At 70.1% G+C, this 54,722-nt stretch carries 61 protein-coding genes and 1 pseudogene (1 of these 62 running past the window's edge); 36 read left to right on the top strand and 26 right to left on the bottom strand.

Translation table 11 applies throughout. The annotated features are described in order from the left end of the window. The 4 genes from DFR69_RS31800 to DFR69_RS31785 form a co-directional block, all read left to right on the top strand. A protein-coding gene (locus DFR69_RS31800; protein WP_110041446.1) for an FHA domain-containing protein crosses the window boundary here: on the top strand, positions 1–340 show its 3' portion. The gene continues 275 nt to the left of window position 1, outside the view; the window shows 340 of its 615 coding nt (coding positions 276–615); its start codon lies off the left edge, out of view; the stop codon is at positions 338–340. Between the two features lie 117 nt (positions 341–457). After that, entirely contained in the window at positions 458–1,060 is a 603-nt protein-coding gene (locus tag DFR69_RS31795) for an anthrone oxygenase family protein (RefSeq protein ID WP_110041386.1), read from the top strand. 80 nt (positions 1,061–1,140) lie between these two features. Further along, positions 1,141–2,082 carry an esterase/lipase family protein gene (locus DFR69_RS31790; RefSeq protein WP_110041385.1) on the top strand — a complete coding sequence of 314 codons (942 nt, stop codon included), beginning with the start codon at positions 1,141–1,143 and terminating at the stop codon, positions 2,080–2,082. 250 nt (positions 2,083–2,332) lie between these two features. Beyond that, positions 2,333–4,900, top strand: coding sequence for an ATP-dependent Clp protease ATP-binding subunit (locus DFR69_RS31785; RefSeq protein ID WP_110041445.1), 2,568 nt, complete (start codon positions 2,333–2,335; stop codon positions 4,898–4,900). Positions 4,901–4,954: 54 nt separating this feature from the next. Here DFR69_RS31785 and DFR69_RS31780 read toward each other — a convergent pair whose 3' ends face one another. After that, positions 4,955–5,749: an LLM class flavin-dependent oxidoreductase gene (locus tag DFR69_RS31780; protein ID WP_110041384.1), complete on the bottom strand. Its 795-nt coding sequence runs from the start codon at positions 5,747–5,749 to the stop codon at positions 4,955–4,957. 8 nt (positions 5,750–5,757) lie between these two features. Then, positions 5,758–5,910 (bottom strand): SHOCT domain-containing protein, encoded by a 153-nt coding sequence (locus DFR69_RS34710; RefSeq protein WP_167456480.1) that lies wholly within the window; start codon positions 5,908–5,910, stop codon positions 5,758–5,760. 214 nt (positions 5,911–6,124) lie between these two features. Between DFR69_RS34710 and DFR69_RS35445 the strand changes: the two genes are divergently transcribed. After that, positions 6,125–6,451, top strand: coding sequence for a hypothetical protein (locus DFR69_RS35445; RefSeq protein ID WP_244198561.1), 327 nt, complete (start codon positions 6,125–6,127; stop codon positions 6,449–6,451). 39 nt (positions 6,452–6,490) lie between these two features. After that, complete coding sequence (locus DFR69_RS35440) at positions 6,491–6,970, top strand: helix-turn-helix domain-containing protein (RefSeq protein ID WP_244198568.1); 480 nt, start codon at positions 6,491–6,493, stop codon at positions 6,968–6,970. Here DFR69_RS35440 and DFR69_RS31770 read toward each other — a convergent pair. From DFR69_RS31770 to DFR69_RS31760, 3 genes are all read right to left on the bottom strand, one after another. After that, the gene (locus DFR69_RS31770) at positions 6,950–8,140 is read right to left on the bottom strand and encodes an MFS transporter (protein ID WP_110041383.1); all 1,191 of its coding nucleotides are present in this window, start codon (positions 8,138–8,140) and stop codon (positions 6,950–6,952) included. The genes DFR69_RS35440 and DFR69_RS31770 overlap by 21 nt on opposite strands. Positions 8,141–8,216: 76 nt before the next feature. Continuing rightward, on the bottom strand, positions 8,217–8,681 hold the full coding sequence (locus tag DFR69_RS31765) for a YfbM family protein (RefSeq protein ID WP_110041382.1): 465 nt from the start codon (positions 8,679–8,681) through the stop codon (positions 8,217–8,219). A 26-nt stretch (positions 8,682–8,707) separates the two neighbouring features. After that, a complete protein-coding gene (locus DFR69_RS31760) occupies positions 8,708–9,166 on the bottom strand; it encodes a DUF1877 family protein (RefSeq protein ID WP_110041381.1) in 459 nt (152 codons plus the stop codon). Between the two features lie 124 nt (positions 9,167–9,290). On the opposite strand from DFR69_RS31760, the gene DFR69_RS31755 reads away from it, so the two are divergent. Continuing rightward, a complete protein-coding gene (locus DFR69_RS31755; protein WP_208644080.1) occupies positions 9,291–9,935 on the top strand; it encodes a vWA domain-containing protein in 645 nt (214 codons plus the stop codon). 27 nt (positions 9,936–9,962) lie between these two features. On the opposite strand, the gene DFR69_RS31750 is transcribed toward DFR69_RS31755, so the two are convergent. Then, positions 9,963–10,643, bottom strand: a complete 681-nt coding sequence (locus DFR69_RS31750; RefSeq protein ID WP_110041380.1) for a response regulator — start codon at positions 10,641–10,643, stop codon at positions 9,963–9,965. Further along, positions 10,640–11,944: a sensor histidine kinase gene (locus DFR69_RS31745; protein WP_244198560.1), complete on the bottom strand. Its 1,305-nt coding sequence runs from the start codon at positions 11,942–11,944 to the stop codon at positions 10,640–10,642. The genes DFR69_RS31750 and DFR69_RS31745 overlap by 4 nt, the downstream gene beginning before the upstream one ends. A gap of 281 nt (positions 11,945–12,225) precedes the next feature. Here DFR69_RS31745 and DFR69_RS31740 point away from each other — a divergent pair, with 281 nt between their 5' ends. Beyond that, entirely contained in the window at positions 12,226–13,125 is a 900-nt protein-coding gene (locus tag DFR69_RS31740; protein ID WP_110041378.1) for an ABC transporter ATP-binding protein, read from the top strand. After that, positions 13,122–13,982 (top strand): ABC transporter permease subunit, encoded by an 861-nt coding sequence (locus tag DFR69_RS31735; RefSeq protein ID WP_110041377.1) that lies wholly within the window; start codon positions 13,122–13,124, stop codon positions 13,980–13,982. Before DFR69_RS31740 ends, DFR69_RS31735 begins: the two co-directional genes overlap by 4 nt. 3 nt (positions 13,983–13,985) lie before the next feature. Here DFR69_RS31735 and DFR69_RS31730 read toward each other — a convergent pair whose 3' ends face one another. Continuing rightward, complete coding sequence (locus tag DFR69_RS31730; protein WP_110041376.1) at positions 13,986–14,468, bottom strand: DUF4240 domain-containing protein; 483 nt, start codon at positions 14,466–14,468, stop codon at positions 13,986–13,988. A gap of 31 nt (positions 14,469–14,499) precedes the next feature. After that, on the bottom strand, positions 14,500–15,099 hold the full coding sequence (locus DFR69_RS31725; RefSeq protein ID WP_110041375.1) for a TetR/AcrR family transcriptional regulator: 600 nt from the start codon (positions 15,097–15,099) through the stop codon (positions 14,500–14,502). Positions 15,100–15,207: 108 nt separating this feature from the next. Here DFR69_RS31725 and DFR69_RS31720 point away from each other — a divergent pair, with 108 nt between their 5' ends. The 4 genes from DFR69_RS31720 to DFR69_RS31705 all read left to right on the top strand — a co-directional run bounded on the left by DFR69_RS31720 (position 15,208) and on the right by DFR69_RS31705 (position 17,181). Further along, entirely contained in the window at positions 15,208–15,861 is a 654-nt protein-coding gene (locus DFR69_RS31720; RefSeq protein ID WP_110041374.1) for an FMN-dependent NADH-azoreductase, read from the top strand. Beyond that, on the top strand, positions 15,858–16,178 hold the full coding sequence (locus DFR69_RS31715) for a DMT family transporter (RefSeq protein WP_110041373.1): 321 nt from the start codon (positions 15,858–15,860) through the stop codon (positions 16,176–16,178). Before DFR69_RS31720 ends, DFR69_RS31715 begins: the two co-directional genes overlap by 4 nt. 124 nt (positions 16,179–16,302) lie before the next feature. After that, positions 16,303–16,683, top strand: coding sequence for an SRPBCC family protein (locus DFR69_RS31710; protein ID WP_110041372.1), 381 nt, complete (start codon positions 16,303–16,305; stop codon positions 16,681–16,683). 60 nt (positions 16,684–16,743) lie between these two features. After that, on the top strand, positions 16,744–17,181 hold the full coding sequence (locus tag DFR69_RS31705; RefSeq protein ID WP_110041371.1) for an OsmC family peroxiredoxin: 438 nt from the start codon (positions 16,744–16,746) through the stop codon (positions 17,179–17,181). Positions 17,182–17,229: 48 nt separating this feature from the next. Here DFR69_RS31705 and DFR69_RS31700 read toward each other — a convergent pair whose 3' ends face one another. The 4 genes from DFR69_RS31700 to DFR69_RS31685 form a co-directional block, all read right to left on the bottom strand. Then, the gene (locus DFR69_RS31700) at positions 17,230–17,700 is read right to left on the bottom strand and encodes a hypothetical protein (RefSeq protein WP_110041370.1); all 471 of its coding nucleotides are present in this window, start codon (positions 17,698–17,700) and stop codon (positions 17,230–17,232) included. 36 nt (positions 17,701–17,736) lie between these two features. Then, complete coding sequence (locus DFR69_RS31695; protein ID WP_110041369.1) at positions 17,737–18,519, bottom strand: CbtA family protein; 783 nt, start codon at positions 18,517–18,519, stop codon at positions 17,737–17,739. Next, a complete protein-coding gene (locus tag DFR69_RS31690) occupies positions 18,510–18,710 on the bottom strand; it encodes a CbtB domain-containing protein (protein ID WP_067977397.1) in 201 nt (66 codons plus the stop codon). The genes DFR69_RS31695 and DFR69_RS31690 overlap by 10 nt, the downstream gene beginning before the upstream one ends. A gap of 195 nt (positions 18,711–18,905) precedes the next feature. Beyond that, complete coding sequence (locus tag DFR69_RS31685) at positions 18,906–19,229, bottom strand: antibiotic biosynthesis monooxygenase family protein (RefSeq protein WP_110041368.1); 324 nt, start codon at positions 19,227–19,229, stop codon at positions 18,906–18,908. A 71-nt stretch (positions 19,230–19,300) separates the two neighbouring features. On the opposite strand from DFR69_RS31685, the gene DFR69_RS31680 reads away from it, so the two are divergent. Then, positions 19,301–20,044 carry an alpha/beta fold hydrolase gene (locus DFR69_RS31680; RefSeq protein WP_110041367.1) on the top strand — a complete coding sequence of 248 codons (744 nt, stop codon included), beginning with the start codon at positions 19,301–19,303 and terminating at the stop codon, positions 20,042–20,044. 39 nt (positions 20,045–20,083) lie between these two features. Here DFR69_RS31680 and DFR69_RS31675 read toward each other — a convergent pair whose 3' ends face one another. After that, on the bottom strand, positions 20,084–20,962 hold the full coding sequence (locus DFR69_RS31675) for an HhH-GPD family protein (RefSeq protein ID WP_110041366.1): 879 nt from the start codon (positions 20,960–20,962) through the stop codon (positions 20,084–20,086). Positions 20,963–21,052: 90 nt separating this feature from the next. Here DFR69_RS31675 and DFR69_RS31670 point away from each other — a divergent pair, with 90 nt between their 5' ends. Continuing rightward, the gene (locus DFR69_RS31670) at positions 21,053–21,676 is read left to right on the top strand and encodes a carbonic anhydrase (protein WP_110041365.1); all 624 of its coding nucleotides are present in this window, start codon (positions 21,053–21,055) and stop codon (positions 21,674–21,676) included. 59 nt (positions 21,677–21,735) lie between these two features. Continuing rightward, the gene (locus DFR69_RS31665) at positions 21,736–22,413 is read left to right on the top strand and encodes a hypothetical protein (RefSeq protein WP_110041364.1); all 678 of its coding nucleotides are present in this window, start codon (positions 21,736–21,738) and stop codon (positions 22,411–22,413) included. Between the two features lie 166 nt (positions 22,414–22,579). Here DFR69_RS31665 and radA read toward each other — a convergent pair whose 3' ends face one another. Then, positions 22,580–23,980: a DNA repair protein RadA gene (gene radA, locus DFR69_RS31660; RefSeq protein WP_110041363.1), complete on the bottom strand. Its 1,401-nt coding sequence runs from the start codon at positions 23,978–23,980 to the stop codon at positions 22,580–22,582. A 79-nt stretch (positions 23,981–24,059) separates the two neighbouring features. Beyond that, positions 24,060–24,731 carry a copper chaperone PCu(A)C domain-containing protein gene (locus tag DFR69_RS31655; protein WP_244198559.1) on the bottom strand — a complete coding sequence of 224 codons (672 nt, stop codon included), beginning with the start codon at positions 24,729–24,731 and terminating at the stop codon, positions 24,060–24,062. A 372-nt stretch (positions 24,732–25,103) separates the two neighbouring features. Here DFR69_RS31655 and carD point away from each other — a divergent pair, with 372 nt between their 5' ends. The 6 genes from carD to DFR69_RS31625 all read left to right on the top strand — a co-directional run bounded on the left by carD (position 25,104) and on the right by DFR69_RS31625 (position 29,632). Continuing rightward, a complete protein-coding gene (carD, locus tag DFR69_RS31650; RefSeq protein WP_019044685.1) occupies positions 25,104–25,592 on the top strand; it encodes an RNA polymerase-binding transcription factor CarD in 489 nt (162 codons plus the stop codon). Position 25,593: 1 nt separating this feature from the next. Beyond that, positions 25,594–26,316, top strand: coding sequence for a 2-C-methyl-D-erythritol 4-phosphate cytidylyltransferase (gene ispD, locus DFR69_RS31645; protein ID WP_110041361.1), 723 nt, complete (start codon positions 25,594–25,596; stop codon positions 26,314–26,316). Beyond that, positions 26,313–26,786 carry a 2-C-methyl-D-erythritol 2,4-cyclodiphosphate synthase gene (gene ispF / locus DFR69_RS31640; protein WP_110041360.1) on the top strand — a complete coding sequence of 158 codons (474 nt, stop codon included), beginning with the start codon at positions 26,313–26,315 and terminating at the stop codon, positions 26,784–26,786. The genes ispD and ispF overlap by 4 nt, the downstream gene beginning before the upstream one ends. A gap of 126 nt (positions 26,787–26,912) precedes the next feature. Continuing rightward, the gene (gene cysS / locus DFR69_RS31635; protein ID WP_110041359.1) at positions 26,913–28,316 is read left to right on the top strand and encodes a cysteine--tRNA ligase; all 1,404 of its coding nucleotides are present in this window, start codon (positions 26,913–26,915) and stop codon (positions 28,314–28,316) included. Beyond that, positions 28,316–29,302, top strand: a complete 987-nt coding sequence (gene rlmB, locus DFR69_RS31630) for a 23S rRNA (guanosine(2251)-2'-O)-methyltransferase RlmB (RefSeq protein ID WP_110041358.1) — start codon at positions 28,316–28,318, stop codon at positions 29,300–29,302. The genes cysS and rlmB overlap by 1 nt, the downstream gene beginning before the upstream one ends. Before the next feature lie 51 nt (positions 29,303–29,353). Continuing rightward, positions 29,354–29,632, top strand: a complete 279-nt coding sequence (locus DFR69_RS31625) for a DUF4190 domain-containing protein (protein WP_110041357.1) — start codon at positions 29,354–29,356, stop codon at positions 29,630–29,632. A 4-nt stretch (positions 29,633–29,636) separates the two neighbouring features. Here DFR69_RS31625 and DFR69_RS31620 read toward each other — a convergent pair whose 3' ends face one another. The 7 genes from DFR69_RS31620 to kstR all read right to left on the bottom strand — a co-directional run bounded on the left by DFR69_RS31620 (position 29,637) and on the right by kstR (position 37,830). Then, on the bottom strand, positions 29,637–30,443 hold the full coding sequence (locus DFR69_RS31620; protein ID WP_110041356.1) for an enoyl-CoA hydratase/isomerase family protein: 807 nt from the start codon (positions 30,441–30,443) through the stop codon (positions 29,637–29,639). A 40-nt stretch (positions 30,444–30,483) separates the two neighbouring features. Continuing rightward, positions 30,484–31,656, bottom strand: coding sequence for an acyl-CoA dehydrogenase family protein (locus DFR69_RS31615; RefSeq protein WP_110041355.1), 1,173 nt, complete (start codon positions 31,654–31,656; stop codon positions 30,484–30,486). Between the two features lie 65 nt (positions 31,657–31,721). Continuing rightward, a complete protein-coding gene (locus tag DFR69_RS31610) occupies positions 31,722–32,588 on the bottom strand; it encodes a metal ABC transporter permease (RefSeq protein ID WP_110041354.1) in 867 nt (288 codons plus the stop codon). Next, positions 32,588–33,370 (bottom strand): metal ABC transporter ATP-binding protein, encoded by a 783-nt coding sequence (locus tag DFR69_RS31605; RefSeq protein ID WP_373867040.1) that lies wholly within the window; start codon positions 33,368–33,370, stop codon positions 32,588–32,590. Before DFR69_RS31605 ends, DFR69_RS31610 begins: the two co-directional genes overlap by 1 nt. 72 nt (positions 33,371–33,442) lie before the next feature. Further along, positions 33,443–34,306 (bottom strand): metal ABC transporter solute-binding protein, Zn/Mn family, encoded by an 864-nt coding sequence (locus DFR69_RS31600; RefSeq protein WP_110041352.1) that lies wholly within the window; start codon positions 34,304–34,306, stop codon positions 33,443–33,445. Positions 34,307–34,459: 153 nt separating this feature from the next. Then, a complete protein-coding gene (gene otsB, locus DFR69_RS31595; RefSeq protein WP_110041351.1) occupies positions 34,460–37,030 on the bottom strand; it encodes a trehalose-phosphatase in 2,571 nt (856 codons plus the stop codon). Positions 37,031–37,215: 185 nt separating this feature from the next. Continuing rightward, entirely contained in the window at positions 37,216–37,830 is a 615-nt protein-coding gene (gene kstR / locus DFR69_RS31590) for a cholesterol catabolism transcriptional regulator KstR (protein WP_019044699.1), read from the bottom strand. Positions 37,831–37,954: 124 nt separating this feature from the next. On the opposite strand from kstR, the gene DFR69_RS31585 reads away from it, so the two are divergent. Genes DFR69_RS31585 through DFR69_RS31555 form a run of 7 tightly spaced genes read left to right on the top strand, consistent with a single transcriptional unit; the run spans position 37,955 to position 45,387 of the window. Beyond that, complete coding sequence (locus DFR69_RS31585; protein ID WP_110041350.1) at positions 37,955–40,078, top strand: acyl-CoA dehydrogenase family protein; 2,124 nt, start codon at positions 37,955–37,957, stop codon at positions 40,076–40,078. A gap of 4 nt (positions 40,079–40,082) precedes the next feature. Continuing rightward, on the top strand, positions 40,083–41,162 hold the full coding sequence (locus DFR69_RS31580) for an acyl-CoA dehydrogenase family protein (protein WP_186817379.1): 1,080 nt from the start codon (positions 40,083–40,085) through the stop codon (positions 41,160–41,162). Continuing rightward, positions 41,147–42,310 carry an acyl-CoA dehydrogenase family protein gene (locus DFR69_RS31575; RefSeq protein ID WP_110041348.1) on the top strand — a complete coding sequence of 388 codons (1,164 nt, stop codon included), beginning with the start codon at positions 41,147–41,149 and terminating at the stop codon, positions 42,308–42,310. The genes DFR69_RS31580 and DFR69_RS31575 overlap by 16 nt, the downstream gene beginning before the upstream one ends. Then, positions 42,307–43,281, top strand: coding sequence for a bifunctional MaoC family dehydratase N-terminal/OB-fold nucleic acid binding domain-containing protein (locus DFR69_RS31570; protein ID WP_146229476.1), 975 nt, complete (start codon positions 42,307–42,309; stop codon positions 43,279–43,281). The genes DFR69_RS31575 and DFR69_RS31570 overlap by 4 nt, the downstream gene beginning before the upstream one ends. 58 nt (positions 43,282–43,339) lie before the next feature. Continuing rightward, positions 43,340–43,762 (top strand): MaoC family dehydratase, encoded by a 423-nt coding sequence (locus tag DFR69_RS31565; protein WP_110041347.1) that lies wholly within the window; start codon positions 43,340–43,342, stop codon positions 43,760–43,762. Continuing rightward, positions 43,759–44,925 carry a lipid-transfer protein gene (locus DFR69_RS31560; RefSeq protein ID WP_110041346.1) on the top strand — a complete coding sequence of 389 codons (1,167 nt, stop codon included), beginning with the start codon at positions 43,759–43,761 and terminating at the stop codon, positions 44,923–44,925. Before DFR69_RS31565 ends, DFR69_RS31560 begins: the two co-directional genes overlap by 4 nt. Before the next feature lie 21 nt (positions 44,926–44,946). Then, complete coding sequence (locus DFR69_RS31555) at positions 44,947–45,387, top strand: NUDIX domain-containing protein (protein ID WP_110041345.1); 441 nt, start codon at positions 44,947–44,949, stop codon at positions 45,385–45,387. A gap of 15 nt (positions 45,388–45,402) precedes the next feature. Here DFR69_RS31555 and DFR69_RS31550 read toward each other — a convergent pair whose 3' ends face one another. Beyond that, entirely contained in the window at positions 45,403–46,077 is a 675-nt protein-coding gene (locus DFR69_RS31550; RefSeq protein WP_110041344.1) for a TetR/AcrR family transcriptional regulator, read from the bottom strand. 65 nt (positions 46,078–46,142) lie between these two features. Here DFR69_RS31550 and zapE point away from each other — a divergent pair, with 65 nt between their 5' ends. The 6 genes from zapE to DFR69_RS31520 all read left to right on the top strand — a co-directional run bounded on the left by zapE (position 46,143) and on the right by DFR69_RS31520 (position 51,430). Continuing rightward, entirely contained in the window at positions 46,143–47,099 is a 957-nt protein-coding gene (zapE, locus tag DFR69_RS31545) for a cell division protein ZapE (RefSeq protein WP_110041343.1), read from the top strand. A 130-nt stretch (positions 47,100–47,229) separates the two neighbouring features. Next, complete coding sequence (locus DFR69_RS31540; protein ID WP_244198556.1) at positions 47,230–48,168, top strand: DUF4129 domain-containing protein; 939 nt, start codon at positions 47,230–47,232, stop codon at positions 48,166–48,168. Positions 48,169–48,238: 70 nt separating this feature from the next. Further along, positions 48,239–48,733 (top strand): hypothetical protein, encoded by a 495-nt coding sequence (locus DFR69_RS31535; protein WP_244198555.1) that lies wholly within the window; start codon positions 48,239–48,241, stop codon positions 48,731–48,733. Between the two features lie 17 nt (positions 48,734–48,750). Continuing rightward, positions 48,751–49,713, top strand: a complete 963-nt coding sequence (locus DFR69_RS31530) for an AAA family ATPase (RefSeq protein WP_110041341.1) — start codon at positions 48,751–48,753, stop codon at positions 49,711–49,713. Further along, positions 49,710–50,984, top strand: a complete 1,275-nt coding sequence (locus tag DFR69_RS31525; protein ID WP_110041340.1) for a DUF58 domain-containing protein — start codon at positions 49,710–49,712, stop codon at positions 50,982–50,984. The genes DFR69_RS31530 and DFR69_RS31525 overlap by 4 nt, the downstream gene beginning before the upstream one ends. After that, positions 50,981–51,430, top strand: coding sequence for a hypothetical protein (locus DFR69_RS31520; protein WP_110041339.1), 450 nt, complete (start codon positions 50,981–50,983; stop codon positions 51,428–51,430). Before DFR69_RS31525 ends, DFR69_RS31520 begins: the two co-directional genes overlap by 4 nt. 108 nt (positions 51,431–51,538) lie before the next feature. On the opposite strand, the gene DFR69_RS31515 is transcribed toward DFR69_RS31520, so the two are convergent. Both DFR69_RS31515 and kstD read right to left on the bottom strand, forming a co-directional pair. Continuing rightward, complete coding sequence (locus tag DFR69_RS31515) at positions 51,539–52,399, bottom strand: MaoC/PaaZ C-terminal domain-containing protein (protein ID WP_110041441.1); 861 nt, start codon at positions 52,397–52,399, stop codon at positions 51,539–51,541. 63 nt (positions 52,400–52,462) lie between these two features. Continuing rightward, complete coding sequence (kstD, locus tag DFR69_RS31510) at positions 52,463–54,154, bottom strand: 3-oxosteroid 1-dehydrogenase (RefSeq protein WP_110041338.1); 1,692 nt, start codon at positions 54,152–54,154, stop codon at positions 52,463–52,465. Between the two features lie 308 nt (positions 54,155–54,462). On the opposite strand from kstD, the pseudogene DFR69_RS31505 reads away from it, so the two are divergent. Further along, positions 54,463–54,722, top strand: a pseudogene (locus tag DFR69_RS31505) (2-keto-4-pentenoate hydratase); the annotation flags it as partial.

The following is a 54,722-nucleotide window of genomic DNA, read 5'->3' as shown; positions in this document are numbered from 1 at the left end:
CGGCACCACGCTCGTGCACTTCTTCGATTTCGGCGGCGTCGTCGACGACGCGACGCACACCTCCTCCGGCTCGATACCCACGATGCGTTCGCTCACCGATACCCAGCGCGCGGTGCTGATCGCGCTGTGCCGTCCGTACAAACACGGCACCGGTTTCGCGACGCCCGCATCGAACCAGCAGATCGCCGAGGAATTGTTCCTCTCGATCGACGCGATCAAGACCCATCTGCGCGCCCTGTTCGCGAAGTTCGGGGTGGAGAATCTGCCGCAGAACCAGAAGCGCACCCGGCTGGCCGCGCTGGCGATGCAGAGCGGGATGATCTCCGACCACGACCTGTGAGGTCGCGACGCTCACGCAGGTTCGTGAGCGTCTGAACGATGTCGGCGCGGCGCGTGACACGGTTGACTTGGTCGTAACGCCGGAGCGGGGCTCCGGGACGACGAGTCAGGAGACATCATGTTCGCAGTTCGGCTGGCCGCCATCGTGCTGGCGGTGCTCAGCACCGGGCTGATCGCCGGCGTGTTCTACGCCTACGCGATCTCGGTGATGCCCGCGCTCGCCCGGACCGAGGATCGCACGCTGATCGACGTCATGCAGAAGGTCAACGTGGTGATCATCAATCCGTGGTTCATGCTCGGGTTCATGGGCACGGTCGGATTCACCGCGCTGGCCGCGGTGCTGAGTCTGGGCGCGCAGCACCGCGGCACGCTGGTCTGGCTCGGAATCGCGTTGGCGCTCAACGTGATCGCCTTCGGTGTCACGGTCGCGCTGAACGTGCCGCTCAACGACGCGCTCGACGCGGCGGGCGACCCGGCGGCGATCGTCGACGCGGCCGCCGTACGCGCCGACTACGAGGCGGCGTGGGTGCGCTGGAACATCCTGCGGGCCGTGCTGCACACCGCGGCGTTCCTGGTGCTGTGCGGCGCGCTGTTCGCGGCGGGCGTGCAGCAGGGCAGGGCCAGCGAGCCGGCCACCGGTGCGGTTGCCGCACAACCGGTTTCGCAGCCGATTGCGGCTCCGCAGGCCGGTGGCTACGGGGCCGCACCGTACCGGCGTTGATGGCAATCGGCCAATAGTGCCGCGCGAACACTAGAACGTGTTCCAGAATGCTGAGACACGTTCTAGTGAGGAGTCGTCGCATGCGACGTAGTTCGAGATCGTTGCTGGTACTTGCCGCCGCCGCCCTGCTGACCTGGGCGAGCGCGCACACCGCCGCCGCCGAGGCGTATCCGGTGGACTACAACTTCTTCGCCGGCATCGCGCCGGAACTCACCAACCCCGGCGGGTCATTGCCCGGCGCGAACGACCCGGACTGCGTGCCCTCGGCCGAGCATCCGAATCCGGTGGTGCTGCTGCACGGCACCGGCGGTGGGGCGCAGACGAATTGGGGCGTGTACGCCCCGCTGCTGGCCAACGAGGGGTACTGCGTGTACTCGCTCACCTACGGCTCGTACGGGCTGCCGTGGCCGGTCTCGGCGATCGGGGGCATGCGGCCGATCGAGCAGAGCGGCCTCGAGGTGTCGGCGTTCGTCGACGACGTGCTCGCCCGCACGGGTGCCGCGAAGGTCGACTTCATCGCCCACTCGCAGGGCAACATCGTCGGCAACTACTACATCAAGCGGCTCGGCGGCGCGGCCAAGGTCGACAAGCTGGTCGGCATCGCCCCGCCCTGGCTCGGGACCAACGCCTTCGGCGCGGGCGACATCGCGGCCTACAGTCGCGCCCTCGGCGCCGGTCCCGCCTTCGACGCGGTCTCCTCGTCGCTGTGCCAGGCCTGCGGGCAGATGTTCAGCGGCTCGCCCTTCATGACCGCCCTCAACGCCGACGGGGTGTACAGCCCGCAGGTGACCTACACCAACATCGTGACCTCGATCGACGAACTGATCATCCCGTACACCTCCGGCCTCGTGCCCGGCCCGAACGCCACCTCGATCGTCGTCCAGGACGGCTGCGCCCAGGACTACTCCGAGCACATGGCCATCGCGGGCAGTCCGCGGGCGGCCGGACACGCGCTCAACGCGCTCGATCCGGCCAGGCGGGCGCCGGTACCGTGTGAGTTCGTGCCGCCGTTCACCGGCTGAGCCGTCACCCACCCGACATATTTCGCTGTAGGCAAAACTCGCGGGGAAACGAATGCCGCGACGTGCGCGTTATGAGTGAATGACCATGTTGCCGCCGGTCATCAATAGGGTGGACCGGCGGCGGCGGAATCCCCTGCCAACTAGAGTGGATGGCGGGGGCCGCAACCCCCGGGCTTCATGGCAGGCTGACGGCGACAGTTGTCGGTCGGCGTCAGTTGCCAGAATGTCGGAGCAGGAGAGTGAGGGAGCGATGTTCGAGAGGTTCACCGACCGCGCGAGGCGTGTCGTTGTCCTGGCCCAAGAAGAGGCCCGGATGCTCAACCACAACTACATCGGCACCGAGCACATCCTGCTTGGGTTGATCCACGAGGGCGAGGGTGTGGCGGCGAAGTCGCTGGAGTCCCTTGGCATCTCGCTGGAGGGTGTGCGCAGCCAGGTCGAGGAGATCATCGGTCAGGGCCAGCAGGCGCCGTCCGGTCACATCCCCTTCACCCCGCGCGCGAAGAAGGTGCTGGAGCTGAGCCTGCGCGAGGCGCTGCAGCTCGGCCACAACTACATCGGTACCGAGCACATCCTGCTCGGCCTCATCCGTGAGGGCGAGGGCGTCGCCGCCCAGGTTCTGGTCAAGCTCGGTGCCGACCTGAACCGCGTCCGCCAGCAGGTCATCCAGCTGCTGTCCGGGTACCAGGGCAAGGAGCCCGTCGAGGGCTCCGGTTCGCGCGGTGAGGCGGGCACGCCGTCCACTTCGCTGGTGCTCGACCAGTTCGGCCGCAACCTCACTCAGGCCGCCCTCGAAGGCAAGCTCGACCCGGTCATCGGCCGCTCGAAGGAGATCGAGCGCGTCATGCAGGTGCTGAGCCGCCGCACCAAGAACAACCCGGTGCTGATCGGTGAGCCCGGTGTCGGTAAGACCGCGGTCGTCGAGGGCCTGGCGCAGGCCATCGTCAACGGCGAGGTCCCCGAGACCCTCAAGGACAAGCAGCTCTACACCCTCGACCTGGGTTCCCTGGTCGCGGGCAGCCGCTACCGCGGTGACTTCGAAGAGCGCCTGAAGAAGGTGCTCAAGGAGATCAACACCCGCGGCGACATCATCCTGTTCATCGACGAGCTGCACACGCTCGTCGGCGCGGGTGCCGCCGAGGGTGCCATCGACGCGGCCTCGATCCTCAAGCCGAAGCTGGCCCGTGGCGAGCTGCAGACCATCGGCGCGACCACCCTCGACGAGTACCGCAAGTACATCGAGAAGGACGCCGCCCTGGAACGCCGCTTCCAGCCGGTGCAGGTCGGCGAGCCGACCGTCGAGCACACCATCAACATCCTCAAGGGTCTGCGCGACCGCTACGAGGCGCACCACCGGGTGTCCATCACCGACGGTGCCCTGGTCGCCGCCGCGACGCTGGCCGATCGCTACATCAACGACCGGTTCCTGCCGGACAAGGCGATCGACCTCATCGACGAGGCGGGCGCGCGCATGCGCATCCGCCGGATGACCGCGCCGCCGGACCTGCGCGAGTTCGACGACAAGATCGCCGACGCCCGCCGCGAGAAGGAGAGCGCGATCGACGCGCAGGACTTCGAGAAGGCCGCGCGCCTGCGCGACAAGGAGAAGCAGCTCGTCGCCAAGCGTGCCGAGCGGGAGAAGCAGTGGCGTTCGGGTGACCTGGACGTCGTGGCCGAGGTCGACGACGAGCAGATCGCGGAGGTGCTGGCCAACTGGACCGGTATCCCCGTCTTCAAGCTCACCGAGGAGGAGACCACCCGTCTGCTCCGCATGGAGGACGAGCTGCACAAGCGGATCATCGGCCAGGAGGATGCCGTCAAGGCCGTCTCCAAGGCGATCCGCCGCACTCGCGCCGGCCTGAAGGATCCGAAGCGCCCCTCGGGCTCGTTCATCTTCGCCGGTCCGTCCGGTGTCGGTAAGACCGAGCTGTCCAAGGCGCTGGCGAACTTCCTGTTCGGCGACGACGACGCGCTGATCCAGATCGATATGGGCGAGTTCCACGACCGCTTCACCGCCTCGCGTCTGTTCGGTGCCCCTCCCGGGTACGTGGGCTACGAGGAGGGCGGCCAGCTCACCGAAAAGGTGCGCCGCAAGCCGTTCTCCGTGGTTCTGTTCGACGAGATCGAGAAGGCGCACCAGGAGATCTACAACACCCTGTTGCAGGTCCTCGAGGACGGCCGTCTCACCGACGGTCAGGGTCGTACGGTCGACTTCAAGAACACCGTGCTGATCTTCACCTCGAACCTGGGCACCTCCGACATCTCCAAGGCCGTCGGCCTGGGCTTCACCCAGTCCAACGCCGAGGGTTCGAACTACGAGCGGATGAAGCTCAAGGTCAACGACGAGCTGAAGAAGCACTTCCGGCCCGAGTTCCTCAACCGCATCGACGACGTGATCGTCTTCCACCAGCTCACCAGCGAGCAGATCGTGCAGATGGTGGACCTGATGATCGGCCGCGTCGCCAAGCAGCTGAAGAACAAGGACATGGCGATCGAGCTCACCGACCAGGCCAAGGCCCTGCTCGCCAAGCGCGGTTTCGACCCGGTCCTTGGTGCCCGTCCGCTGCGTCGCACGATCCAGCGCGAGATCGAGGACCAGCTGTCGGAGAAGATCCTCTTCGGCGAGATCGGCGCAGGCCAGACCATCACGGTCGACGTCGAGGGCTGGAACGGCGAGGGCCAGGGCGAGGACGCCAAGTTCACCTTCGCGGGCAAGACGAAGCTGACCAAGGCCGCCGCGGGCGACGACAAGCCCGAGGTCGTCCTCACCGGAGCCGGCGAGGGCACCGCGCCCGACGCCGCCGCCTCCGGCGAGTAACCGGCTGACCGAGAGAGCCCGCCCCTGGAATTCCAGGGGCGGGCTTTTTCGCGTTCAGTGTCGCTGGAAGGGTGTCATGACCGGGGCGAAGGCGTCGGCCAGCTCGCCGGGGACGATCAGTTCGTCGATTCCGTAGCGGGCGTGGTGGGATCGAAGGGTGTCCATGGCGTCCTCGGGATCGCCGGGCAGTAGCGTCGCGGCGCCCGCGTCGCGCAGTTTCTCCGGTGTGTAGCCGAGCCGGGCCGTCAGCCAGGTCGGCATCTGGTCGCCGATGCCGACCAGCTGGAGGGTGAAGCGCACCTCGCGCTCAGTGTGCTCGGTGACCGTGCCGACCATGCGCGCGAGGTCGTCGACGGTGGCGTCGGGTGCGGCGGCCAGCAGCACCCGATCGGCGACGGCGGCCGCGGTGACCAGTGCGCGCGGACCGTTCGCGGCGACGACGACCGGCGGCGCCGGGTCGACCCGCGCGCGCACCGCCGCCACCGTCGCGAGGAGGTGCTCGCGGCGTTCGGCGGCCGACCCCCAAGGCATGCCGAGACTTTCGGCTTCGTGCTCGGCATCGGGGCGGCCGGTGCCGATGCCCAATTCGAAGCGGCCGTCCGAAAGCAGTTGCAGCGCGGCGACTTCCCGGACCGTGGCGGCGGCGGTGCGCAAGGGCGCTGCCAGGACATTGGGCCGCAGCCGCAGCGTCGTCGTCACCGCGGCCGCGGCGGCCAGGACGGGGAGCGGCGACGGGGTGTAGAGGGTGTCCGGCAGCAGCAGGGTGTCATATCCCCGCTGCTCGGCGTCGACCACCGCGCGCGTCCACTCGGTCCCGGACCGAGGAGTCAGGATGATGCCGAATCGCATGGCTGCTCCTAGCTCTTCTTGCGCGGTTCGGTGAGGACCGCGAGCCTGCTGCGGTATTCGGCCTCGCTGATCTCGCCGCGAGCGAATCCGGTGCGCAGCGCCTCGATGCCGCCGCCGCGGTGGGCGTATCGCCTGCGCGCGAGGAAGATCAGCGCGACCACGGTGATCCAGAACAGCAGCGCCAGCCGCCGTCGTAATGGTCGGCCAGCAGGGTCAGTGTCGTGGTGGTGTCGAAAGTGTTCATGTCCTCAGCCTGCTCGCGCAGGCGGCCGCAGACATCGGCCGCGCGACTCGATCCGGGGTACGTCAGCGGGCGTAGCGCGTGCTCCCGGCCGGCGAATCACCTTGGTACCGTGAGGCGGTTGGAGGTGTGTGGTGACGCTGATCGAATCCGGTGCCGATGGCCTCGACGAGGTACTCGCCGCGCTGCAGTGGCGGTATACCGGACGCGACGAGTTCGTGCTGGCCGACGGTGGAGTGGCCCATCTCGCGGGCGAACCGGTCGCCCTGCTGGTGCTCGACGGGCTGATCCGCGTCGACGGGCTGACCGCCACCCGCGATCTGGCGACCGGTGACTTCCTGTTCGTCCCCCGCCCCGAACGGTTCGCGATCGTCGCGCCCGCGGCGTCGACCGTGCTGTGCGTGCGCCTCACCTCGATCGGCGCGGACAGCGTGCTGGCGGCGCTGCCCTCGCGGATCTAGCTCACCGACCTGCCCGGGCAGGTGCCGCTGGTGGCGACGATGTTCGGCCACCTGGTGCAGGAGTGCCCCGACCCGGCCGGCGTGCAGGGCGACCGGGTCGTCACCCTGATCGCGTCGATGGCGATCGAGAACTGGTACGCGCGCGGCTGCGCGCCGGAGCAGTGGTTGCTGCGGGTCGACGAGCCAGGGGTGGCGCGGGCCGTCGCCGCCCTGCACGCCGATCCGGGCAAGGACTGGACGGTGGAGGCGCTGGCCAAAGTAGCCCTGGCGTCTCGCTCCGGGTTCGCCGCGCGCTTCCAGGCGGCGACCGGACTCACGCCGGGGCGGTACCTGACGCGCCTGCGCGTCGAGCGGGCCCAGCGTTTCCTGGCCCAGCCGGACGCGTCGGTCGGCACCGTGGCACGGCGCCTCGGCTATCGCTCGGAGGCCGCGTTCGGGCGCGCCTTCCGGCGGCACACCGGCCGCACGCCGTCGGAATGGCGGCGCGCGGCCGGGACGTCAGCGGGCGGTGCGGGGTAGCGAACTCCGGATGAGGACGCCGCCGACCAGCGCCGCGATCGCGGCCAGGGTGTAGGTGGCGGTCAGCCCGATGCTGTCCACGCCGAGCCCGCCGACCGCGGAACCTAGGATGATGGCCAGCTGGAACCCGCCGACCACCAGTCCGCTGCCCGCCTCCACCCGATCGGGCAGCACCCGCGACAGCCACACCTGGATGACGTTGAGGATCCCGCCGAACGCGGCGCCCCAGATCAGCACCGCGGCGTAGCCGAGGGCCGGCACGGCGGAGGAGGCGATGACGGCGAGCAGCGCGGCGCCGATCGTCGTCGGCACGGCGAGCAGCAGGACGGTCAGATACCGATCGGTCAGCGCGCCGAGCACGAAGTTGCCGATCAGCCCGCCGATGCCGAAGAGAGCGAGCAGCACGGGAATCACCGTCGGGCCCGCGCCGAGCAGTTCGGCGAGCGCGGGCCGGATGTAGGTGTAGCCCGCGAAGTGCCCGCCGATCACCGCGACCACGCTCACCAGCCCCAGTGCCACGCTCGGAACCCGCAGCGCCGCGCCCATGGCGGCGAACCCGACGCCCTTGCTCGGCGCGATCGGCGGCAGCATCAGCCGCGCGGCCACGGCGGCGGCGACGGTGAGCACCGCCGCGACCACGAAGGTGGTTCGCCAGCCCGCGTACCCGCTGAGCAGCACGCCGAGGGGAACCCCGGCGACGGTCGCGACGGTGGTGCCGCCGTTCACGATCATCATCGCCTTCCCGATCCGATCCGCGGGAACCAGCTGGGCGGCGATCACCATCGCCATCGACCAGTACCCGCCGACGGCCACGCCGAGCAGCAGCCGCGCGAGCAGCAGCGTCGCGATGTTCGGCGCCAGCGCCACCACGATGTTCGAGAGCGCGGCGCCGACGGTGAGCACCACCAGCAGCGTCCGCCGGTCCACTCGGGGGAACAACGCACCGAGGCCCAGCGCCGCCAGTAGCGCGGTCAGCGCCGTCACGCTCACCGACAGCCCGACGACGCCCTCGCGTACGCCGAGGTCGTCGGCGAGCACGGTCAGTACGCCGGGTGGCAGGAACTCCGCGGTCACCAGCGAGAAGCTGCCGAGGAACATGGTCAACAGCGCGGGCCACGCCCGGCGCTCGGTCTCCGGTGCCGCCGGGGCGGCCGTCGTCGTTGTCGTCATGCCAGATGCAACAAGGACACGTCCCGCCGTTCCCACCCCAAACGCCAGCGCTGTCGCCTCAAACGCCAGAGGTGGGTCAGCCGAAGTGCTGCAGGAACCCGGACCCGCGTTCGGCCGCGTACGCGAACACGTCCACCAGTCCGTAGTAGTGATGCCGGAGGTACTGCAACCCGTCGTCGCCGTCCCTGACCCAGATGTTGGGGTACAGCCGCGCGGCGTCCATCGCCACCGGGTCGTAGAAGAGCGCCAGCTCGTCGAAGTGGAACTTGTTCAGTCGCCGCGACGCGTCGGCGACGTCGTCGGGGTTCCACGCGAAGTAGGTGTCCCTGGCGAGCGGCCTGCCGGTGTAGAACAGGTCGACGCCGACGCGAGCCTCCGCCAGCAGATACTCCAAGCCCGCCCAGGACTTGTCCAGATACCCGCTCGGCTCGCCCTTCGGGCTTTCCAGCGCATCGAGAAACTCGTCGAGCACCTCTGTCACCGCGCTGATCCGCTCCAGATCCGCCGAGCTCACCCTGGTGAACGACATGATCAACCCCATACGACTCTCCTTGTGTCCGGTGGTGTCTATTCGAATCGGGCCAGGGCCGCCGAATCGGTGGTGGCGGCATGGGTGAAGAAGATGCGCAGCACGTCGTAGGCGTCGCGCAGATAGCCCAGACTCCACTCCTGGTCCCAGATGTCGGGGAGCGCGCCTTCGTCGTCCATCAGCTCCGGCGAGAAGTGCTCGGCCAGGTGGTCGAACGGCGTGGCGGCGAGAACCGCTGCGGCGATGGCGATCTCGTCGGGCGACCAGACCGTGAGGCAGTCCTCGCGGGTGCTCGTCTCGTCCTCGCGCAGCAGGTCGAAGTCGAGGGCCGCGGTCAGCAGGCAGCGCAGCCCGTCCCAGGCCTTGTCGAGGTCGCCGCTGGGCAGATCCTCGCGCCCGTGCAGCGATTCGAGGAGCTCGTCGGCGGCGTCGGGGGCCTCGGCGAGCAGCGCCGCCTCGGCTCGGGTGATGCGGGAGAAGACATAGACCAGGCCCATGGGAACGACGGTCGCAACGGGGCCTTGGCGATACCTTTTCGCCCGCTTGCGGTGGCATTCGCGGGTCGGTGGTTCGGCGTACGGTGGGAATCGTTCATCGGAAAACAAGCACGGGGGTGTGGGTATGACGGATTCCAATCGCTCGCTGATCGCGGTGCTGCTCGACCGGTCCGGGTCGATGCAGACGATCAAGGCCGATACCGAAGGCGGACTGGCCGCGTATTTCGAGCAGCAGCGCGCTGTACCGAAGACGGTCGAGGTCACGCTGGCGCAGTTCGACACCAGCTATGAGGTGGTCTACGCGAACAAGCCGCTGGCCGAGGTGCCGCCGCCGAATCTGGTGCCGCGCGGGGGAACAGCGCTCTACGACGCGATCGGCAAGCTGGTCACCGATGTGGGCGCCGAACTCGCCGCGCGGCCGGAGCACGAGCGGCCGGGCACCGTGATCGTCGTCGTCCTCACCGACGGCCACGAGAACTCCAGCCGGGAGTGGACCAACGAGGCGGTGCGCTCGCTGATCAAGCAGCAGGAGGACCAGTACGACTGGACCTTCCTGTTCCTCGGCGCGAACATGGACGCGGTCGCGATCGGCACGAATCTCGGCATCGCGCCCGGTCAGGCCATCACCTACGCCGCCTCCCCGGCCGGGGTGGCGGGCGCCTTCGGCGCGGCCGCCGCCTACTCCCGCCGCGCGCAGGCTGCCGCGCCGGGCGCACCGCGCGGTGCCTTCACCGAGGAAGAACGACGTGGAGCCAACCCGGGGACATGACCGGGCCGCGGCCGGGCGGCGCACCGACTACTGCCAGCCCGGCCGGACCAGACCCGACTCGTATGCGAGGACGACGAGCTGGGTGCGGTCGCGGGCACCCAGCTTGGTGAGGATGCGGCTGACGTGGGTGCGGGCGGTCGCCGGGCTGAGATAGAGCCGGGTGCCGATCTCGGCGTTGGTCAGGCCCTCGGCCACCAGCGCCATGACCTCCCGCTCACGATCGGTGAGGTCGGCCAGCGCGGCGGGCGGCGGCTGCTTGGCGTGGGTCGCGAACTCCGCGAGCAGCCGCCGGGTGACGCCGGGGGAGAGCAGCGCGTCCCCCGCGGCGACCACGTGCACCGCGCGGAGCAGGTCGGCCGGTTCGGTGTGCTTGACCAGGAATCCGGCGGCGCCGGCGCGGATCGCCTCGAAGACGTACTCGTCGAGCTCGAAGGTGGTGAGAACGACGACGCGCACGTCGGCGAGCTGCGGGTCGTCGGCGATCATCCTGGTCGCGGCGAGCCCGTCGAGGATCGGCATACGGATGTCCATCAGCACCACGTCGGGCACTAGCGCGCGCGTCATTCGCACGGCCTGCTCGCCGTTCTCGGCCTCGCCCACGACCTCGATGTCGTCCTGCGCGTCGAGCAGCGCGACGAATCCGCCGCGCACCAGCGCCTGATCGTCGGCGACCAAAACCCTTGTCGGCCTGCCCGTCTGCTCGCTCATGCGGTGCTCTCCCCGTGACCGGCGGGTCGCGCCGTGCTCTTGGCCGCGGCGTCGGCCGCCGACATCGCCCGCGCCGGCAACCTCGCCGCCACCCGGAACCCGCCGGAGGGGCGTGGCCCGGCGGTGAGCGCACCGCCCAGCGCGTGTGCCCGCTCGCGCATCCCGATGATGCCGTTCCCGCCGGGCCCACCGCGGACCGCGGCGGCGGTGGGACGGGTGTTGTCGACGGTGATGTCCACCGAATCGGGCGTGTAGCGCAGGGTGATCAGTGCGCTCGCGCCGGGCGCGTGGCGCACCACGTTGGTGAGCGATTCCTGGATGATCCTGGCCGCGGCCACGTCGATCACGCTCGGCAGCTTCTTCGGGGTGCCGATGATCTTGGTCTCGACGGCGAGCCCGGCCGAGCGCGTGCGCGAGAGCAGCGCCTCGAGGTCCTCGAGGGTGGGCGCGGGCATGCGCGGCGCCGGGCGCGGCGGCTCGGGCGCTGCGGTGGGCGCGGGCGTCTCGGCCGCGGGCGCGATCTCGTCGACGACGGGTGCGACCGGTGCGCCGCTGCGGATCGCGTGCAGCAGCGTGTGGACCTCGGTGAGCGACTCCTTGGAGGTCGTCTTGATGGTCGCCAGCGCGGCGGCGGCCTGCTGCGGTTTGCGATCGAACAGCTCCAGCGCCACCGACGCCTGCACATTGATGAGCGAAAGACTGTGCGCGAGAACGTCATGCAGCTCCCTGGCGATCGCGAGCCGCTCCTCGCTGGCCGCCCGCGCCTGCTGCGCCTGCGCGTCCCGCTCGGCCGCCTCGGCGCGCTGCCTACGGGCCAGCAGCACCGCGCGCCGCGACCGGATGCCCTCGGCGATGCCGATCAGCACGCCCATCCACGCGAGCAGCCCGAAGGTCTGCCAGGCATCGGTATGTCTGCCGAGCAGGGCGGGTACCGGCCACACCATCAGCAGATAGCCGACGGCGACCACCGGATAGGTCCGCCACCGGGTCCCGTGGACGGCGGCGGTGAGGAAGGCGATGACCAGCGAGAGGAAGATCGGCCCGTACCCGTAGTCGCGCAACACGTAGACGACCGCGGCGAGCAGCGCGACCACCAGCACCGGTTCGGGCAGCAGCCGCCGGAAACCGAGCGCGATCGGACCGGCGAGCAGCAACAGGTACGCGAACGCGTCGAGCGATCGCACGCCGGTCTGGTGCGAGTTGGCGCCGGAGCTGCCCGCGAGCTGGACCACCGCGACCACCGCCGCCAGGCCCCAGTCCATCACGGCCGAGCCACGCTCCCATTTCACAGACGCTCCCACCTCTGTCACCCTATTGCGTGCCGAGCCCATCCGCGTCGGCCTGCGCGCGTAATCGCCCGGTCGGCGCGGCGAAAGTTCAACGTGGTGCCCGGTCGCCGCGTCGTCCGGCCGCCCATCCGCCGTGTCGAGAGGTTCGCCGGTCACCCCGGGGGCCTGCGGACCGAGGACGGCGATCGTGCGCCGTGCGGGGATGGCCGACCACGCGGTAGGCCGCGCGGCGTAGTAGCGGAGTCGCCCGGCGACGGATGTGGCGGCCCACGTGCGGCGCGGATTCTGAGTCCATGAACGATTCCATCGTGGTCACCGACAGGCTGACCAAACGCTACGGCGAACATCCGGCCGTCGACGCGGTGAGCATGCGTGTCGCGGCCGGCGAGATCTACGGCTTCCTCGGGCCCAACGGCGCGGGCAAGACCACCACCCTGCGCATGCTCGCCGGCCTCATCCGGCCCACCTCGGGGACAGCGACCGTGCGCGGCCGCATGCCGGGCGATCCGGCCGTGCTGCGCCGGATCGGCGTCCTCATCGAAGGGCCGGGCTTCTATCCGTACCTGTCCGGCCGCGACAACCTGCGGGTCCTCGCGCGCTACCGCGGCCACTCCGCCGCCGAGATCGAGACGGCGCTGGAGCGCGTCGGCCTCGCCGACCGCGCGGACGACCGCTTCCGCACCTACTCGCTCGGCATGAAACAGCGCCTCGGCGTCGGGGCCGCCCTGCTCGGACACCCCGACCTGCTGATCCTGGACGAGCCGACCAACGGTCTCGATCCCGCCGGCCTGGCCGAGATGCGCACGCTCATCGTCGATCTCGCCGCCGACGGGCACACGGTGCTGCTGTCCAGTCACCAGCTGGCCGAGGTGCAGGAGATCTGCCATCGGGTCGGCGTGATCTCCGGCGGCAGACTGCTCGCCGAGTCGACGGTCGCCGAATTGCGCGGCACCGCATCGCTGTTCGTGCGCGCCGAGCCGCTGAGCATCGCGACCGCGGCGATCGGCGCCGTGGTCGACGCGTCGGTGCGCCCGTCCGGTGACGGCGTCCGGGTCGAGACGACGGACGCGGCGGCGCCGACCGTGGCCCGCGCGGTCCTCGCGGCGGGCGCGGACCTGCTGGAACTGCGCGTCGACGAGAAATCCCTGGAAGAAGTGTTCTTCGAGATGACTGCCGCGGAGGTGGCGAAATGACCGGTGTGCCGAACGAACTGTGGTCGACCATGCGCGCGGAGGCGGTGCGGCTGGGCCGGTGGCCCGCGTTCTGGATCATCCTGGGCACCTGGGTGCTGCTCAATCTGACCTTCGCCTACCTGTTCAACTACCTGGCCTATACCTCGGGCGAGAGTGGCGCGATGTCGGACGGCCTGCCGCGCGACGTGCTGCTCGGCCAGCTGCTCCCCGCCGCGGTGCCCGAGGTGTTCACCCAGGGCATGGCCATGTTCGGCGGCGCGCTGATGCTCATCCTCGGCGCGCTGGCGGTGGGCAGCGGGTACGGGTGGGGTACCTGGAAGACGGTGTTCACCCAGGGACCGCGGCGCGCGAGTGTGGTCGGCGGGTTGCTGCTGAGCCTGCTCGTGGTGGTGTTCGCGCTGGTCTGCGTGGCCTTCGTGGTGGACGTGGGAGTGGCCTCGCTGATCGCCGTCACCGAGGGGCAGGCGGTGTCGCTGCCTTCAGTCGAGCGGTCACTGCTCGGAATCGTCACGGGCACAGCCATTCTGAGCATGTGGACGTTGGCGGGCGGTCTGATCGGCGCGATCGCCCGCGGCCCCGCACTGGCGGTGGGTCTCGGGTTGGTCTGGGTGCTCGTGGTCGAGAACCTGCTGCGCGGTGTGGCGGGCATCTTCGGTCCGATCGAGGTGGTCACCGACCTGCTGCCCGGCACCGCCGCCGGATCGCTGGCGGGTGCGATGCGTTCGGTCGACGGCCCGGCGACACCCGGGGTGCTGGACATTCTGAGCCGCGGCGAGTCACTGTCCCTGCTCGGCGCGTACGTGCTGGTCTTCGGTGGCGGCACGATCTGGCTGATGCTGCGCCGCGACCTGACCTGACGCTCAGTGCCACCCGGCCGGGTTCGATGCCGTCTCCCTGGAGATGTCCGAACCCGTCTCGGGAAACCCGCCGTAGAGCTTGTCGTGCAGGTGGGCGAAGAAGTAGCACAGCTCCTCGCACTCGGCGTCGGGCACGGCGACCTCCGGGTCGGCGCGCACGGTGTCGTAGTGTTCGCGCCCCATGGCGACGATGAAGCCGCGGGCGTACAGGAAACCGTCGTCGGAGCCGTCGGTGACCGCCTGGATGTCGGCGCGGTCGATCTCGTAGAGCGCGCGCTCGGCGACGCGATCCAGGGCGGTCAGTTCGGCGCTGGTGAGATCGGTGCTCAGCGAGCGCAGGGCATCGATGAACCGGCCGAGCAGGGCGTGGTCGAATTCGCCATCGAGCAGGGCGCGCCGGGCTTCGGCGTAACCCGTCCGCTCCCAGGCAGTTTCGATCAGAGCCCAGAATCGGGCGGCTTCGGCTTCGGTCGGAAGTGTCGTCACCCGCGTGACGGTAGCGGCAGGGTCCGACAGATCAGGGCCGGTCGAGCAGTCCGTGGGCGAGCATGCTCAGCCCGTCGACGATCTGTTCCGTCGACAACCCGCGCTCGCGCTGATGTAGGTAGACCTCGGCGGCCAACGGTGCGAGGACCGTGTCGACCAGGGAATCCGGCTGGGCGACACCGGCTTCGACCAGCAGCGCCCGGACATGCGCCGACCAGAACCCATAGGCCCCGGTGGCGAAGCGCGCGCCACCGGTTTCCGCGCCGAGTACCAGATGCGCGTGGGCCGTGAGCAATTCGACCATCGCCGCGTAGAAGGCGGCGAGGCGCTCACCGGGTGCCGCGCCGGGGCCGAGGGGCGGCGCGCCGCGCATCAGCTGTTCCTGGAGTGCGCGCTCGTGCTCGTCGAGCAGGGCGACGGCGATCGCGGTGCGGTCGGGGTAGCGGCGGTAGAGGGTGCCGCGGCCGACGCCGGCCGCCTTGGCGATGTCGTCCATGGTGACCGTGCGCGGGTCGTTGGTGGCGAAGAGTTCGGCCGCCGCGCTGAGCACCTTGGCGCGGTTGCGGGCCGCGTCGGTGCGCTCGGCGGGCGGGGGCGCGGCGCCGGTGAGCAGGTCGGATCGGGGCTCCATGCCGTCGACTGTAGCCCAGTGACGAATATGTGGACAAGGTGTCCACTTGTGTTCTATCGTCGTGGAACCAGTGAAGTGGACGTAATGTCCAGTTATGGAAGGGTTCCGATGACACACCTGCTGCACCTCGACGCCAGCGCGCGCACCACCTCGGTCAGCCGTCGTCTCGGCGCGGAATTCGTCCGCGCTTGGCGGGCCGCGGCGCCCGAGGGCGAGTACACCTACCGCGATCTGTCCGCCGAGCCGACGCCCTTCATCGGCGCCGGGTGGACCGAGCTGTGCGACGCCGTACTGGCTGCGGGCGCCACCGACCTCGACCGGCTGCCGGAACTCGCGACCACGCCCGCCGCGAAACAGGCGTGGCGGATCGTCGAACCGCTGCTCGCACAGCTGCTCGCCGCCGACGTGATCCTCATCGGCACGCCGATGTACAACTACTCGATCCCGGCGGCGCTCAAGGCGTGGCTCGACCAGGTCACCTTTCCGCGAATGTCGTTGGGGCACCGCAGGTTCGTGGTGGTCAGCGCCCGCGGCGGCGCCTACTCGCCGGGCGCCCCCAAGGCGGCGTTCGACTACCAGGAGCGCTACCTGCGCGACTTCTTCGCCGGGCACTTCGCGGTGACCGACACCGTGTTCGTGCACGCCGAACTCGCCAATGCCGTCCAGGACCCGAACCTGGCCCACCTGCGCGCCGAGCACGAGTCCTCGCTCGCCGCCGCCCTCACCGAAGTCACCACGCTGGCAAAGGATTACGTGCGATGAGTTGGATCGTGCTCGGACTCGCGGGTCTCGTCGAGATCATCTGGTCCCAGACCATCAAGCCCACGGAGAACTTCACCAAGCTCGGCCCGACCCTGCTGTGCGTCGCCCTCGGTTCGTTCGCGGTGTACCTGCTGGCCAGGGCCATGCAGACGCTGCCGGTCGGGACGGCCTACGCCGTGTTCACCGGGATCGGGGCGCTCGGCGCGATCAGCCTCGGCGTCGTCGTGCACAAGGACCCGCTCAGCGCGGGCCGAATGCTGGCGCTGGCCTTGATACTCGGCGGTATCGTGCTCGCCCGCGTCACCAATCCCGAGTGACCCCGGCGCGCACCCGATGCGGCGATCGGCCGGTCGCGGCCGGTAAGGTCGGCTGATGGACCAGTCAGCTGTTCGCCCCCCGGACCTGTCTGCGCGACCGCACGAGCTCACGGTCGAGCGCGTGATGAAGGCACCTCCCAGCCTCCTCTACGCGGCCTGGACCAAGGGCCTCGACCTGTGGCTGGCCGTTCCCGGCTCGGTCCTCGGGCGCCCCGGCGTGAACGAACCGCTCTACTTCGACACCGGCACCGCCGACAAGCGCAACCCGCACTACGGCCGGATCCTGCTGCTGGAACCGGACCGCCGGATCGAGTTCACCTGGGTCACCGCCGCCACCGAGGGCGTGGAGACCGTCGTCGCCGCCGAATTCCGGAAACAGCCCCGCGGCATCCGGCTGCGGCTGCGCCACTCCGGTTTCCCCACCGAGGCCATCCGCGACCTGCATCGACAGGTCTGGCCGGAGAAGCTGGAACGCCTCGACGAAATCACCAGCACCGCACCCTGAGCCACGCCGCGGCGAGTACCTTCGGACACGTCCCACACCGCACACACGAAGGAAGTTGATATGCCGACTCGTAGCGCACGCACACTCTGGGCAGGCGGGCTGCAGGATGGATCGGGGCAGGTCGAGCTGGTCAGTTCCGGCGCGGGCAAGTTCGATGTGAGTTTCCCGCGGCGCGTGGCCGACGCGGCCGACGGCACCAGCCCGGAGGAGCTGCTCGGCGCGGCGCACGCCTCGTGCTACTCGATGGCGCTCTCGGCCGAGATCGCCAACGCGGGCGGGACGCCGGAGAGCCTGGACGTGACCGCCGACGTCACCCTCGGGCCCGACCCGGCGGGCGGCTTCCGGATCAGCAAGATCAAGCTCACCGTGCGGGCCGTCGCCGCCGGTCTCGACGCCGAGGGCTTCTACACCGCCGCGACCGCCGCCAAGAACGGCTGCCCGGTCAGCAAGGCGCTCGCGGGCGTAGCCGAGGTCGAACTCGACGCGGAGCTGATCTGATCTTCGGGTGACCGACCCCCGGCGCAGTCGGACCACCGGCTGCGCCGGTCAGCGCTGGGTGAACCAACGGTGCGCGGCCGGGGTGTACATCGCGGAGATCGCGATCACCACCGCCAGGATGTGCACGGCGCGACAGCCTGCCAGCACGGCGGAGGACGGCGCCAGCTCGGTGAACAGCGCGCCGTAGTCGTCGGTGGAGAGCAGCACCGCCACCGGCTCGATGATCAGCGAGAGCAGCCCGATCACGCCGATCCCGACGGTCAGCAGCGCGCGGGCGACCCGGCTGCCGCGCGCCATGTACAGCGCGACCGCCGCGACGACGAGATAGATGGCGAGCCGGGGGAGCAGCCCCGCCGCGGTCGCGCCGAACTCGCCACCGCCGCGGGTCGCGCGCAGCAGTCCTTCCGCGGCGCCCGCGGCCAGCGCGGTCATCAGCCCGCCGAACGCGACCGCGACAGCGGTGGGCCGGTAGCCGGAAACGGAACGGTAGGCGGAAACAGAACGGGCAGTGTCGGTCATGGAACCGACACTGCCCGGCTGGTGTACCGAGGCGAATCACCCCGCGGTAGCGACCGCGCCCGATACGGGAGTGCTACGCCGCGAGGCGAATTCGGTGAGCGCGGCGAAGGCCAGGCCCAAAGCCGCCCACAGCGTGGTCGTCTCGGTCAGCGAGGCCACCCGGAAACGCCAGAGCAGCGTCGCGGGGAAGTCGTCGGCCACCTCGTTCACCCCGGGCAACAGGACATACCCGAGCGTGGTGACCAGCACGAACGCGCCGACACCCGCGATCAGCCGCAGCGAGTCCAGCTGCCCGGCCAGCGCCCGATACGCCGCGACCGCGGCCGCGACGGCGAGCAGCCCGAGCACGACGGCCGCGACCCACAGCCAGGTGCGCTCGTTGATCGTCTCCGGATCGCCCACCGCGGGAGGGTTCGCCGGGTACTTGAAGAACGGCACCGCCACGATCGCCGCCCACGCGAGCACCGCTGTGACCAGCGACAAACGCGGTCCCGGCAGGTCGGTGAACCGGCGCGCGAGATTCAGCACGGCCGCGAACAGGGCGCCGAACGCCATGCCCGCCAGGCCGAGCGCGAGGAACTGGCCCGCCTTCTGCCCGGTCCGGCTGACCAGCGGTTCGTCCTCGCCGCCGTGCGAATGCCCGGCGGGCGCCTCGGCGCCGCCGTGATGATCGGTCGTGCCCGCTTCTTCGATGGCGATCGCGGCGTCCACCTGGGGCTCGCCGACGAAATAGCCCACTGTGGCGGCCAGCAGGCCGGCGATCAAGCCGGCGAGCAGGCCGCGCAACAGCAGGGTCTTGAGTGATCCGGTCAGTGGCACGGAACACCCAGCAGATGGCGTCCGTCATGCATCAGCTCATGCAGAAACATCCCGCTACGCGAGACGGCGCCCTGGTCGAAACCGACCAGGTACAGGGTGAGCAGTGCGAGCAGAACGACACCTGCCGTGACGAGCACGGTCGCCAGGGTGTCCAGGCCGGTGGACCGGCTGGGTGAATGCGCGATGGCCATTCGGTTCCTCCTCAGGGATACGCGTCCCATGGTCGAGCGATACGTGGGTGCCGGTGTCTGGCTTTACAGTGGCGCGACCGCTCCGGATTCCCACCGGAATTACCGCGCACCCACGTGTGTTTTCACCCGAACTGTGACAGTCGCGGACCATGCACGTCAATACGCGCACCCGCGTGCCCTGGGGAAACGCCGTCGTCAGGACTTGGCGGGCACGTCCAGGACGACCTCGAACTCCAGCAGCGAGGCACCGGTCGACACCGGCTTGGGGCGCTCGCCCTCACCGCCGTGACCCGCGTGCGCCGCCCGCGCGGGACCGTCGCGCCACGCGGCGAAGGATTCCTCCGAATCCCACTGGGTCACCACGAAATACCGGTTCTCGCCCGCGGTCGGACGCAGCAACTGGAAGCCGAGGAAACCGGGGGAGTTCTCCACCGCGTGCGCACGCGCGGCGAAGCGCTTCTCCAGCTCCGGGCCGGCGCCCTCGGGGATCTCGATCGCATTGATCTTCACAACAGCCATGCCGCCGACAATACGACCGCGCGGCGAACAGCCTGGTTCGGGTAGGCGCGGGCGCTGGCACAATCGGGCGGGTGTTGTACGACGAAGGTGGGACCGGCGTCCCGATCCTGCTGCTGCACGGGCTCATGGGCAGCGCGCGCACCTGGACCGATCAGCTGCCGTGGCTGCGCGCATTCGGGCACGTGTACACCGTCGACGCCGCGGGCCACGGCCGCACGCCGCCCGCCGAGCTCACCACCGAGGCGTTCGTGGCCGACCTCGCCGAGCTCACCGCGGGGATCACCGAACCGATGGTCGTGATCGGGCATTCGATGGGCGCCATCCACGGCTGGGTCTTCGCCGCCACCCACCCCGAACGGGTGCGCGCGCTCGTCGTCGAGGACATCGCCCCCGACTTCACCGGCCGCACGGCCGCGCACTGGGCCGAGCTGATCCACTCCTGGCCCCAGCCCTTCCCCGACGACCGGGCGGTGCTCGACTACTTCGGCCCGGTCGCGGGCGCGTACTTCCTGCGCGCGTTCACCTCTGCCGCCGATGGCTACCGCCTCCACGGCGAGGTCGACACCTTCCGCGCGATCTCCGAGGAATGGGGCCTGCGCGATTTCTGGGCGGAATGGAAATCGCTGCGAATGCCCGCGCTGCTCATCGAAGGCGAGCACACCATCACCCCGCCCGGGCAGATGCGCACGATGGCCGAGCTGCATCCCGACGCCGAGTACGTGCGGATCGAGGGTGCCGGGCATCTGGTGCACGACGAACGACCAGGGGAGTACCGCGAGTACGTGAGCCGGTTCCTGCGCCGGGTCATCGGCTGACCAGCCAGCTCCCGGCGCCGTCGACCGGCGCGGCGGTCATCAGCCCGCGGCGCCGCCCTCGCCCGCCAGCGCGAAAAGCCCGTCGTCGGTCTGTTCGATCAGCCCGTCCATCAGCAGTGAGTCAAGCGCCCGGGCCCGCTGGCCGGGGTCGCGGGTCCAGGCCAGGTCGAGGCGCACCCGCTCGACCGGACCCGACGCGTCGCGCAGCACGTCGAGCAGCCGCCCGCGCGCCTGGCGGTCGGTGCCCTCGTACTTCTGCACCTTGCGCGCCACCGTGGCCGCGGGTCGACCCGCCGACACCCACGCACAGGACGGCAGCGGGCAGCGCGCGCAGTCGGGGTTGCGGGCGGTGCACACCAGCGCGCCGAGTTCCATCAGAGCCGCCGAGAACTTCGCGGCGCGTGGCACCGAGGTCGGCAGCAGCGCGGCGGTCTCGGCGAGGTCGCGCGAGGAGGGATTGCCCACCTCGCGGCCGTGTACGGCGCGCGCGACCACGCGTCGAACGTTGGTGTCCACCACCGGAACTCGCTGTCCGTAGGCGAAGCAGGCCACCGCGCGGGCGGTGTAGGCGCCGATTCCGGGCAGGCTCAGCAGCACGTCGACATCGGCGGGCACCACGTCACCGTGCTCGGTGGCGAGCACCCGCGCGCACTCGTGCAGCCGCAGCGCCCGGCGTGGGTAGCCGAGCTTGCCCCAGGCCCGCAGCACCTCGGCCTGCGAGGAGGCCGCCATCGCCGAGGGCACCGGCCAGCGCGCCACCCATTCCCGCCAGATCGGCTCGACCCGCACCACCGGGGTCTGCTGCAGCATGATCTCGCTCATCAGGATGTGCCACGCGGTCGCCTCCGGCTTGCGCCACGGCAGGTCGCGCGCCGTCTCGCCGAACCAATCCAGCAGGACTTCCGCGTCGATACTCACTGTTCCCGTTCCGCCTCGGCCAGGCACTCGTTGCCGACGCGTAACGCGCCGGACTCGCTGGTAACCCACGGCCTGTGCACAATGGTCGCTATGCCTGGTTCCAATCCGATAAGTGCCTGGAAGTCGCTGCGCGAAGGCAACGAACGCTTCGTCAACGGCACTCTGATGCATCCTAGCCAGGGCGCCGCCGACCGAGCCAAGCTCGTCAGCGGCCAGCATCCGCACGCGATCCTGTTCGGCTGCGGTGATTCCCGCGTCGCCGCCGAACTGATCTTCGACCAGGGGCTTGGCGACATGTTCGTCGTCCGTACCGCCGGTCACGTGGTGGACAGCTCCGTGCTCGGCTCGATCGAGTACGGCGTCGAGGTGCTCAACGTGCCGCTGATCGTGGTGCTCGGCCACGACAGCTGCGGCGCGGTGAAGGCCACCATCGACGCGCTCGACGGCGGCGAGGTGCCGGGCGGATTCATCCGCAGCGTCGTCGAACGGGTGACCCCGTCGATCCTGGTCGGGCGCCGCGAGGGCCTGTCCTCGATCGACGAGTTCGAGGCGCGGCACGTGGTGGAGACCAGCAGGCTGCTCATGCAGCGGTCGATGATCATCTCGCAGAAGGTCGCCACCGGGCAGTGCGCCATCGCGAGCGTCACCTACAAACTCGAGGACGGGCGCGTGCACCTGCGCCGGGTCGTCGGCAATATCGGCGAGACGGTCTGAAACCCCGACACGCCGAGGTCATCGAGCGCTCGTCCGCGCGCTGCGCTTACCGTTGAGGCGTGCTGGAACCGAATGGACCGTTGCCTCCCGAGATCTACTGGCGCCGCCGGGCACTCGCCATCGGCGTCATCGTCGTCGCGCTCGCGATCGTGATCTGGCTCGTCACGATGGTCGCGCGCGGCGGGGATTCCTCGGGTGACAACGCCGCGGCCACCACGACCTCGGCCGCGTCGAGCAGTGCCGAGTCGAGCACCAGCGCGGGCGAGTCGAGCAGTACGACCGCGACCAGCGCTTCGGCGTCCAGTTCGGTGCCCGCCAGTTCGACGGCGGCCCAGCCCGCCGCCGAACCCTGCGGCGATCAGTCGCTGGCGTTGAAGGTGACGGTCGGCCAGCCGACCTACCGGGTCGGTGACCAGCCCGCGTTCGGCACGGTGATCACCAACATCTCCTCGGCGGCCTGCTCACGGGATCTGGGGCCGGGCCCGCAGTTCCTGGTGTACACGCTCGACGGCCAGCGCCGCCTGTGGGCGAGCAACGACTGCAATCCGGACGGGCCGCCCGAGGTGAAGACGCTCAAGGCGGGCGAGCAGCTGTCCTACAAGGGCACCTGGTTCGGCACCACCTCGCAGCCGGAGTGCGCCGGCGAGCGGCTGCAGGTGCCCGCGGGCGCGTACATGGTCGTCGCTCAGCTCGGCGCCGTTCGCAGCGCCGCGGAGCCGTTCAATCTGGCCGACTGAACGGGCCGTGAACCCGATTCCGCGGCGGGACCTGGCATTGTGCGGGTGCGCTATAAGTCACATGTTCCAGTTGGGCTGATTTGCAGAGTTCGCAAGATCGGTGCCGACGTCAACGGTCGTTGGCGGCGAATTGTGGAGTTTCACCGATAACGGCGGTTTGCCGGGTTTATTCCACGGGGACGGCGTCTTTGGCTGCGCGGGATTTGCGGAGCGAGGCCAGCCGCAGCGCCGAGCGCAGATCGCCGACCTCGTGGATGCGCATGGAACCGATCTTGGTCTTCTCCGATCCGGGCGGGACGAGAGCGGTGGTGAAGCCCAAACGCTCGGCCTCGGCCAGCCGCCTGGTGAGCCCGGTGACCTTGCGAACCTCACCGGCCAGACCCACCTCGCCGAGGATCACCCAGCCCGCCGGCAGGGCGATATCGGCCTCGGCGGAGGCGATCGCCAGGGCGATGGCGAGATCGGCGGTCGGCTCGACCAGGCGCATGCCGCCGACCGTCGCCGCGTACACATCGTGCTTGCCCAGGAACACCCGGCCCCGGCTCTGCAGCACGGCCAGCACCATCGCGACGCGGTTGTAGTCGAGGCCGCTCACGGCCCGGCGCGGCTGCGGGATCTCGGTCTTCACGGTGAGGCCCTGCACCTCGGCGACCAGCGGCCGCTTGCCGTCCATCGCCACGGTCACCGCGGTGCCGGGCACGGTGTCGGTGCGATGGTGCAGGAACAGCCCGGACGGGTCGTCGACGCACGCGATGCCGTCCTCGTGCAGCTCGAAGCAGCCCACCTCGTCGGCACTGCCGAACCGGTTCTTGATGCCGCGGATCATCCGCAGCGTGGAGTTCTTGTCGCCCTCGAACTGCAGCACCACGTCGACGAGATGCTCGAGCGTGCGCGGCCCGGCCACGTTCCCGTCCTTGGTGACGTGCCCGACCAGCAGCACGGCGATCCCACTGGCCTTGGCCAGCGACGTCAGCGCAGCGGTCACCGCGCGGACCTGGGTGACGCCGCCGATCACCCCGTCCACCTCGGGGGCGAGCATCGTCTGCACCGAGTCGACGACCAGCAGCGTCGGTCGCACCTGTTCCACGTGTCCCAGCACGATCGACAGATCCGACTCGGCCGCCAGGTACACGCGGTCGTGCACGGCCCCGGTGCGGTCGGCCCGCAGCCGCACCTGGCCCGCCGACTCCTCCGCGGTCACATACAGCGAGGTCTCGCTGCGCTGCGCGGCCCAGCGGTGGGCGACCTCGAGCAGCAGCGTCGACTTGCCGACGCCCGGCTCACCCGAGAGCAGCACCACCGAGCCGGGCACCACCCCGCCGCCGAGCACTCGGTCCAGTTCGCTGACCCCGGTCGAGCGCGCCTGGGTGACCTTCGCGTCGATCTGCGACAGCGGGGCCGCCGCCGTGCTCGGCAACATCGCCCGCCGACCGGGCGCAGCGGCCGCGGCCGACACGGCCACCTCGTTCACAGTGCCCCAGGCGCCGCACTCAGGACATTTGCCCACCCATTTGGACACCTCGTGCGAGCACGAGGTGCACCGGAAGACAGCTTTGGTCTTGGCCACACGCGCACCCTACGGACCGGCTCCGACAAAAAGAAAAGCCGCCGCGAGCATCGCGACGGCTTTCCTCGAACTGTGGAGATCAGTGCCCGCCGGCGCCCTCGGGGGCCGGGCCGGACAGCTCGTTCTCGACGCGCTCGGTGGCGGCGGCGTCGACCGGGACGGCCACCTGCACGGTGCCCGCGTCCTTGAAGTTGAAGGTGACGTTGTAGGTCAGACCCGGGTGGATCTGCTGGGTCAGACCGGTGATCTCGATCGTGCCGGGCTTGGCGGCCGGATCGTTGGACGGCGTGTCGCCTGCCGTGGTCGGCGCGGCCGAGGTGGTCGGGGCCGCCGAGGTCGTGGTGCCGTGGTCGTCGACGGGCTTGGCGCCCGCCGCGGTGGTCCCGGCGACCACGGTCTGCTGCGGCGCGAGCACGAACTTGGCGTCGCCGCTCGGACCGGTCAGCTTCACCTGGCCCAGGTCGGTGGTGACGCTGGTCAGCTCGTCGGTGACCGTCTCGCTGTCGTTGATGATCGACAGCGCGATCACGGCCTTGCCGCCCTTGTCGTGCTCGGCGGTCGCCGAGGGGTACACGATGTGCACGTTGCGCAGGGAGATCGCGCCGACCTCGGCGTTGTTGCCGTTGATCGCGGCGGCCTGCGACGAGGTCTGGGTGTGCTGGCCGGCACTGCAGCCGCTCAGGGCGATGCCCGCGGCAGCGGCGAGGGCGGCAACCGTCGCCATGCGACGTCGCGCCGACGTGGCGGTCACAGCTTTCAGGGCAGTCACGGTTTGTCCTCCATGTCGACCGGGCTCACTCCGTCCACCGGGGGTGGATCGGAGGGTAGTAACTAGGCAGCGTAGTAGTTCGCTTCGCGCGCGTGGCGCCCGGGCTCGCGACGCGCGGGCGCGGAAGTAACAGTTCGGTGTCTCGGGGCCGATTGCCGGATCGATGCCGGGCAGGCGGTACGCCACGATGCCCCGCTGTGCTGGCGGTTAACCCGTTCTGGCACAACGTGATGCACAACAAATTCGGGTTGTCAACCCCTACGATGGCCTCGTTGTGGCCCTGACCTGCACAGTTGATCGCGCCGTTATCGAGTCGCATGTTAAACTGTGAACATCGAAAGGGGCACGGGACACATGATTTTTAAGGTCGGAGACACCGTCGTTTACCCCCACCACGGAGCGGCGCTGATCGAAGCAATCGAGACCCGCACCATCAAGGGTGTGCAGAAAGAGTATCTGGTCCTGAAGGTCGCGCAAGGCGACCTGACCGTTCGGGTTCCCGCGGAGAACGCCGAATATGTCGGCGTCCGCGACGTCGTCGGCCAGGAAGGTCTCGACCGCGTCTTCCAGGTGCTGCGCGCGCCACACACGGAGGAGCCGACCAACTGGTCCCGCCGTTACAAGGCCAACCTCGAGAAGCTCGCCTCCGGCGATGTGAACAAGGTGGCCGAGGTCGTCCGTGACCTGTGGCGTCGTGAGCAGGATCGCGGCCTGTCCGCCGGTGAGAAGCGGATGCTGGCCAAGGCCCGTCAGATCCTCGTCGGTGAGCTCGCGCTCGCCGAGGGCACCGACGACGGCAAGGCCGAATCGCTGCTCGACGAGGTCCTCGCCGCGGCTTCCTAGAGTGCGATCTGTCGTAGCACTGGTTCCTGCCGCCGGTCGTGGCGTGCGCCTGGGTGAATCCACCCCGAAGGCGTTCGTCCCGGTCGGCGGCATACCTATGGTCCGATTGGCTGTCGACGGGCTGATCGCCTCCGGAGCCGTGCACCGCGTCGTGGTCGTCGTACCCGCCGAGCTGGTCGAGTCCGCGACCGCTCTGCTGCCCACCACCTCACTGACCGGCGGTTCGATGCCCCCTGTGCCGGTGCAGGTCGTTGTCGGCGGCGCCGAGCGCACCGATTCGGTGCGCGCCGGGATCGCGGCCGCGCCCGATGCCGCGTTCTATCTCGTGCACGACGCCGCTCGCGCGCTCACGCCACCGGCGCTGATCGCGCGGGTGGCCGCCGAGCTGCACGCGGGCAGCCCCGCCGTCGTCCCCGCCCTGCCCGTCGTCGACACCGTGAAGTCGGTCGACGACACGGGCGTGGTGACCGGCACCCCCGACCGCGCGCACCTGCGCGCCATCCAGACCCCCCAGGGCTTCGACGCCGAGCTGCTGCGCCGCGCGTACGCGACCGACGACGCCGCCACCGACGACGCGGGCCTGGTCGAACGCCTCGGCGTAGACATCGTCACCGTCACCGGGGACCCCCTCGCCTTCAAGATCACCACCCCGCTCGACCTGCGGCTCGCGGAAACTCTGCGCGCCGACCAGCCCGCGGACGCCGCCGAGGCGGTCGTCCGATGAGAGTCGGGATCGGCAGCGATGTGCACCCCATCGAACCCGGTCGCCCCTGCTGGATGGCCGGCTTGCTGTTCGAGGACGCCGACGGTTGCTCGGGCCACTCCGACGGCGATGTCGCCGCGCACGCCCTGTGCGACGCGCTGCTCTCCGCCGCGGGCCTGGGTGACGTTGGCGCCGTCTTCGGCGTCGGCCGCCCGGAGTGGGCCGGTGTCACCGGCGCCGCCATGCTCACCGAGGTCCGCAGGCTGCTGGCCGAAGAGGGCTTCACCGTTGTGAACGCCGCCGTGCAGGTCATCGGCAATCGCCCGAAGATCGGCCCGCGCCGCGCCGAGGCGCAGAAGGTGCTCGGCGAACTGCTCGACGCGCCGGTCTCGGTCTCCGGCACGACCACCGACGGCCTCGGCCTGACCGGCCGCGGCGAGGGCGTCGCCGCCATCGCCACCTGTCTGCTGGCGGACTGTCCGCAGCCCTGACGGGCTCGGGGAAATCCGCCGCCACACCCGCTGCTCCGCCCGGCCCCACCGCGCTCGCGGATTCCCGGTGAGCCACGAACCGGCCGGTCATCCGCACGCCCATCCCACCGACTAGGATCGAATGCCGTGACCTTGCGCCTTTTTGACACCGACACGCGGACCCTGCGGGAATTCACCCCGCTGGTCCCCGGCCGTGCCTCGGTGTATCTGTGTGGGGCCACCGTGCAGGGCCAGCCCCATATCGGGCATGTGCGCAGCGGCGTCGCGTTCGACGTGCTGCGCCGCTGGCTGCTCGCGCACGACTACGACGTGTGGTTCATCCGCAATGTCACCGATATCGACGACAAGATCCTGAACAAGGCGGCCGAGGCGGGCCGCCCGTGGTGGGAATGGGCCGCCACGCACGAGCGCGCCTTCGATTCGGCCTACGAGGTGCTCGGCGTGCTGCCGCCCTCGGCCGAGCCGCGCGCCACCGGCCACATCACCCAGATGGTCGGGCTGATGGAGCGGTTGATCGAGCGCGGGCACGCCTACGCCGCCGACGGCGACGTCTACTTCGACGTGCTGAGCTGGCCGAACTACGGCGAACTGTCCGGCCACAAGCTCGACGACGTGCACCAGGGCGAGACCCCCACCCGCGGCAAGCGCGACCCGCGCGATTTCACGCTGTGGAAGAGCGCCAAGCCCGGCGAGCCGAGCTGGCCCTCGCCCTGGGGTCCCGGCCGTCCCGGCTGGCACCTGGAATGCTCGGCGATGGCCGAGTTCTACCTCGGTGGCGAATTCGATATCCACTGCGGTGGAATGGATTTGATTTTCCCGCACCACGAGAACGAGATCGCTCAGTCCAAGGCGGCCGGTGACGGTTTCGCGCGTTACTGGCTGCACAACGGCTGGGTGACGATGGGCGGGGAGAAGATGTCGAAGTCGCTCGGCAATGTGCTCTCGGTGCCGAATGTGCTCAGCCGGGTGCGCCCGGTGGAATTGCGTTTCTATCTGGGCAGCGCGCACTACCGCTCGATGCTCGAATACTCCGACAAAGCACTCGACGACGCGGTCGCCTCGTATCAGCGCATCGAGGCATTCGTCCATCGCGTGCTCGATCGCGTCGGCGAGGTCCCGATCGGTAAATGGACCGACGGATTCGCGGCCGCGATCGACGACGATCTCGCGATTCCGAAGGCGCTGGCCGAAATCCACCACGTGGTGCACGAGGGCAATCGCGCGCTGGAGGCGGGCGCGGTGGACACGGCGGCCGAACTGGCCGGTCAGGTCCGCGCGATGCTCGGCATCCTCGGCGTCGACCCGCTCGACCCGCACTGGTACACCGCCGCCGACAACTCGGCGGCGCTCGACGCGCTCGACGTGCTGGTCCGCTCCGAGCTGGACCGCCGGGCGAGCGCGCGGGCGGAGAAGGACTGGGCAGCAGCCGATGCCGCACGGGATCGGCTCGTCGCGGCGGGTATCGAGGTCACCGATACCCCGCAGGGGCCGGAATGGTCGCTGGGCGCAGCTAGCGGAAAGGCGAACTGATGGCAGGCAATTCACAGCGACGCGGAGCGATCAGGAAGGGCGGCACCAAGAAGGGTGCCGTCGTCGGCTCCGGCGGCAAGCGCCGTCGCGGCCTCGAAGGCAGGGGCGCGACCCCGCCCGCCGAGGCGCGCACCAAGCATCCCGCCGCCAAGCGGGCCGCCGCCGCGGCGAAAGCCAAAGCGGCGCAGCAGAACCGGCCGACGGGCAAGTCCGGTGTGCCGCGCGTCGGCCGCAAGTCCGACGACGGTCCCGAGCTGGTGCTCGGCCGCAACCCGGTGCTCGAGTGCCTGCGCGCCGACGTCCCGGCGACGGCGCTCTACGTTGCCGTCGGCACCGAGAACGACGAGCGGCTCACCGAGAGTGTGCAGCGCGCCGCCGACATGGGCATCTCGATTCTCGAGGTGCCGCGCACCGATCTGGACCGGTTGAGCGCCAACGGGATGCACCAGGGACTCGCCCTGCAGGTGCCGCCGTACCGCTACGCCCATCCCGACGACCTGATGGACCGCGTGAAGACCTCCGGCGAGCCGGGGCTGCTCGTCGCGCTCGACAACATCTCCGACCCGCGCAATCTGGGCGCCGTCATCCGCTCGGTGGCCGCGTTCGGTGGCCAGGGCGTGGTGATCCCGCAGCGCCGCAGCGCCAGCGTCACCGCGGTCGCCTGGCGCACCAGCGCGGGCGCCGCGGCCCGGCTGCCCGTCGCCAGGGCCACCAACCTCACCCGCACCCTGAAGGACTGGGCCTCGCAGGGCTTCCAGATCGTCGGCCTCGACGCCGGCGGCGACACCACCCTCGACGAGTTCGACGCCAGCGTGCCGACGGTCGTGGTGGTCGGTTCCGAGGGCAAGGGCCTCTCGCGGCTGGTCCGCGAGAACTGTGACTCGATCCTGAGCATCCCCATGGCGGGCCCGGTGGAGTCCCTCAACGCCTCGGTGGCGGCGGGCGTCGTCCTGGCCGACATCGCCAGACAGCGCCGTCTGGGCTGATCTCCGCGAGGTTTCCGGGCAAATCGGCTCTCTCGCCGTAGAATTCGGTGCGTGGCGATTCCGAATCAGCCGATCGGTGAGACGGTCGAGCACCCGCAGGCGAACCTGATCCTCGTGCTCGGGCTGCTCAGCCCGTTCTGCTGTGGGGTCTTCGGGCCGGTCGCGTGGGTGCTCGGGAAGCGGGCGCTCAACCAGATCGACGAGTCCTATGGCGCGCTCAGTGGGCGTTCGCAGGTGATGATCGGCTACATCGCGGGCATCATCGGCACGATCCTCATGGTGCTGTTCGCGATGCTGTACCTGGCCGGCTCCTGCAACGGGAACTTCTGACGCGTCAATCCAACCCGGGGCGCTCGGTGACGGCGTCGCCCGCGGGCCATTCGGCGCTGATGCTGCCGGACCACTTCGGCGCGCGCCGTTCCTTGAACGCGGCCATGGCCTCGCCGCCGTCGACGCTCTTGGCGACGTGCGCGTTGAGTTCGGTCTCGAGCTGACCGACCATCGTGGGCGTCGTCATCCCGAGGCTCTGCCAGATGAGTCGCTTGGTGAGCGCCACGGGGAGCGGAGCCGGTCCGGTGGCGATGTCGTGCGCCACGGCCATGGCGGTCGGCAGCACCTCACCGGCGGGCAGGCTCGCGTTGGCCAGGCCCATCGACTTGGCCTCGTCGCCGTCGAAGGTGCGGCCGGTGAGCATGATGTCGGCGGCGTTGGCCAGGCCGGCCAGGCGCGGCACCGTCCAGTGCGCGTAGCCGTCGGCGAGCACGCCGCGGCGGACCTGGCTCAGCCCGTAGACGGCGTCATCGGCGAAATACCGCAGATCGCACTGCAGGGCCAGCGCCAGGCCGATGCCGACGGCATGCCCGTTCACGGCGGCGATCACGGGCTTGCGGACCTGCCACGGCGGTGGATCGAGGGTCGCGCTCACCTCGCCCGCGCGGGCCGACAGATCCGCGCCGGCGCAGAACGCGGGCGCGGTGCCCGTGATCACCACGGCGCGGATCGCGTCCTCGAGGTCGCACCGGCGCAGCGCGGCGCTCAGCTCGGCCGCCATCGTCGGCGTGACGGCGTTCTGCTGCGCGGGACGGTTGAGGGTGAGCACGGCGACACCCGCCGCGACATCGACGAGCAGTTCCGAACTCATGGGGCGAATGGTACTAGCCGCCGCCGGATCGGACGTGGCTTCACTCCCGCAGCAGGTGCCGTCCGATGGCGTATTTGTGCACCTCGGTCGGCCCGTCGTAGAGGCGGAACGCGCGCATGTCGCGGAACAGCATCTCCACCACGGTCTCGTCGCTGATGCCGATCCCGCCGAGCACCTGCACGCACCGGTCGGTGACCTTGAACAGTTCCTCGGACACGTACGACTTGGCCATCGAGGACTCGTGCCTGGCCTGCTCGCCCTTGTCCATCAGCCAGCAGCTGTGCCAGATCGTCAACCGGCACTGGTGCAGCGCCACCTCGTTGTCGGCGAGCATGAACGACACGCCCTCGTGCTCGCCGATCGGCTTGCCGAAGGCGGTGCGGGTGCGCGCGTAGTCCAGGGCGATGCTCTGCGCCCGTTCGGCCGCGCCGAGCCAGCGCATGCAGTGGGTGAGCCGGGCGGGCGCCAGCCGCAGCTGGGCGTAGCGCAGGGCCTGCCCGGTGCGGCCGAGCACGGCCGAGGGCGGCAGCGTGAGGTTCTCGAAGCGCACGACGGCGTGCCCGCCGACGTAGTTGCGGTCCATCGTGTTCATGACCCGCTCGATCACGATGCCCTCGGTGCCGCCGTCGGCGAGGAACAGCGTCGGCCCTGCGGGCACGTGCGGGTTCTCGGCGAGCTTGGCCATGATGATCCAGGTCTTGGCGCCGTCGGCACCGGTGATCAGCCATTTGCGGCCGTTGATCACGTAGTTCTCGCCGTCGAACACGGCCTCGGTGCTGAGCTGACCTGGGTCGGAGCCCGCGCCGCCCGGCTCGGTCATCGCGAACACCGAGCGCTGCTCGCCGCGGATCACCGGCATCAGGAACTCGTCGACCTGCTCCGGGTCGGCGATCTTGCCGAGCAGGAACATGTTGCCCTCGTCCGGCGCCGCGCAGTTCATCGCGACCGGCCCCAGCGTCGACCAGCCAGCGGCCTCGTAGACGACGGCCTGCTCCACGTGCGAGAGGCCGAGACCGCCGTATTCGATCGGCGCCTGCACCGTCAGCAGCTTCTCCGCCCGTGCCAGCTCCACCAGCTCGGCGCGCAGGTCGTCGGTCGGTCCGTGCGCGGTCAGGCGCGGATCGCGTTCGAACGGCACGATCCGATCGGCGACGAACGCGCGGACACGATCGCGCAGGGCGGCCAGGTCATCCGGAATGCTGAAGTCGATCATGAGGTGTAGTTTGCGCGCTGACGATCAGCGGCAGGGCCATTTCGGCCCCGAGTGACACCAAATTCTCAGCGGGCCGGAGTCAGCCGCCGGTTGCGGTGCCCGACCACCCGGCACACCAGGTAGATGGTGAACGAGATCGCGGTGACGAAGGTCGACACCGGCACGCCCGGCGCCAGCGAGAGCAGCAGCCCGCCCACCGCGGCGACCTCGGCGAAGATCACCGACAGCAGCGCCGCCCGCAGCGGGCTCGCCGTCACCTGGGCGGCCGCGGCGGCCGGGGTGATCAGGATGGCCAGCACCAGCAGCGCGCCCACGATCTGCACGCCGAAGGCGGCGGTGATGCCGAGCAGCACCGCGAACACCACCGACAGCGCCCGCACCGGCACGCCGCGCGCCACCGCGACCTCGGGATCGGCGCTGGCGAACAGCAGCGGGCGATACACCACCGAGAGCACCGCGAGCACGCCCGCGGTGCAGGTGAGCAGGAGTGCGAGCCCGTCGTAGCCGACGCTGGCGACCTGCCCGGTCAGCAGCGAGAACTTCGACCCGGCCCGATCGGGCGCGAGCCACAGGAACAGCACCGACAGGCCGAGCCCGAACGAGAGCACCACCGCGATCACCGAATCGCGTTCGCGCGCACGGGAACCCAGCCAGCCGAAGAGGATCGCGGCGACCACTGAACCGGCGATCGCGCCGAACCCGACCCCCACCCCGGCCAGCAGCGCGGCCGACGCGCCGGTCAGTGACAGCTCGCTGGTGCCGTGTACGGCGAACGACATCTGCCTGCTGACGATCAGCGGCCCGATCAGCCCGGCCAGCAGCCCGAGCAGAGCGCTGGCCAGCAGGGCCTGCTGGACGAAGTCGTAGGTGAGCAGGTCGGCGGTGGTGCCGATGTCGAACATCTGCTGCCAGACCTTGGTGAGCTTGTCCATCAGGCGGTACCGCCGAGCGCGTCCATGTCGTCGCCGGTGCCGACGACGACCAGCCGGTCGCGCACCCGCAGCACCTCGACCTCGGTGCCGTAGAGCTCCGAGAGGGTGGCCGAGGTCATCACCTCGTCGGGGGTGCCGATCCGGAACTCGCCGTCGACCAGGTACAGCACCCGGTCGACCAGCGGCAGGATGGGATTGATCTCGTGGGTCACGAACAGCACGGCGGTGTCGTGTTCGCGGCGGCGCCGGTCGACGAGTTCGGCGACCAGCCGCTGATTGGCCAGGTCGAGGCTGAGCAGCGGCTCGTCGCACAGCAGCACCGACGGATCGCCGACGAGCGCCTGCGCGACCCGCAGCCGCTGCTGCTCGCCGCCGGAGAGCGTCTCCAGCGGCGCGCGCGCGAACTTCTGCGCGCCGACGGCGGCCACCGCGGCCTCGACCTTGCGGGCCCGCTCGCCGCGCCCGCGCCAGCCCAGGCCCCACCGGTGTCCGTCGACGCCGAGGCCGACCAGGTCGACACCGCGCAACTGCACGCCGGCGTCGATGGTCTTCTGCTGCGGGATGTAGCCGATGCCGGGGTTGCCCACATCGGCGCGCCTGCCCGCGATCTCCGCGGTGCCCGCGGTCAGGCCGAGCCTGCCCAGCAGCACCCGCAGCAGCGAGGTCTTGCCGGAGCCGTTGGGACCGAGGACGGCGATGAACTCGCCCGGTGCGACGTCGAGGTCGAGCTCGCGCCACAGGGTGCGCTCGCCGAAGGACAGCGTGGCGCCGCGCAGCCGGATGGCCGCGGCGGTGCTGTCCGCGGGTGCGGTGGCGGCGGGCGCCGCTTCCTCAGTCGTCGACACGGTCGGTCCTCAGCGCAGTGCCGCGGCGAGCGCCTTGGCGTTCGCGGTCTGCCACTGCACGTAATCCATACCGGCGGGCAGGGTTTCGGTCACCTCGACGACCGCGACGCCGGCGCCCTGGGCCGCGGTGCGCAGGTCCTGGGTCACCTTGTCCTCGGTCTGGGTGTTGTAGATCAGCGCCTTGACCTGCTTGCCGGTGATCAGGTCGCGGGTTGCGGCGACGGCGGCCGGGGCCGGGTCGGTCTCCTGCTCGATCGCTTCCTGGAACTCGTGCGGGGTCTTGTCCTGCGCGGTCGCGGCCACCAGCAGGTAGTGCGCGAGCGGCTCGGACTGGGCGACCGGCGCGTTGGGATGCTGGGTGGCGATGGTGCCGGTGATGGTGCTGACGCCGATCAGCTGGTTCTTGAAGCTCGTCGCGCGCTCGGTGTAGGCGGCGGCGTTGGCGCCGTCGAGCTCGCCGAGCTGGGCGGCGATCCGGTCGGCGACGGCGGCGACGGTGGTGACGTCGTACCAGACGTGCTCGTTCTCGTCGCTCTTGTCGGTGCGCTGCTCGAACGCCTCGACGGTCCGCTTGTCCTTGCCGGAGATGGCCTTCTCGATGAACTCGTCGTAGTGCCCGCCGTTGAACACCACCAGATCGGCGTCGCTGATCTTGGCGGTGTCGGTGGCCGAGGTCTCGAAGGAGTGCGGATCGGCGGCGGGATCGCTGATGATCGAGGTCACCTCGACGTCGGGCCCGGCGACGGCGGTCGCGATGGAACCCCACACGTTGGTGGACGCCACGATCGCGAGCCCCTCGGAGTCCTTGGACCCGTCACCACAGGCGGCGAGCCCGACCGCGACGGCCGCCCCCACCGTGAGACCAGCACACATGCGGACGAATCGACTGTTCACGCGGTACTCCTGCAAACCCGAAAACTCATAATGGAAATCGTTACCGTTTTAGATTAGCAGGACCGAGTACCCAGCACGAACCGCATCGAAAAGCCGGGCTCGATAATCGAGCCCGGCTTCGTCGACGGTCCGTCAGACCAGCACGTCGGCGGGCTGGCTGAGCAACTGGGCGCAGCGCAGCAGGCCGAGGTGGCTGTAGGCCTGCGGGTGGTTGCCGAGAGAACGCTCGGCGACCGGGTCGTACTCCTCGCTCAGCAGGCCGGTGGGGCCCGCTGCGGCGACGAGCTGGGCGAACAGCGCCTCGGCGTCGGAGCGGCGGCCGATGAGCAGGTAGGCCTCCACCAGCCAGGCGGCGCACAGGTGGAAACCGCCCTCGCCGCCGGGCAGGCCGTCGTCGTGGTGGTACCGGTAGACCGTCGCGCCGCTGCGCAGCTCGGCCTCGGTCGCCACGACGGTCGCCGCGAAGCGCGGGTCGGCCGGGTCGATCAGGCCGCTCAGGCCGATGTGCAGGGTCGCGGCGTCGAGATCGGTGCCGTCGTAGGCGGCGGTGTAGGACTGCACCTCCTCGTTCCAGCCCTTCGCCTTCACCTCCTCGGCGATGGTGTCGCGCAGCGGGGCCCACTCGGGGTCGGCCGGACGGTCGAAACGCTCGGCCAGGGTCAGCGCGCGATCGATCGTGAGCCAGCCCATCACCTTCGAGTACACGTGGTGACGCGGGTTGCCGCGGATCTCCCAGATGCCGTGATCGGGCTCGGTCCAGCGCCGCTGCACCGCCGACACCATGGCGTGCACCAGCTCCCAGTCGGCATCGGGCAGCGCCTTGACGGGCTCGGTGACGCCCTGGCGCTCCCGCTCGTGCGCCATCGTGGTGATCAGGTCGACGATCGGCCCGAACACGTCGAGCTGCACCTGCATGTTGGCCGCGTTGCCCACGCGCACCGGCCGCGAACCGGCGTAGCCGGGCAGCAGGTCGATGACGGCTTCCGGGGGCAGCGTCTCGCCGTAGATCGTGTACAGCGGGTGCAGCCGCTCTGGGCCGGGGATCGTGTCGAGCACGCGGTGCACCCAGCCGAGGAACTCGTCGGCCTCGGTCAGCGAGCCGAGGTGCACCAGGGCCTGCGCGGTGAGCGAGGCGTCGCGCAGCCAGCAGTAGCGGTAGTCCCAGTTGCGCACGCCGCCGATGTCCTCGGGCAGCGAGGTGGTCGCCGCGGCCAGGATGGAGCCGGACGGGCGGTGCACCAGGCCGCGCAGGGTCAGCGCCGAACGCTTCATCAGATCGGGCTTGAGCGGGGGCAGCTGCAGCCCGGCCGCCCATTCGGACCAGTACTGCTCGGCGAGCTGCCGACGCTGGTGCTCCGGCGTCATCGAGGGCGCCAGATCGGCTGTGCCGCAGCGCAGTTCGAGGACGACGGGCGCGGCCGACGGATCGACCACCGCGCGTGCCTGCTCGCTGACGCCGTCGAACAGGATCTCCCACTCGACGCCGGGGGAGCGCAGCACCATCGGCTCGTTGGTGCCGCTGACCCGCAGGCCGCCGGTCACCGCCTCGATGCGCACCGGCACCTGGCCGAACTCCGGCCGCGGCGCGAAGGTGACGACGGCCTTCGCGTCACCGGTGATCACGCGGGTCAGGTCGGTGCGGTCGGCGGGCACGTCGTGCGGCAGGTAGTCCATCACCTGCAGGCTGGACCAGCGGGTCTGCACGGTCATCGTGCCGTCGACGTAGCGCTGCGACAGCGGCAGGCCCGCGCGTTCGGGCGCCACGGTGAAGTGGCCTGCGGCCGCGCCGCCGAGCAGGTGCGCGAACACCGCCGCCGAGTCGGGCTCGGGGTGGCAGAACCAGGTGACCGTCGCGTCGGGGGTCAGCAGCGCGACCGAGCGCGGGCTGGCCAGCATGGTCAGCCGCTCGATCCGGGGCGCGCTCGCGCCCGCGAGCCAGGTGCGTCGCTCCTCCACGAGGAACGCCAGCGCGCGGGCGACGTCCTCGGTGGAGTCCACGCGCAGCTTGGCCAGGCTCTCGCCGTCGCCGACCTTGATGCCGACATCGGGTCCCGACAGCACGCGGAAGGCCTTCTCGTCGGTGACGTCGTCGCCGAAGAAGACCGCCGCCGAGGCACTCTCCTGGTGCCGGATGGTGTCGAGCGCGGTGCCCTTGTCGGTCGGGATCACCGCGAGCTCGATCACCGCCTTGCCCTCGGTCACCTGGACGCCGACCCAGCAGGCCGGGCCCTGGCGCACGGAATTCAGTGCGCGCCTGCCGATCTCGGGGCTGGCGTTGCGCACGTGCAGCGCGGCGCTGGCCGGCTTGGTCTCGACGGTGACGCCGGGGTTCTCGGCGGCGATCTGGGCGAAGGCGGTCTGGATCTCGGCGAGCAACTGCTTGGCGTCGTTGTCGATCGCGTGCACGAAGCCCACGTCGAACTCCGAACCGTGGCTGCCGATCAGCTGCACCTCGACCGGTAGGCGCGAGAGCGCGGCCAGATCACGTAGCGCGCGACCGGAAATCACCGCGGCGGTGGTGTTGGACAGACCGGCGAGCGCGCGTAGCGCGCTGACCGATTCCCGATGGGGAAACGCCTTCGTCGGGTCGGACACGATCGGGGCGATGGTCCCGTCGTAGTCCGAAGCAACCAAGAGCCGTGGCACGCGCGCAACCGACGCCAGTGCACGGCGGACATCCAAGGGCAGATCCTGTGCGCTCACGCATCCAACCTAGTGATCGGGGGAGTTGATCAGGGGGCGCGAAAAACAATACTGCGTCAATTCTGGCGCACGGGCGGCGCGGCGGGTTGTGCGCGCGGTGTCTCGCAAATCCTGGGCATATGCACGAACGGCCATACATCCTCCGTAGGAGGGCATATGGCCGTTCGATGCGCAGGGGGTATGAGTTACCCGCGATCACCCAGCAACAGGTCGACGGTGAGCTCGAGGCGCTCTGTGACGTCGGTCGCGGAGGCCCGCCGGGTGAGCCAGGCCACCAGGTTCGACAGCCACACGTCCGAGATGACCCTGGCGATGGCGAGCTGACGCTCGTCGGGCTCGCCGTCGCTCATCGCGCGGGCGAAGACACGGTCCATCACCTTGCCGACGCGATCGACCTCGGCGGCCGCGGAGGCGTCGGCGAACATGAACGCGCGCGTCATGGCCTCGGTGAGCAGCGGGTCGCGCTGCATCATCCGGGTGATCTGGGTGAGCAGGCCGTGCATGCGCTCGGAGGGGCCGTCGCCGGGTAGGGGGCGGCGCTTGCCCTCGAACTGCTCGAATTCCCTGGCCAGGGCGGAGACGAGCAGGTGCACCTTGGACGGGAAGTAGCGGTAGAGGGTGCCGACGGCGACGTCGGCGCGCTCGGCCACCGCGCGCATCTGCACGGCGTCGTAGCCGCCCTTGGAGGCCAGTGCCAGCGTGGCGTCGAGGATGCGCTTGCGCCGTTCGCGCTGCGCGTTGGAACTCAGCTCGTCCTCGGACAGTGTCGTCACGGTGGGCGTGGGGGCGGGACTGTCCATCGTGGAAACCCTTTCGCTGAGTGCACCTGAATCGTCTGCCGAGCAGGTCTCTTGACTTATACCCGGCCCGGATATTAGAACATGTTCTAGGAGTGGGAGCCACGCCGGAAGGGCGGTTTTTCTTGTGACCATCGCCACCACTGACGAGCATAAAGCCGCCGCGGAGTCGCTGCGGGGCTGGGCGAGTTCGGTCGCGCCGATTGCAACAATGCGGGCCGGCGGTGCCGGAAGCTGGCACACGTACTGGCCCGCGCTGACCGAGTTCGGCCTCTTCGAGGTCGCGCTCGACGAGGAGCACGGCGGCCTCGGCGGAACCGTCGCCGACCTCGCCGTGTTCCTGGAACAGACGGCCGACGACCTGGTCGCCGGACCGGTACTGGCCACCGCGCTGGCCGGGTTGATCACCCAGGGCGCGGTGACCGGCGGCGCGCCGTGCGGTGTCGCCGTGCCGACCGACGAGGTCGCGGCCAAGGCGGTCGACACCGACGACGGCTGGATCGTCACCGGGACATGGGAATTCGTCTACGGCGCCGACACCGAGACCCAGGTGCTCGTCCCCGCGAACACCGTCGACGGGGTGCGCTGGCTGCTGATCCCGGCCGCGTCCGTCACCATCACGCCGCTGTCGAGCTCGGATCACACCGTGTCGCTGGCCCGGGTCGCGGCCACCGAGATCGCCGTCCCGTCGGCGCGTGGCTTCGCCCCCGACGTCGATGTCGCCGACCTGTTCGTCGCCCTCGCGGTGGCCGAGCTGGCCGGCGTCGCGGGCTGGTGCCTGCGCACCGCGGTCGACTACGCCAAGGTCCGCGAGCAGTTCGGCAAGCCGATCGGCAGCTTCCAGGCCGTCAAGCACCTCTGCGCGTGGATGCTGTGCCGCACCGAGCTGATCCGCGCGGTCGCCGCCGACGCCGCCGCCGCGATCGACGAGGGCGGGGCGGAACTGCCGATCGCCGCCGCCGTCGCCGCGGCCACCGCGCTCGACGCCGCGGTCGACACCGCCAAGGACGCCATCCAGGTGCTCGGCGGGATCGGCTTCACCTGGGAGCACGACGCGCACTTCTACCTGCGCCGGGCCAGCGCCCTGCGGCAGCTGCTCGGCGGGTCGGCTCGCTGGCGGGCCAGGGTCGCCGAACTCACCAGGGCAGGACAGCGCCGCACCACCGGCGCCGAGCGCGTCCTCGGTGACGTCGCGGGCGATTCCGCGCTCGCCGCCGAGATCGCCGCCATCGCCGCGCTGGCTCCCGAAGCGCGGAACCGGGCCCTGGTCGAGGGCGGGTTCGTGATGCCGCACTGGCCGAAACCGTATGGGCGCGAGGCTGATCCGATGACCTGCCTGCAGATCGCCGAACAGCTGCGCCGCGCCGAGCTCGAGGTTCCCGACCTCGCGGTCGCCGGCTGGGCCGTGCCCACGCTGCTGCGCTTCGGCACCGAGGCGCAGATCGAGCGCTATGTCTGGCCGACGCTGCACGGCGAGGTCACCTGGTGTCAGCTGTTCAGCGAGCCGGGCGCCGGCTCGGACCTCGCGGCGCTGCGCACCACGGCCGAGAAGGTAGACGGCGGCTGGGTGCTGCGCGGCCAGAAGGTCTGGACCTCGCTGGGCTCGGAGGCGAATTGGGGCATCTGCCTGGCGCGCACCGATCCGAGCGCCGCCAAGCATCGCGGGATCAGCTACTTCCTGGTCGACATGCACGCCGCCGGGGTGCAGGTACGGCCGCTGGTGACGATCACCGGCGAGGCCCGCTTCAGCGAGGTCTTCCTCGACGAGGTCTTCGTCCCGGACGACTGCCTGGTCGGCGCGCTGAACAACGGCTGGAAGATCGCGCGCACCACCCTCTCGGCCGAGCGGGTCGCCATGGGCGGCGGCGGCATCGGCGGCGCGCTGGAGGCGCTGCTCGACCGTTTCCCGGTCGGTGGATGGGGAACAGAGTTGCGTGAGGACCGGTTCGGCGCCCTGATCACCTCCTCGATTGCTGGCTCATTGCTGGAGCAGCGCATCGCGGAGGCGACGATGGCCGGAGTGGATGCGGGCGCCCAGGCGAGCGTGCGCAAACTCGTCGGTGTCCGGCACCGGCAGGACCTGGCGGAATACGCCTTGGAACTTTCCGGCGAAGAAGGTTCCCTGGAAGAAGACGCTCTGAAAGAATTCTTGCTCACACGCTGTCTCTCCATCGCGGGCGGTACCGAGCAGATCCTGTTGACCGTGGCCGCCGAACGGATTCTCGGCCTGCCGCGCGATGCGGACAGTTAGCTCGATGAGGGAGGACGCCGTGGACTTCACCCGCGACGAAAGCGCCGACGCTGTTGCCGAGGTGGTCGTGAGCCTGCTCGAACGCGAGCAGGCCCGAGATATGGAATTGTGGCCGAGCCTGATCGACTCCGGCCTGCTCGCGGTGCCGGTGCCCGAGCGCTTCGGTGGCGACGGCATGGGCCTGCTCGAGGTGTCGGCCCTGCTCATGGAGCTGGCCACCGACGCGGTGGCGGTGCCGGCGCTGCCGACCTTCGGATTCGGCGTGCTGCCGCTGGCGCCGGTGCTGCCCGACGACCTGGCCGAGCTGGTGCTCGGCGAGGTGGGCAAGGGCACCGTGCTCACCGCGGCACTCAACGAGCCGGGCGCGCCGTTCACCACCGCGCCGAGCACCAAGGCCGTGCGCGACGGTGACACCGTGCGGATCACCGGTCGCAAGGTTGGCGTGATCTACGCCGAGCAGGCGCGCTGGATCCTGGTGCCCACCGACGCGGGCGTCGCGCTCGTCGAATCGGTGGCTCCCGGTCTGGAGATCGTCCCGGTGGCGGGCTCGGCGGGCATTCCCGAGGCGACGCTGGTGCTCGACGAGGTCGAGATCCCGGCCGCGCGGTTGCTGCCGGATCTGCTGCCCAGCCTGCACCGGCATGCACTGGCCACCCTCGGCGCGGTCGCCGACGGCCTGCTCAAGGGCGCGCTCACACTGACCGCCGAACACGTCCGCACCCGCGAGCAGTTCGGCAGGCCGCTGGCCGAATTCCAGGCGGTGGCGCAGGAGATCGCCGACCTGTACGTGGTCTCGCGGACCCTGCACGTGGCCGCGGAGTCGGCGTGCTGGGCACTGGCCCAGGACGACTCCTCGCCCGAGCACCAGCGCCGCATCGACGAGGACCTCGACGTGCTCGCCTACTGGGCCGCCGCCGAAGTTCCGCGCGCCATGCAGCAATGCCACCACCTGCACGGTGGACTGGGTGTGGATATCACCCACCCCATGCACCGGTACTACTCACAGGCCAAAGACCTCGCCCGTCTGCTCGGCGGCGCGGGCCTGCGCCTCGACCTTCTGGGAGCAAGATGTTCATCGATCTGACCGCCGAACAGCGGCGGTTGCGCGAAGAATTGCGTTCCTATTTCGCCGACCTCGTCACGCCCGAGGAACACGCTGAGATGGCGGTCAACCGGCACGGCGACGCCTACCGCGAGGTGGTGCGCCGGATGGGCCGCGACGGCTGGCTCGGCGTCGGCTGGCCGAAGGAATTCGGCGGCCAGGGCTTCGGCCCGATGGAACAGCAGATCTTCTTCAACGAGGCGGTGCGCGCCGACGTGCCGCTGCCGCTGGTGACCCTGCTGACCGTCGGCCCGACCCTGCAGAAGTACGGCACCGAGGCACAGAAGAAGAAGTTCCTGCCCGGAATCCTGTCCGGCGACATCCATTTCGCCATCGGCTACTCCGAGCCGGAGGCGGGCACCGACCTCGCCGCCCTGCGCACCACCGCGGTGCGCGACGGCGACGGTGACTGGATCGTCAACGGGCAGAAGATCTTCACCACCGGCGCGCACGAGGCCGACTACGTGTGGCTGGCCTGCCGCACCGGCTCGGTCGAGTCGCGCCACCGCGGCATCACGATCCTGATCGTCGACACCGAGGACCCCGGCTACTCGTGGACGCCGATCATCACCTGCGACGGCGCCCACCACACCAACGCCACCTACTTCGACGACGTGCGGGTGCCCGCGGACATGCTGGTCGGCGAGGAGAACCGCGGCTGGCGGCTGATCACCACCCAGCTCAACCACGAGCGCGTCAGCCTCGGCCCGTCGGGCAAGATCGAGCAGCTCTACGACCGCCTGCACGACTGGTCGGCCGAGCACCAGGTGCTCGGTGAGCCCGAGGTGCGCCGCGCCCTGGGCCGGGTGCGCACCATGGTGCGGCTCAACGAACTGCTGAACTGGCAGGTCGCGGCCGCCGACCCGGCCGCGGCGCAGAACACGGTGATCGCCGACGCCTCGGCCACCAAGATCTTCTCCACCGAGTCGCTGCAGGAAGCGGGCCGGGTGGTCGAGGAGATCATCGGCCGCTACGGCGATCCCGCCGAGCCGGACACCGCCGAACTGCTGGGCTGGCTGGACCGGCGCACCAAGCAGAACCTCGTCGTCACCTTCGGCGGCGGCGTCAACGAGATCATGCGCGAACTGGTGGCCTCGGCCGGCCTCGAACTGCCGCGCGTCCCCCGATGAGCAAGGAGCCGGGCGTGCCGGAGAGCATCACCCCAGAAGACATCCCAGAGGCGTTGGCCAAGCTGGCCGCGGCCGGCGAGTCCGCGCCGCGGGCCGGGCGCGATCCGGTGAACCAGCCGATGATCAACAACTGGGTCGAGGCGATCGGCGACACCAACTCGATCTACGTCGACGAGGCCGCCGCCAAGGCCGCCGGGCACCCGGGCATCGTGGCGCCGCCCGCCATGGCGCAGGTGTGGACGATGAACGGCCTGCACGGTCAGCGCACCGCCGACGACCCGCTCGGCCTGGCGACGCAGCTGCTGGACGAGGCGGGCTACACCTCCGTCGTCGGCACCAACTGCGAGCAGACCTACCACCGCTACCTCCAGCCGGGCGAGGAGGTGACCGTCACCAGCAGGCTCTCGGAGTTCAAGGGCCCCAAGCGCACCGGGCTCGGCGACGGCTGGTTCCTCACCTTCACCACCACCTGGTCGGTCGGTGACGAGGTGGTCACCGAAATGCTGTTCCGCATCCTGAAATTCGCGCCCGCCGCGAAGGAGGCGGAAGCGCCCGCGAGCGACGTCGAGCCGGCGCCCGAGGGCCGGGTGGGCCCGGTGATCTCGAAGGACACCGAATTCTTCTGGGCCGGTACCGAAATCGGCGAGCTGCGCATCCAGCGCCTGCCCGACGGTTCGCTGCGGCATCCACCGGTGCCGGCGCTGTGGCAGGACAAGGCCGAGACCACCGACTACGTGGTCGCGGCGGGCACGGGCACCGTGTTCAGCTTCGTCGTGCACCACGCGCCGAAGGTGCCGGGCCGCGAACTGCCGTTCGTCGTCGCGCTGGTCGAACTCGATGAGGGTGTGCGCATGCTCGGTGAGCTGCGCGGCATCGATCCGTCCGAGGTCGCGATCGGTGTCCCGGTGCGCGTGGCCTTCGAGAAACTGCCCGACGGCACCGTTCTGCCCTACTGGCAGGCCCAGCGGTGAGTGCCGCGCCCCGTCGCGCCGCGCCGACTCGCCCTGCCCGTCCGGAAAGGACCCGCTTGTGACAACCACCATCGATCCCGCCGCGCTAGCGGTGGGTACCGCGCTCCCGGAGCTGGTGATCCACGCCGATCCCACCTTCGTGATCAGTACCGCCCTGGCGACCAGGGACTTCCAGGACGTGCACCACGACCGCGACAAGGCGGTCGAGCGCGGGTCCAGCGACATCTTCGTCAACATCCTCACCGACACCGGCCTCGTTCAGCGCTTCGTCACCGACTGGGCTGGGCCGACCGCCGTGGTGAAGTCGATCGCGCTGCGTCTCGGCGTGCCGCTGTATTCCGGTGACACACTGACCCTTTCGGGCACGGTGACCGAGGTGTCCGGCGCGCAGGTGACGATCGACGTGCGCGGTCGCGACAGCCTCGGCGAGCACATCACGGCCACCGCGGTGATCTCCCTACCTTCTCTGGAGCAGTCATGAGCTTGTCCGGGAAAGCCGCCATCGTCGGCATCGGCGCCACCGATTTCTCGAAGGACTCCGGCCGCAGCGAATTGCGGCTCGCCGCCGAGGCGGTCAGCGCGGCGCTGGCCGACGCGGGCCTCACGCCCGCCGACGTCGACGGCCTGACGACCTTCACCATGGACACCAACACCCAGGCCGCCGTGGCCAGGGCGGTCGGCATCCCGAGCCTGAAGTTCTTCAGCCACATCGGCTACGGCGGCGGCGCGGCGTGCGCGACCGTGCAGCAGGCCGCCATGGCGGTGGCCACCGGCGTGGCCGACGTGGTGGTCGCCTACCGCGCGTTCAACGAGCGCTCCGGCGCCAGGTTCGGCCAGTTCTCGCCCGCGCTGGCCGCCGCGCCGACCTCCTCCGGGATCGACGCGGGCTGGGCCTACCCGCAGGGCCTCGGTACGCCCGCGGCGCAGGTCGCGATGGTCGCGCGCCGGTACATGCACGTCACCGGCGCGACCAGTGCCGATTTCGGCGCCGTCGCGGTGGCCGACCGCAAGCACGCCGCGGTGAACCCCGACGCCTTCTTCTACGGCAAGCCGATCACCCTGGAGCAGCACCAGGATTCGCGCTGGATCGCCGAACCGCTGCATCTGCTCGACTGCTGCCAGGAGTCCGACGGCGGCGTCGCCATCGTCGTCACCAGCGTCGAGCGCGCACGTGACCTCCCGCAGCGACCCGCGATCATCGCGGCCGCCGCGCAGGGCAGCGGCGCCGACCAGTACGTGATGACCAGCTACTACCGCGACGCCATGACCGGCCTGCCGGAAATGGGTCTGGTCGGTGACCAGCTGTGGGCGCAGAGCGGTCTGAGCGCCGCCGACATGCAGGCCGCGATCCTCTACGACCACTTCACCCCGTTCGTGCTCATGCAGCTCGAGGAATTGGGGTTCTGTGGCCGCGGCGAGGCCAAGGACTTCATCGCCGACGGCGCCATCGAGATCGGTGGCAAGCTGCCGCTGAACACCCACGGCGGTCAGCTGGGCGAGGCCTACATCCACGGCATGAACGGCATCGCCGAGGGCGTGCGGCAGATCCGGGGGACCTCGGTGAACCAGGTCGACGGCCTGGATCGCATCGTGGTCACCGCGGGCACCGGCGTCCCCACCTCGGGACTGGTGCTCACCGGCTAGCGCTTTCGTAGGCTCGACCAGGTGACTCCACGCCATCTGGTCGATGTCCACGTGCTGCTGATCCGTGACGACTCGGTCCTGCTGAGCCGGCGCCGCAGCGGTGACGAGTTCGACCGCCGCTGGCATCTGCCCGCGGGGAAGCTGGAAGACGGCGAGTCGGCAACGGCCGCCGCAGCACGGGAGGCCGCGGAGGAGGTCGGGGTCGAGATCGACCCCGCCGCTCTGCGGCTGATCCATGTCGCCCACGTGACGGCGCCCAGCCGGGAAGCCCGCCTCGGCCTGTTCTTCCGCGCCGAGTGGTGGCAGGGCGAGCCTTTCAATCGTGAGCCTGACAAATGCTATGCCGTGCAGTGGTTTACGCTGAACGAACTCCCCGCCGATCTGATCGAATATTCGGCGCTCGGAATTGCCGCCGTGAATTCGGCGAGTCCCTATTCGGAATTCGGTTGGCCGGGCCGCTGATGCCCCCGCGTTGCGTCAACCCTGGTTGACCTCCGGAATTCGCGTCAGCGGGTGATCCGGTACTGCGCCTGTCAGGAACCGGGTGATGGGGCGCGCGAGCTGCTCGACGTTGTGATCGATCCCAGCCCGCACTCCGGCGATCCGGTCGAAGACCAGCCCCTCCAGCAGGGCCAGGAAGTCGGCGGCCGCCGCCGCGGGGTCGGCGGCGCCCAGCGTCGTGAACAGTTCGGTGGCGCCGGCCAGGGAGAACAGGCTGTTCGCCAGTCGCGCGCGCAGGTCGGTGTCGCCGCGTACCTCGATGATCAGCGCGTGCCGGGCGACGAGTTCGGCGTGCCGTTCGCTCAGGAGCCCGTCCAGCCAGGTCGCGATCCCGCGGGCGATCTCCGTGGGATCGCCCGCACCCGCAGCCGCTTCACCTCCCGCTGTGGTGGGTTCGCCACGTCCGGCCTGGTCCGTGGCCGAGCCGCCGTGCGCCGTGCGCATCTCGGCGAAGTCGGCGTGTGACCGGGCGGTGATGCCATGGGCCACCGCCGCGATCAGGGCCTGCCTGGTCCGGAAGTAGTACGACGTCGAACCCGCAGGCAGGGCGAGCGCGGTGTCGAGCGCGCGGTGGGTGAGGGCGCGAATGCCGCGCGTCGCGATGAGCTCGATCGCGCCCGTCACGATCAGCGCTCTGCGGTCTGTGGACATCGTCACCTTCCCTGGCCCGCCATCGGGGCCGTCCTCTACAACTGTAGAGGACATGGGAGGTCGGCATGACGGTGGTTCTCGATCCGGCGCAGGCTGCGGCGGCGAGCAGGCTCGCGGAACTCCTGGACCGGCACGGCAGACCGCGCCGGCGCGGGCGCGGCGTCTACCTGCACGGCAGGCCCGGCCGTGGCAAGACGATGGTGATGGATCGGTTCTTCGCCACCGCCGATCCGAAACACAAGCGCCGCTTCCACTTCCATGCCTTCTTCGCCGAACTGCACTCGGCCGCGCACACCCTCGGCTCGATCGAACAGGCCGTCGAAAGCCTGCTCGGCACGGCCGATCTGGTGTGCTTCGACGAGTTCCACGTCAACGACATCGGTGACGGCATGCTCATCGCCCGCCTGCTCGACGCCCTGTTCACACAGCGCCGCACCCTCGTCGTCACCTCGAACCAGGCGCCCCGGGAGCTGCTGCCCAACCCGCTGTTCCACGACAGGTTCGTGCCCAGCATCGAGCGCATCCTCGCCCACCTCGACGTCGTCACCCTCGACGGCCCGCTCGACTACCGCACCCTCGGCGTCGCACACGACAGTGGTTTCCGCTCGGGCGCCTACGTCCTCGACCCGGCTTCCTCGCCCCGCGGCGACATCGCGATCGACCTGGGCGACGGTCGTTCCGTCGCGGCGCTCGCCGTCGACGCCGACGCGGTGACCTTCGCCTTCGCCGACCTCTGCGGCGCGCCGACCAGCGCCGCCGACTACCTGCGCCTCAGCAGGCGCTTCCGGCGCTGGACCCTGCGCGCGGTCCCTCGCCTGCGCGAGGTGCCGCCTGATCAGGCGATGCGCCTGGTCAATCTGATCGACGTGCTCTACGACGCCGACCTGCCCTGCACCGTCCACGCGGCCGCACCCCTCGCCGAGCTGACCGCGGGGGTACCCGCGGTTCCCGACCTGGCCCGCACGGCCAGCCGACTCAGTGAAACGTCACATATCGCCGATACGGCCATTCGTACCGTGTAACACCGGCGGAGAGGACAATAAAAGGGAGGTCATCCGAAGTATCGATTTCCTCCCGGGCACACCACCCGGCGTGTAACTATGTGGCTGTTTTGTGCAGGCTCTTGGGTTTGGTGGTACAGCAGTGATCGGGGTGAGTCAGCCCATTACGCGGGCGATCGTCGTGATCGCGCTACTCGTCGCTGCCACGATCGCGCTGCACGGATATCTGCCCGGCGCCGAATCCGCCGAATCATCGGACCGCGCGCCCTCGCCGCTGCTGGTGGCGGTGATGCCGGTGTTGCTGCTGGTGTCCATCGTCATCCTGGTCGCCGGGGTGATCGCGAGCCAGCACCGGCTGCCGCTGGCCATGCCGCAGGTCGAACGCGAGGCGACCCCGCCCTTCAACTGGCGGCGCCTGGCGCTGCTCGGCCCGCTGATCCTCGCCGCGCTCACGCTGGTCTTCGCGGCAGGCGTCGCCGCGCTGTTCCTGCTGCCCGGTGCGCGCACGACGCGCACCGGTCCCACAACCAGGCCCGAAGGCTCCGGCCCCGTGCCGACACCCACCGACGCGCCGGCCCCCGATCCGGGCACCGGCCCCGCCGAGCTCACCGGCACGGCGCTGCTGATCGCGGCCGCGCTGGCCATCGCGCTGATCGTGGTGGCGCTGCTCGGGCTGATCGTGGTCGCGGTCGCCGCGCGCCGCGAACCCGCCGCCGCGACGCCCGCGCAGGCCGAGACCCCACCGAGCGCCGTCGACTCGCTCACCAGGGCCGCCGAGATGGGCCTGGCGGCGATGAACGCGCCAGGCCAGGATCCGCGCACCGCCATCATCGCCTGTTACGTGGCCATGGAGCGCGGCCTGTCCAGCGACCGCGCCGCCCGGCCGCTGGCCTCCGACACCCCGATGGAAGTGCTCGCCCGCGCGTTCGAAAGCGGTGTGCTGCACGATGCTTCGGCCCGCGAGCTGGTCGCGCTGTTCGAGGAGGCGCGGTTCAGCCCGCACTCGATGCTGGAATGGCAGCGCATGCGCGCCGAACAGCTGCTGCGCATCGTGCTCTCGGATCTGCAGCGAAGGTTGGTGCCGGCATGAGCGGTCAGCGCCCGGAGGCGGTAGCTTGCGTGACCACGCAGGGCGCCCGAGCATGCCGGGAGGACACAGAGTGAATCGATCCGGTGTCGTGTGGACCGCGGTGATCGTGGTGGCCGCGCTCGAACTGTTGCTGGTGCGGATGGCCCGCGACGCGGTGCTGCTCGCGGTGGCCCTGCCGGTCGCGGTCGCGCTGGCCATGCTGATCTGGTCGATGCGGCAGCGGGTGGTGCGCGAGGAACCGCTCACCGAGTACATCGACAACGGCCCGGCCGAGATGCTCGGCCGCTGGCACGCGCGGGCGTCCATGCTGACCGCGCGCGCCGACGGCACCAGGGCCGACTGGGATCGGCACCTGCGGCCGTTGCTCGCCAAGGAGTTCGAACTGTCCACCGGCCTGCGGGTCGCCAAGAACCGGCGCGCCACCGAGGCCGCCGGACAACTGCAGTTCGGTCCCGAATTGTGGCGCTGGGTCGACCCGGCGAACTCGGCACTGCGCGACCAGGTCGGTCGCGCACCGGGTAGGGCGGCGCTGGATGAGATCCTGCGCCGATTGCAGACGATGTGAGGGGTTAGAGGCCACCGATGACCATGCCGTTGAACGTGACCGTCCAGCGCTCCGACGCCGTGCTGCGTGAGCTGGGCCGGGTCGTGGTCGGCAAGCGAGATGAGCTGCAGCTCATCATGATCGCCGTCCTGTCCGGAGGACACATCCTCATCGAGGACCTGCCCGGTCTCGGGAAGACGCTGATCGCGCGATCCTTCGCCGCCGCGCTCGGCCTGGATTTCACCCGCGTGCAGTTCACGCCTGATTTACTGCCCGCCGATCTGCTCGGCTCGACGATCTACGACATGTCGTCGGGCCGGTTCAACTTCCGTCGCGGTCCGGTCTTCACGAACGTCCTGCTCGCCGACGAGATCAACCGCACCCCGCCGAAGACGCAGGCCGCGCTGCTGGAGGCCATGGCCGAGGGGCAGGTGAGCATCGACGGCGAAACCTTCCTGTTGCCACAGCCTTTCATCGTGCTGGCCACCGACAACCCGATCGAGTACGAGGGCACTTACCCGCTGCCGGAGGCCCAGCTCGACCGGTTCGCCATCCAGCTGCGCCTGGGCTATCTCTCCGAACAGGACGAGACGCAGATGATCCGGCGCAGGCTCGAGCGCGGGTCGACCCCGCCGCAGGTCGGCCAGGTCGTCGACGCGCAGGGGCTGATGGAGATGCGCCAGTCGGTCGAATTCGTCACCGTGCACCCCGATGTCGTGAACTACGTGGTGGCGCTGGCCTCGGCGACCCGCAGTCATCCGCAGGTGGAGGTCGGCGCCAGCCCGCGTGCCGAACTCGATCTGGTGCAGATGTCGCGGGCACGGGCGCTGCTGCTCGGGCGCGACTACGTGATCCCCGAGGACGTCAAGGCGCTCGCGGTGCCCGCCATGTCGCACCGCATCACGCTGCGCCCCGAGATGTGGGTGCGCCGGATTCGCGGCGAGGACGTCATCACCGAGCTGCTACGCCGTCTACCGGTGCCCCGCGCCACCAGCACATGAAGCACCGCGACGAATCCAGGACCGTCGAGGTCGAGCTGCGGTGGCGACCGGCGCCGCTGGTGTTCATCCTGGCCGGGTGCGCGGCGGTCGCGCTGGTCGTCGCGGTCCTGCGGGGGCAGTGGCAGCTCGTCGTCTTCGCCGCGCCGATGCTCGGGGTGCTGGTCACCGCGCCGTGGCAGCGGAACCCGACCAGGATCCAGGTCGACGGCAGCGGCACGGTGCGCTGCTTCGAGGGCGAGGTGGTCGGCTGCAACGCGGTCGCCTTCGTCGAGCAGGGGCACGCGCTGCTGCGGATGACCGCGGTGCCGCTGTCCGGGCTCGAGATCGAGGTCGAGGAGGCGCACGATTCCGGCACCGCGCCCGCGGGGATGCGGCTCGGTCTCTCGGCGGCGCGCTGGGGCCGATATCCGGTGCAGGTCAAGGTGTCCGCGCTGAGCCCGGCCGGGCTCGCGGTCGCCACCGCCGAATTGCCCGCCGCCAAGCTGTACGTGTACCCGATCGCCGATCCGCAGCGAATGCGCTTGCCGCGCACCGAACTTCCCGACCGGATCGGCACGCATCTCACGCGCAAGCACGGCCCCGGCGTCGAATACGCCGACATCCGGGCCTTCGCGCCCGGCGATCAGCTGCGCACCGTGAACTGGCCGGTCAGCGCGCGCCGCGGCAGGCTCTATGTCACCGAACGGTTCACCAATCGTTCCGCCGACGTGGTCGTGCTGGTCGACACCTCCCAGCAGGCGCCGGGCCCGGCCACCGCGTCGCTGGAGCTGTCGGTGCGCGGCGCGGCCCAGGTGGTGCAGTCCACGCTGCAGGCCGGGGACCGCACCGCGGTCGTCTGCCTCGGTGAGTCGCCGCGCTGGCTGCGCCCCGACATCGGCCGCAGGCAGTTCTACCGGATCGTCGACACGGTGCTCGGCGTCGGCGACGAGCACGTCCCGACCACCGGCACCCTGGCCCCACACGCCGCGGTGCCGATCGGCGCGATCGTGGTCGCCTTCTCCACCCTGCTCGACACCCAGTTCGCGCTGGCCCTGATCGACCTGCGCAAACGCGGGCACGTCGTCGTCGCCGTCGACGTCCTGCGCGGCACCCCGTTCGAGGACGGGCTCGACCCGACGATGGCCAGGATGTGGCAGCTCGAGCGCGCGTCGATGTATCGCGACATGGGTTCGGTCGGCGTCGACATCATCGCCTGGCCCGCCGAGACCAGGCTCGACCAGTCCATGCGGCTGCTGCCGCAACACCGCCGGACGGTGCGGGTGCGCCGATGATCAGATTCCTCGCCCTGCTCGCCGGCCTGCTGCTGGTCGCCGCGGTCGCGCTGATCCAGCCGCTCGCCGGGATTCTCGCGCTGGCGCTGGTCGTCGCGAGCTGGTGGTGGCGACCCGCCTCGGTGGGTGCCGTCCTCGTGGTGATCGCGGCGCTCGCCTTCGCGGAGGTGGGCGTGATCGCCGCCGCGGCGACCGGGCTGGTGGCGACCACCTATCTGCTCAACGCCGCCGTCCTGCACGCGCCGGAAGGCGTTGTGCCGACGACGATTCCGTCGGTCGGCGGGGCGGTTCTGTTCACGATCGCCGCCGCCACCGCGGCCCTGGTGCCGGTGCAGCTGATCTGGGCGCCGCTGGCAGCCCCGGTGCTGATCGTGCTGATCTACGCGCTGCTCGTGGGTGGTCTGGCGACCCGGGAAGCGACCACCACCGCGCCCGACCCGGAGTGATCGGTCGCCCACGCGACCATTCGGTGCGATCAGGGGATGTCCAGGCGGGCCTCGGCGCGCGGATGCCCGCCGGTCGTCGGAACCGGCGGGCATCGTCGAGTACTCGGCTCAGGCGATCTTCAGCGCCACCTCGCCGAGGACCGGCGCGTCCTCGCGCTCGACCACGGTGACGGCGCCGATCAGCTCGTCGCCCTCGCGCCAGACCTTGATCCGCAGCGTCTCACCGGGGTACAGCACCCCGGCGAACTTGGCCCGGAACCCGCCGACCCGGCTCGCGTCACCGTCGAGCAGCTCGTCGGTGATCGCCTTGCAGACCACGCCGTAGGTGCACAGGCCGTGCAGGATCGGGGCGGGAAAGCCAGCGCCCTTGGCGAATTCGGGATCGGAGTGCAGCGGGTTGCGATCGCCGCAGAGCCGGTAGAGCAGGGCCTGCTGCGGCAGCGTCGGGGTCAGGATCTCCGCCTCGGGCGCGCGCTCGGGCAGCGCGGCCTTGGCGCTCGGTCCGCGCTCGCCGCCGAAACCGCCCTCGCCCCTGGCGAAGATCGAGGAGCGCACCGTCCACAGCGGATCGCCGTCGGAGCCGACGACGGTGTGCTCCTGCACGATCACCGCGTTGGCGCCCTTGTCCCAGATCTCGCTGATCCGGCCGGTGCTCGTCGCCTTGCCGCTGGCCGGAATCGGCTTGTGCACCACCACTTCCTGGTGCCCGTGCACGACCTTGGCCAGGTCGATTTCGATGCCGGGGAAGCTCACCTTCGGCGGCTCGGTCTCGCCGAGGGTCGGCGCTACCGTCGCGAAGGTGGGCAGCACCTGCGGTGCGTTGTCGTCGAGGTAGGTCAGCTCGACCGGGTCGGTCTGACGCGCGCCTGCGCCGAGGCCGAGGTGGTAGAGCTGCACGTCGGTGGGCGTCCAGCTGAACTCCCGCGTGGGCAGCTCGGCACCGAGAGCGGTCGCGAGATCGATGGGCATGGTGTTTGTCTCCTGCTGGGTCTTGGTGCGCCGCACCACCGTCGCGGTGCGGCGCGACGAACGTCAGGCGGTGGCCTTCGCCTCTTTCCGCTTGGCCGCGACGATGTCGAGCACGGCCAGGTAGGCGAAGGTGATCGCGGGTCCGATGGTGGCGCCGGGGCCCGCGTAGGTGTGGCCCATCACCGGGGCGCTGGTGTTGCCCGCGGCGTAGAGGCCCTCGATCACTGAATCGTCTTCGCGCAGTACGCGTCCGGCGGTGTCGGTGACCAGGCCGCCCTTGGTGCCGAGGTCACCGGGGACGATCTTGGCCGCGAAGAACGGGCCCTGCGAGATCTCGGCCAGGCAGGGGTTCGGCTTCACGGTCGGATCGCCGTAGTAGCGGTCGTAGTGGCTGTTGCCGCGGCCGTAGTCCTCGTCCTTGCCGGTGGCGGCGAAGCCGTTGAACCGGGTGACCGTCGCGGCCAGGTTCTCGGCGGGCACGCCGATCCGCTCGGCCAGCTCCTCGATGCTGTCGGCCTTGACGATGTAGTCGTTCTCCAGCCACCGCGAGGGGAACCGCTGCCCCGGCTGCAGACCCGCGAAGATGTAGCGGTTGCGGTAGCGCTGGTCGAACACCAGCCAGGCCGGGATGTTCTCGCCCGGTCCGGCGCCCTGCCCGTACTCGCCGCCGTACATGGTGTGCACGGCCTCGACGTACGGCGCCGACTCGTTGCCGAACCGCTCACCGCGGTCGTTGACCATGATGGTGCCGGGCAGATTGCGTTCGGCCAGCGCGAACCACGGCTTGCCGCCCTTGAAGATGGTCGGACCCCACCAGGCGTCCTCCATGAACCCGACCGTCGCGCCCGCTGCCATGCCCGCGACGATGCCATCTCCGGTGTTGGCCGCGGCGCCGGTTGTCCACTCAGTGGTTATCGGCTGCCGCTGGTACTTGGCGCGCATGTCGGCGTTGTGCTCGAAGCCGCCGCTGCCGAGGACCACGCCGTAGCGCGCGGTGAAGGTGACGGTCTCGCCGTCGACGGTGGCCTTGACGCCGGTGACCCGGCCGTCGGTGACCACCAGGTCGGTGAGCGGGGTGTTCAGCAGCACCGGAACGCCCGCGTCGAGCAGGCCCTTGCGCATGGCGGCGATGATCGCCTGGCCCATGCCGAGCAGGTGTTTACCGGTGAACTTGGCCAGGTAGGTGCGCGCGCCGACGCGCAGGGCGCGCATCATGCCCTTCGGGTGGCGCTTGATCAGGTTGAGGCGCACGAAGTCGGCCTGCATGACGACCACGTTCAGCGGCGCCTTGGCGTACGGCGGCTCCAGATTGGCCAGCTCCGCGCCGAGCACCTTGCCGTTGAACGGCGTCGGCTCGCAGGAACGGCCCTGGGCGAGCCCGCCCGGCGCCTCGGGGTAGTAGTCGGAGTAGCCGGGAACCCACTTCATCTTCAGCGGGGTGTGGTCGAGGACGAAGTCGAACGCCTCGGCGCCGCGATCGAGGTAGGTGTCGATCTTCTCGGCGGGCACCACGTCACCGATGATGCTGTGCAGGTAGGTGCGGGCTTCCTCGCGATCGTCCGGGCGGCCGGACGCCTTCAGTGCCTTGTTGCCCGGAATCCAGACACCACCGCCGGATCGGGCCGTGGAACCGCCGTAGTGCGCGGCCTTCTCGAGCACGACCACGCTCAGTCCGTTGTGTGCCGCGGCGAGGGCGGCGGTCATCCCGGCGGCGCCGCTACCGACGACCACCACATCGTATTCCCGATCACTCATGTGCAACACGTTATAGAAGGGTCCGCCTGTTCGACAGTCCAAACTGGAACTTGTTCCAGTGGCGTCGGCGTTTCGCCTCCACATACTGGAACGTGTTATAGAAATCACCTCCGGTTGCGTTGTATGGTCAGGTGAACGGCTGACGCAGCGATGCGCAACCCGTTACAGTTTTGACGTCCGGAACTACGGGCTTCACCGCGCGCGCCAGCTTTCCCGGCTGGCGGTGCGGTCAGGCCAGAACTGGACACGGTTCCAGCTCGGCTGGAGCGTGGCCCACACCTATTGACCGTGCTGCCAAGGAGGTCCGCGTGCTGCCCGACGCGGTACGAACTCAACTCGCCGATGAACTGGCCGATGCCGAGGAGACACGAGTCGCCGTGTCGCCGCTCGTCGACCGGTATCCCGATATCGATGTGGTCGACGCCTATGAGATCCAGCTGCTCAATATCCAGCGCAGGCTGAAGGCCGGTGCCAAGGTGGTCGGGCACAAGGTGGGTCTGTCGTCGAAGGCGATGCAGCAGATGATGGGCGTGGACGAGCCCGATTACGGTCACCTGCTCGCCGAGAT

It is taken from the genome of Nocardia neocaledoniensis (assembly GCF_003182135.1).
GTDB lineage: Bacteria > Actinomycetota > Actinomycetes > Mycobacteriales > Mycobacteriaceae > Nocardia > Nocardia neocaledoniensis.
The sequence above is the reverse complement of the archived record's forward strand: the minus strand, read 5'-3'. Positions and strand labels throughout refer to the sequence as shown.

Bases quoted from the DNA above. Each gene is read 5' to 3' on its own strand.
- DFR69_RS31795 (WP_110041386.1), top strand. From the start codon at position 458: ATGTTCGCAGTTCGGCTGGCCGCCATCGTGCTGGCGGTGCTCAGCACC.
- DFR69_RS31790 (WP_110041385.1), top strand. From the start codon at position 1,141: ATGCGACGTAGTTCGAGATCGTTGCTGGTACTTGCCGCCGCCGCCCTG.
- DFR69_RS31785 (WP_110041445.1), top strand. From the start codon at position 2,333: ATGTTCGAGAGGTTCACCGACCGCGCGAGGCGTGTCGTTGTCCTGGCC.
- DFR69_RS31780 (WP_110041384.1), bottom strand. From the start codon at position 5,749: ATGCGATTCGGCATCATCCTGACTCCTCGGTCCGGGACCGAGTGGACG.
- DFR69_RS35440 (WP_244198568.1), top strand. From the start codon at position 6,491: ATGTTCGGCCACCTGGTGCAGGAGTGCCCCGACCCGGCCGGCGTGCAG.
- DFR69_RS31770 (WP_110041383.1), bottom strand. From the start codon at position 8,140: ATGACGACAACGACGACGGCCGCCCCGGCGGCACCGGAGACCGAGCGC.
- DFR69_RS31765 (WP_110041382.1), bottom strand. From the start codon at position 8,681: ATGGGGTTGATCATGTCGTTCACCAGGGTGAGCTCGGCGGATCTGGAG.
- DFR69_RS31760 (WP_110041381.1), bottom strand. From the start codon at position 9,166: ATGGGCCTGGTCTATGTCTTCTCCCGCATCACCCGAGCCGAGGCGGCG.
- DFR69_RS31755 (WP_208644080.1), top strand. From the start codon at position 9,291: ATGACGGATTCCAATCGCTCGCTGATCGCGGTGCTGCTCGACCGGTCC.
- DFR69_RS31750 (WP_110041380.1), bottom strand. From the start codon at position 10,643: ATGAGCGAGCAGACGGGCAGGCCGACAAGGGTTTTGGTCGCCGACGAT.
- DFR69_RS31740 (WP_110041378.1), top strand. From the start codon at position 12,226: ATGAACGATTCCATCGTGGTCACCGACAGGCTGACCAAACGCTACGGC.
- DFR69_RS31735 (WP_110041377.1), top strand. From the start codon at position 13,122: ATGACCGGTGTGCCGAACGAACTGTGGTCGACCATGCGCGCGGAGGCG.
- DFR69_RS31725 (WP_110041375.1), bottom strand. From the start codon at position 15,099: ATGGAGCCCCGATCCGACCTGCTCACCGGCGCCGCGCCCCCGCCCGCC.
- DFR69_RS31720 (WP_110041374.1), top strand. From the start codon at position 15,208: ATGACACACCTGCTGCACCTCGACGCCAGCGCGCGCACCACCTCGGTC.
- DFR69_RS31715 (WP_110041373.1), top strand. From the start codon at position 15,858: ATGAGTTGGATCGTGCTCGGACTCGCGGGTCTCGTCGAGATCATCTGG.
- DFR69_RS31710 (WP_110041372.1), top strand. From the start codon at position 16,303: ATGAAGGCACCTCCCAGCCTCCTCTACGCGGCCTGGACCAAGGGCCTC.
- DFR69_RS31705 (WP_110041371.1), top strand. From the start codon at position 16,744: ATGCCGACTCGTAGCGCACGCACACTCTGGGCAGGCGGGCTGCAGGAT.
- DFR69_RS31700 (WP_110041370.1), bottom strand. From the start codon at position 17,700: ATGACCGACACTGCCCGTTCTGTTTCCGCCTACCGTTCCGTTTCCGGC.
- DFR69_RS31690 (WP_067977397.1), bottom strand. From the start codon at position 18,710: ATGGCCATCGCGCATTCACCCAGCCGGTCCACCGGCCTGGACACCCTG.
- DFR69_RS31685 (WP_110041368.1), bottom strand. From the start codon at position 19,229: ATGGCTGTTGTGAAGATCAATGCGATCGAGATCCCCGAGGGCGCCGGC.
- DFR69_RS31670 (WP_110041365.1), top strand. From the start codon at position 21,053: ATGCCTGGTTCCAATCCGATAAGTGCCTGGAAGTCGCTGCGCGAAGGC.
- carD (WP_019044685.1), top strand. From the start codon at position 25,104: ATGATTTTTAAGGTCGGAGACACCGTCGTTTACCCCCACCACGGAGCG.
- ispF (WP_110041360.1), top strand. From the start codon at position 26,313: ATGAGAGTCGGGATCGGCAGCGATGTGCACCCCATCGAACCCGGTCGC.
- rlmB (WP_110041358.1), top strand. From the start codon at position 28,316: ATGGCAGGCAATTCACAGCGACGCGGAGCGATCAGGAAGGGCGGCACC.
- DFR69_RS31620 (WP_110041356.1), bottom strand. From the start codon at position 30,443: ATGAGTTCGGAACTGCTCGTCGATGTCGCGGCGGGTGTCGCCGTGCTC.
- DFR69_RS31615 (WP_110041355.1), bottom strand. From the start codon at position 31,656: ATGATCGACTTCAGCATTCCGGATGACCTGGCCGCCCTGCGCGATCGT.
- DFR69_RS31610 (WP_110041354.1), bottom strand. From the start codon at position 32,588: ATGGACAAGCTCACCAAGGTCTGGCAGCAGATGTTCGACATCGGCACC.
- DFR69_RS31600 (WP_110041352.1), bottom strand. From the start codon at position 34,306: ATGTGTGCTGGTCTCACGGTGGGGGCGGCCGTCGCGGTCGGGCTCGCC.
- kstR (WP_019044699.1), bottom strand. From the start codon at position 37,830: ATGGACAGTCCCGCCCCCACGCCCACCGTGACGACACTGTCCGAGGAC.
- DFR69_RS31580 (WP_186817379.1), top strand. From the start codon at position 40,083: ATGAGGGAGGACGCCGTGGACTTCACCCGCGACGAAAGCGCCGACGCT.
- DFR69_RS31575 (WP_110041348.1), top strand. From the start codon at position 41,147: ATGTTCATCGATCTGACCGCCGAACAGCGGCGGTTGCGCGAAGAATTG.
- DFR69_RS31570 (WP_146229476.1), top strand. From the start codon at position 42,307: ATGAGCAAGGAGCCGGGCGTGCCGGAGAGCATCACCCCAGAAGACATC.
- DFR69_RS31560 (WP_110041346.1), top strand. From the start codon at position 43,759: ATGAGCTTGTCCGGGAAAGCCGCCATCGTCGGCATCGGCGCCACCGAT.
- DFR69_RS31550 (WP_110041344.1), bottom strand. From the start codon at position 46,077: ATGTCCACAGACCGCAGAGCGCTGATCGTGACGGGCGCGATCGAGCTC.
- zapE (WP_110041343.1), top strand. From the start codon at position 46,143: ATGACGGTGGTTCTCGATCCGGCGCAGGCTGCGGCGGCGAGCAGGCTC.
- DFR69_RS31530 (WP_110041341.1), top strand. From the start codon at position 48,751: ATGACCATGCCGTTGAACGTGACCGTCCAGCGCTCCGACGCCGTGCTG.
- DFR69_RS31525 (WP_110041340.1), top strand. From the start codon at position 49,710: ATGAAGCACCGCGACGAATCCAGGACCGTCGAGGTCGAGCTGCGGTGG.
- DFR69_RS31520 (WP_110041339.1), top strand. From the start codon at position 50,981: ATGATCAGATTCCTCGCCCTGCTCGCCGGCCTGCTGCTGGTCGCCGCG.
- DFR69_RS31515 (WP_110041441.1), bottom strand. From the start codon at position 52,399: ATGCCCATCGATCTCGCGACCGCTCTCGGTGCCGAGCTGCCCACGCGG.
- kstD (WP_110041338.1), bottom strand. From the start codon at position 54,154: ATGAGTGATCGGGAATACGATGTGGTGGTCGTCGGTAGCGGCGCCGCC.